This window comes from Flavobacterium sp. GNP010 (genome assembly GCF_056428945.1).
In genome coordinates this window covers 1-57671 of the sequence record NZ_JBWJVK010000022.1, presented here as the reverse complement: position 1 = coordinate 57671, position 57671 = coordinate 1, and the positions used below count along the sequence as shown (strand labels likewise).

General features: G+C 34.8%; 57 protein-coding genes and 1 pseudogene. 29 read left to right on the top strand and 29 right to left on the bottom strand.

What is annotated here, in order from left to right:
• Positions 1–64: 64 nt before the first annotated feature.
• The 6 genes and pseudogenes from sufD to AC061C_RS10705 form a co-directional block, all read right to left on the bottom strand.
• Entirely contained in the window at positions 65–1381 is a 1317-nt protein-coding gene (gene sufD / locus AC061C_RS10730; RefSeq protein ID WP_478291168.1) for a Fe-S cluster assembly protein SufD, read from the bottom strand.
• 44 nt (positions 1382–1425) lie between these two features.
• Positions 1426–1815 (bottom strand): annotated as a pseudogene (locus AC061C_RS10725) (four helix bundle protein).
• A gap of 84 nt (positions 1816–1899) precedes the next feature.
• The gene (sufC, locus tag AC061C_RS10720; RefSeq protein ID WP_417984239.1) at positions 1900–2646 is read right to left on the bottom strand and encodes a Fe-S cluster assembly ATPase SufC; all 747 of its coding nucleotides are present in this window, start codon (positions 2644–2646) and stop codon (positions 1900–1902) included.
• Between the two features lie 40 nt (positions 2647–2686).
• Positions 2687–3076, bottom strand: a complete 390-nt coding sequence (locus tag AC061C_RS10715) for a four helix bundle protein (RefSeq protein ID WP_417945632.1) — start codon at positions 3074–3076, stop codon at positions 2687–2689.
• A 70-nt stretch (positions 3077–3146) separates the two neighbouring features.
• On the bottom strand, positions 3147–4595 hold the full coding sequence (sufB, locus tag AC061C_RS10710) for a Fe-S cluster assembly protein SufB (protein ID WP_417945633.1): 1449 nt from the start codon (positions 4593–4595) through the stop codon (positions 3147–3149).
• 88 nt (positions 4596–4683) lie between these two features.
• Positions 4684–5013: a HesB/IscA family protein gene (locus tag AC061C_RS10705; protein WP_478291167.1), complete on the bottom strand. Its 330-nt coding sequence runs from the start codon at positions 5011–5013 to the stop codon at positions 4684–4686.
• Between the two features lie 260 nt (positions 5014–5273).
• Here AC061C_RS10705 and AC061C_RS10700 point away from each other — a divergent pair, with 260 nt between their 5' ends.
• The 8 genes from AC061C_RS10700 to AC061C_RS10665 all read left to right on the top strand — a co-directional run bounded on the left by AC061C_RS10700 (position 5274) and on the right by AC061C_RS10665 (position 15467).
• The gene (locus tag AC061C_RS10700; protein ID WP_478291166.1) at positions 5274–6233 is read left to right on the top strand and encodes a YjgN family protein; all 960 of its coding nucleotides are present in this window, start codon (positions 5274–5276) and stop codon (positions 6231–6233) included.
• A 3-nt stretch (positions 6234–6236) separates the two neighbouring features.
• The gene (locus AC061C_RS10695; RefSeq protein WP_478291165.1) at positions 6237–7307 is read left to right on the top strand and encodes a M48 family metallopeptidase; all 1071 of its coding nucleotides are present in this window, start codon (positions 6237–6239) and stop codon (positions 7305–7307) included.
• A gap of 133 nt (positions 7308–7440) precedes the next feature.
• Positions 7441–8298: an MBL fold metallo-hydrolase gene (locus AC061C_RS10690; protein WP_478291164.1), complete on the top strand. Its 858-nt coding sequence runs from the start codon at positions 7441–7443 to the stop codon at positions 8296–8298.
• A gap of 216 nt (positions 8299–8514) precedes the next feature.
• The gene (locus tag AC061C_RS10685) at positions 8515–9654 is read left to right on the top strand and encodes a hypothetical protein (protein ID WP_478291163.1); all 1140 of its coding nucleotides are present in this window, start codon (positions 8515–8517) and stop codon (positions 9652–9654) included.
• A gap of 6 nt (positions 9655–9660) precedes the next feature.
• Entirely contained in the window at positions 9661–11322 is a 1662-nt protein-coding gene (locus AC061C_RS10680) for a hypothetical protein (protein WP_478291162.1), read from the top strand.
• 177 nt (positions 11323–11499) lie between these two features.
• Positions 11500–13131: a S8 family peptidase gene (locus AC061C_RS10675; protein WP_478291161.1), complete on the top strand. Its 1632-nt coding sequence runs from the start codon at positions 11500–11502 to the stop codon at positions 13129–13131.
• 61 nt (positions 13132–13192) lie between these two features.
• A complete protein-coding gene (locus tag AC061C_RS10670; protein WP_478291160.1) occupies positions 13193–15061 on the top strand; it encodes a M1 family metallopeptidase in 1869 nt (622 codons plus the stop codon).
• 13 nt (positions 15062–15074) lie between these two features.
• Complete coding sequence (locus tag AC061C_RS10665) at positions 15075–15467, top strand: hypothetical protein (RefSeq protein ID WP_478291159.1); 393 nt, start codon at positions 15075–15077, stop codon at positions 15465–15467.
• 55 nt (positions 15468–15522) lie between these two features.
• Here the strand turns inward: AC061C_RS10665 and AC061C_RS10660 are convergent, their stop codons facing one another.
• The gene (locus AC061C_RS10660) at positions 15523–16461 is read right to left on the bottom strand and encodes an L-threonine 3-dehydrogenase (protein ID WP_478291158.1); all 939 of its coding nucleotides are present in this window, start codon (positions 16459–16461) and stop codon (positions 15523–15525) included.
• 384 nt (positions 16462–16845) lie between these two features.
• On the opposite strand from AC061C_RS10660, the gene AC061C_RS10655 reads away from it, so the two are divergent.
• The 4 genes from AC061C_RS10655 (at position 16846) to AC061C_RS10640 (ending at position 22740) form a co-directional block, all read left to right on the top strand.
• Positions 16846–17451 (top strand): hypothetical protein, encoded by a 606-nt coding sequence (locus tag AC061C_RS10655; protein ID WP_478291157.1) that lies wholly within the window; start codon positions 16846–16848, stop codon positions 17449–17451.
• The gene (gene mfd, locus AC061C_RS10650) at positions 17444–20812 is read left to right on the top strand and encodes a transcription-repair coupling factor (protein ID WP_478291156.1); all 3369 of its coding nucleotides are present in this window, start codon (positions 17444–17446) and stop codon (positions 20810–20812) included. The genes AC061C_RS10655 and mfd overlap by 8 nt, the downstream gene beginning before the upstream one ends.
• 130 nt (positions 20813–20942) lie before the next feature.
• On the top strand, positions 20943–21872 hold the full coding sequence (locus tag AC061C_RS10645; protein WP_478291155.1) for a helix-turn-helix domain-containing protein: 930 nt from the start codon (positions 20943–20945) through the stop codon (positions 21870–21872).
• Between the two features lie 100 nt (positions 21873–21972).
• Positions 21973–22740 carry an SDR family NAD(P)-dependent oxidoreductase gene (locus tag AC061C_RS10640; protein WP_478291154.1) on the top strand — a complete coding sequence of 256 codons (768 nt, stop codon included), beginning with the start codon at positions 21973–21975 and terminating at the stop codon, positions 22738–22740.
• A gap of 99 nt (positions 22741–22839) precedes the next feature.
• Here AC061C_RS10640 and AC061C_RS10635 read toward each other — a convergent pair whose 3' ends face one another.
• The 4 genes from AC061C_RS10635 to AC061C_RS10620 form a co-directional block, all read right to left on the bottom strand.
• Positions 22840–23496, bottom strand: coding sequence for an aspartate kinase (locus tag AC061C_RS10635; protein ID WP_395047192.1), 657 nt, complete (start codon positions 23494–23496; stop codon positions 22840–22842).
• Between the two features lie 108 nt (positions 23497–23604).
• Positions 23605–23964 (bottom strand): YraN family protein, encoded by a 360-nt coding sequence (locus tag AC061C_RS10630; protein WP_417945674.1) that lies wholly within the window; start codon positions 23962–23964, stop codon positions 23605–23607.
• A 169-nt stretch (positions 23965–24133) separates the two neighbouring features.
• Positions 24134–24517, bottom strand: coding sequence for a lipocalin family protein (locus tag AC061C_RS10625; protein WP_478291153.1), 384 nt, complete (start codon positions 24515–24517; stop codon positions 24134–24136).
• A gap of 93 nt (positions 24518–24610) precedes the next feature.
• A complete protein-coding gene (locus tag AC061C_RS10620; RefSeq protein WP_478291172.1) occupies positions 24611–25507 on the bottom strand; it encodes a S66 peptidase family protein in 897 nt (298 codons plus the stop codon).
• 257 nt (positions 25508–25764) lie between these two features.
• Here AC061C_RS10620 and AC061C_RS10615 point away from each other — a divergent pair, with 257 nt between their 5' ends.
• The 3 genes from AC061C_RS10615 to amaB all read left to right on the top strand — a co-directional run bounded on the left by AC061C_RS10615 (position 25765) and on the right by amaB (position 29354).
• Positions 25765–26865 (top strand): endonuclease/exonuclease/phosphatase family protein, encoded by a 1101-nt coding sequence (locus tag AC061C_RS10615; RefSeq protein ID WP_478291152.1) that lies wholly within the window; start codon positions 25765–25767, stop codon positions 26863–26865.
• Between the two features lie 99 nt (positions 26866–26964).
• On the top strand, positions 26965–27504 hold the full coding sequence (locus AC061C_RS10610; protein WP_478291151.1) for a 3-hydroxyanthranilate 3,4-dioxygenase: 540 nt from the start codon (positions 26965–26967) through the stop codon (positions 27502–27504).
• 296 nt (positions 27505–27800) lie between these two features.
• On the top strand, positions 27801–29354 hold the full coding sequence (amaB, locus tag AC061C_RS10605) for an L-piperidine-6-carboxylate dehydrogenase (RefSeq protein WP_478291150.1): 1554 nt from the start codon (positions 27801–27803) through the stop codon (positions 29352–29354).
• 74 nt (positions 29355–29428) lie between these two features.
• On the opposite strand, the gene AC061C_RS10600 is transcribed toward amaB, so the two are convergent.
• The 5 genes from AC061C_RS10600 to AC061C_RS10580 all read right to left on the bottom strand — a co-directional run bounded on the left by AC061C_RS10600 (position 29429) and on the right by AC061C_RS10580 (position 33908).
• The gene (locus AC061C_RS10600) at positions 29429–29926 is read right to left on the bottom strand and encodes a DUF6646 family protein (protein ID WP_478291149.1); all 498 of its coding nucleotides are present in this window, start codon (positions 29924–29926) and stop codon (positions 29429–29431) included.
• A 41-nt stretch (positions 29927–29967) separates the two neighbouring features.
• Positions 29968–30693: a metallophosphoesterase family protein gene (locus AC061C_RS10595; RefSeq protein ID WP_478291148.1), complete on the bottom strand. Its 726-nt coding sequence runs from the start codon at positions 30691–30693 to the stop codon at positions 29968–29970.
• 321 nt (positions 30694–31014) lie between these two features.
• The gene (locus AC061C_RS10590; RefSeq protein WP_478291147.1) at positions 31015–32154 is read right to left on the bottom strand and encodes an ATP-binding protein; all 1140 of its coding nucleotides are present in this window, start codon (positions 32152–32154) and stop codon (positions 31015–31017) included.
• An 84-nt stretch (positions 32155–32238) separates the two neighbouring features.
• Positions 32239–32994 (bottom strand): SDR family NAD(P)-dependent oxidoreductase, encoded by a 756-nt coding sequence (locus tag AC061C_RS10585; RefSeq protein WP_478291146.1) that lies wholly within the window; start codon positions 32992–32994, stop codon positions 32239–32241.
• A 41-nt stretch (positions 32995–33035) separates the two neighbouring features.
• Positions 33036–33908 (bottom strand): aldo/keto reductase, encoded by an 873-nt coding sequence (locus AC061C_RS10580; protein WP_478291145.1) that lies wholly within the window; start codon positions 33906–33908, stop codon positions 33036–33038.
• A 212-nt stretch (positions 33909–34120) separates the two neighbouring features.
• Between AC061C_RS10580 and AC061C_RS10575 the strand changes: the two genes are divergently transcribed.
• The 9 genes from AC061C_RS10575 (at position 34121) to AC061C_RS10535 (ending at position 44087) form a co-directional block, all read left to right on the top strand.
• Positions 34121–35125, top strand: coding sequence for an AAA family ATPase (locus AC061C_RS10575; protein WP_417945744.1), 1005 nt, complete (start codon positions 34121–34123; stop codon positions 35123–35125).
• An 80-nt stretch (positions 35126–35205) separates the two neighbouring features.
• Positions 35206–36069: a DUF58 domain-containing protein gene (locus tag AC061C_RS10570; RefSeq protein ID WP_478291144.1), complete on the top strand. Its 864-nt coding sequence runs from the start codon at positions 35206–35208 to the stop codon at positions 36067–36069.
• A 114-nt stretch (positions 36070–36183) separates the two neighbouring features.
• A complete protein-coding gene (locus tag AC061C_RS10565) occupies positions 36184–37815 on the top strand; it encodes a hypothetical protein (RefSeq protein ID WP_478291143.1) in 1632 nt (543 codons plus the stop codon).
• The gene (locus AC061C_RS10560; RefSeq protein WP_478291142.1) at positions 37815–38816 is read left to right on the top strand and encodes a vWA domain-containing protein; all 1002 of its coding nucleotides are present in this window, start codon (positions 37815–37817) and stop codon (positions 38814–38816) included. Before AC061C_RS10565 ends, AC061C_RS10560 begins: the two co-directional genes overlap by 1 nt.
• A 105-nt stretch (positions 38817–38921) precedes the next feature.
• A complete protein-coding gene (locus AC061C_RS10555) occupies positions 38922–39953 on the top strand; it encodes a VWA domain-containing protein (protein ID WP_478291141.1) in 1032 nt (343 codons plus the stop codon).
• 42 nt (positions 39954–39995) lie between these two features.
• Complete coding sequence (locus tag AC061C_RS10550) at positions 39996–40670, top strand: hypothetical protein (protein ID WP_478291140.1); 675 nt, start codon at positions 39996–39998, stop codon at positions 40668–40670.
• Positions 40671–40754: 84 nt separating this feature from the next.
• A complete protein-coding gene (locus AC061C_RS10545; RefSeq protein ID WP_478291139.1) occupies positions 40755–41498 on the top strand; it encodes a tetratricopeptide repeat protein in 744 nt (247 codons plus the stop codon).
• 20 nt (positions 41499–41518) lie between these two features.
• Positions 41519–43264, top strand: a complete 1746-nt coding sequence (locus tag AC061C_RS10540; RefSeq protein ID WP_478291138.1) for a BatD family protein — start codon at positions 41519–41521, stop codon at positions 43262–43264.
• 79 nt (positions 43265–43343) lie between these two features.
• A complete protein-coding gene (locus tag AC061C_RS10535; RefSeq protein ID WP_478291137.1) occupies positions 43344–44087 on the top strand; it encodes a tetratricopeptide repeat protein in 744 nt (247 codons plus the stop codon).
• Between the two features lie 80 nt (positions 44088–44167).
• On the opposite strand, the gene AC061C_RS10530 is transcribed toward AC061C_RS10535, so the two are convergent.
• Both AC061C_RS10530 and AC061C_RS10525 read right to left on the bottom strand, forming a co-directional pair.
• On the bottom strand, positions 44168–44626 hold the full coding sequence (locus AC061C_RS10530; protein ID WP_478291136.1) for a TlpA family protein disulfide reductase: 459 nt from the start codon (positions 44624–44626) through the stop codon (positions 44168–44170).
• A gap of 475 nt (positions 44627–45101) precedes the next feature.
• On the bottom strand, positions 45102–45605 hold the full coding sequence (locus AC061C_RS10525; protein ID WP_478291135.1) for a CvpA family protein: 504 nt from the start codon (positions 45603–45605) through the stop codon (positions 45102–45104).
• A gap of 142 nt (positions 45606–45747) precedes the next feature.
• Between AC061C_RS10525 and AC061C_RS10520 the strand changes: the two genes are divergently transcribed.
• The 3 genes from AC061C_RS10520 (at position 45748) to AC061C_RS10510 (ending at position 47728) form a co-directional block, all read left to right on the top strand.
• The gene (locus AC061C_RS10520) at positions 45748–46104 is read left to right on the top strand and encodes a hypothetical protein (protein WP_478291134.1); all 357 of its coding nucleotides are present in this window, start codon (positions 45748–45750) and stop codon (positions 46102–46104) included.
• A gap of 101 nt (positions 46105–46205) precedes the next feature.
• Complete coding sequence (pheS, locus tag AC061C_RS10515) at positions 46206–47225, top strand: phenylalanine--tRNA ligase subunit alpha (RefSeq protein ID WP_478291133.1); 1020 nt, start codon at positions 46206–46208, stop codon at positions 47223–47225.
• A gap of 95 nt (positions 47226–47320) precedes the next feature.
• A complete protein-coding gene (locus tag AC061C_RS10510; protein ID WP_417975870.1) occupies positions 47321–47728 on the top strand; it encodes a hypothetical protein in 408 nt (135 codons plus the stop codon).
• A 228-nt stretch (positions 47729–47956) separates the two neighbouring features.
• Here AC061C_RS10510 and AC061C_RS10505 read toward each other — a convergent pair whose 3' ends face one another.
• The 4 genes from AC061C_RS10505 to AC061C_RS10490 form a co-directional block, all read right to left on the bottom strand.
• Positions 47957–48169, bottom strand: a complete 213-nt coding sequence (locus AC061C_RS10505) for a hypothetical protein (RefSeq protein WP_478291132.1) — start codon at positions 48167–48169, stop codon at positions 47957–47959.
• Between the two features lie 38 nt (positions 48170–48207).
• Positions 48208–49203 (bottom strand): NAD(P)H-dependent glycerol-3-phosphate dehydrogenase, encoded by a 996-nt coding sequence (locus tag AC061C_RS10500; protein WP_309757305.1) that lies wholly within the window; start codon positions 49201–49203, stop codon positions 48208–48210.
• 305 nt (positions 49204–49508) lie between these two features.
• Positions 49509–50684 carry an iron-containing alcohol dehydrogenase gene (locus tag AC061C_RS10495; protein WP_478291131.1) on the bottom strand — a complete coding sequence of 392 codons (1176 nt, stop codon included), beginning with the start codon at positions 50682–50684 and terminating at the stop codon, positions 49509–49511.
• Between the two features lie 4 nt (positions 50685–50688).
• On the bottom strand, positions 50689–51453 hold the full coding sequence (locus AC061C_RS10490) for a type 1 glutamine amidotransferase domain-containing protein (RefSeq protein WP_478291130.1): 765 nt from the start codon (positions 51451–51453) through the stop codon (positions 50689–50691).
• Between the two features lie 86 nt (positions 51454–51539).
• On the opposite strand from AC061C_RS10490, the gene AC061C_RS10485 reads away from it, so the two are divergent.
• A complete protein-coding gene (locus AC061C_RS10485; protein ID WP_478291129.1) occupies positions 51540–52436 on the top strand; it encodes a LysR family transcriptional regulator in 897 nt (298 codons plus the stop codon).
• Here the strand turns inward: AC061C_RS10485 and nadD are convergent, their stop codons facing one another.
• The 6 genes from nadD to AC061C_RS10455 all read right to left on the bottom strand — a co-directional run bounded on the left by nadD (position 52437) and on the right by AC061C_RS10455 (position 56392).
• Complete coding sequence (gene nadD, locus AC061C_RS10480; protein WP_478291128.1) at positions 52437–53018, bottom strand: nicotinate (nicotinamide) nucleotide adenylyltransferase; 582 nt, start codon at positions 53016–53018, stop codon at positions 52437–52439.
• Positions 53019–53093: 75 nt separating this feature from the next.
• Complete coding sequence (locus tag AC061C_RS10475; RefSeq protein ID WP_114753529.1) at positions 53094–53456, bottom strand: four helix bundle protein; 363 nt, start codon at positions 53454–53456, stop codon at positions 53094–53096.
• Between the two features lie 87 nt (positions 53457–53543).
• Positions 53544–54116 carry a guanylate kinase gene (gmk, locus tag AC061C_RS10470; RefSeq protein ID WP_309759313.1) on the bottom strand — a complete coding sequence of 191 codons (573 nt, stop codon included), beginning with the start codon at positions 54114–54116 and terminating at the stop codon, positions 53544–53546.
• Positions 54117–54211: 95 nt separating this feature from the next.
• The gene (locus tag AC061C_RS10465) at positions 54212–55072 is read right to left on the bottom strand and encodes a YicC/YloC family endoribonuclease (protein ID WP_478291127.1); all 861 of its coding nucleotides are present in this window, start codon (positions 55070–55072) and stop codon (positions 54212–54214) included.
• A gap of 73 nt (positions 55073–55145) precedes the next feature.
• Entirely contained in the window at positions 55146–56042 is an 897-nt protein-coding gene (locus AC061C_RS10460; RefSeq protein WP_478291126.1) for a DMT family transporter, read from the bottom strand.
• Positions 56042–56392: an arsenate reductase family protein gene (locus AC061C_RS10455; protein WP_091166548.1), complete on the bottom strand. Its 351-nt coding sequence runs from the start codon at positions 56390–56392 to the stop codon at positions 56042–56044. Before AC061C_RS10455 ends, AC061C_RS10460 begins: the two co-directional genes overlap by 1 nt.
• A 79-nt stretch (positions 56393–56471) precedes the next feature.
• Between AC061C_RS10455 and AC061C_RS10450 the strand changes: the two genes are divergently transcribed.
• Positions 56472–56930, top strand: coding sequence for a DinB family protein (locus tag AC061C_RS10450; RefSeq protein ID WP_478291125.1), 459 nt, complete (start codon positions 56472–56474; stop codon positions 56928–56930).
• Between the two features lie 244 nt (positions 56931–57174).
• On the opposite strand, the gene AC061C_RS10445 is transcribed toward AC061C_RS10450, so the two are convergent.
• A partial coding sequence (locus AC061C_RS10445; RefSeq protein WP_478291124.1) for a DUF3298 and DUF4163 domain-containing protein occupies positions 57175–57671 on the bottom strand: 497 nt, incomplete at its 5' end.

The following is a 57671-nucleotide window of genomic DNA, read 5'->3' as shown; positions in this document are numbered from 1 at the left end:
TTAGAATCACATTAATAAAAACTAAAGGAATATAAAAAAGATAAAGGAACTTTGTATTTAAAAACTACAAATCAAATCCCATTTTCACGCCCAGTTTGGTAGCAATAATTTTGGTGATTCGTTGTTTTAATTCTGGTATTTTGATGCTTTCGATAACCACATTTGAGAACGCGTACATTATTAACGCTTTTGCTTCTTTCTTAGAGATTCCGCGTTGTTGCATGTAGAACATTGCTGTTTCATCAAGTTGACCAATGGTGCAACCGTGAGAGCATTTTACATCATCTGCAAAAATTTCTAATTGTGGTTTAGCATTAATAGTCGCCTTATCACTCAATAAAATATTGTTGCTTTTTTGAAAAGCATTTGTTTTTTGAGCTTCTCGTTCTACGAAAATTTTCCCGTTAAAAACGCCCGTTGAACGATCAGAAAATATCCCTTTGTAATCCTGATGGCTTTCGCAGTTTGGCGTAGCATGTTGCACCAGTGTGTAATGATCTACATGTTGCTTGTCGCCAATAATCGTAATTCCGTTCAGGTAGCTCACAATTCTTTCTCCAAAATGGTAAAAATTGAGGTTGTTTCTCGTAAGGTTTCCACCAAAACTGAATGTATTTACAGCTACACTGCTTTCCTCTTGTTGTGAAACGTAAGTGTTATCGATCAAGTTAGCAGTAAGAGTATCGTTTTGAATTTTATAAAAATCAACTATAGCACGTTTTTGAGCAAAAATCTCAGTAACTGAATTGGTTAAAACTGGATTTTCGTTCAAACTCTGATGACGCTCGATGATCTGAACGTGTGCATTTTCTCCTACTACTATTAAGTTGCGAGGTTGTACTAAAAGCGCGGCTTCATTTCCCGTAGAGAAATACATGATTTCAATTGGTCTGTCTGCTACTTTACTTTTCGGAATATTGATATACGCTCCTTCATTGGCGAAAGCCGTATTCAAAGACGTTAAACTTTCTTCCTTATTTGCAATTTGATTGAAATACGTATCAACAATTGTTTTGTATTTTGATTTAGTCAATGCCGATGAAAGCAAGCAAACATCTATACCTTCATGCGTTGTAGCCGAAAGATGGGAACTGAAAACACCATCAATAAAGACTATTTTATAGCTGTCTATTTCATGTAAAAAGTATTTTTTTACATCAGAATACTGCACAGTATTTTCTTGTTTTGGAAAAACGGTAAAGTCATTTTTTAGTACCGCATTGAGTGAGGTATATTTCCAAGCTTCTTCTTTTTTGGTTGGGAAACCTTTGTTCTCAAAGTTTTTTAGTGCTGCTGTGCGTACATCGTGAAGTTCAGCATGAACATCGATGCGCTCCTCAAAAGCCATAAACGACGAGATTAATTTTTCTTTTAATTCCATTTTAATTTGGTTTCAGGTTTAAAGTTTAAAGTTTCAGGTTTTACCTATTGGAACTTATTTCCTTTAAAGTCTTTCTTATTTAAATAGGTGATAAAATTTTTAATTTTACCACTGAGGTTTTCATAATCTTTTTTTAACAGTTCAAATTTTGATTCATTGATATAACCAAAATTTAAAATTCTATAGAGTTGCGATCTTGTTTCACCAGCAGAACCTTTTGCAATTGATAGAAATTATCTAAATTCAAGATTTCCATCTCTTTCAAACCCTTCGGCTATATTATCCATTACTGAACCTGAAGAAGATTTAATTTGCTCTTTGAATCTAAAATCTGATTTCAAATCGGTTTCAACAGCAATTAGATGTATTTCTTTTGCTAAGCGTCTTGCCTCCTGCCAAATTTGTAAATCTTCAAACCGATTTATTGTCGCCATAGATTTTGTTTATTCGCTTCAGGCTTTTATTTGTTTCAGGTATCTTAACTTGAAACTAATAAAACTTTAAACTTGAAACAATTTTTAATTTTCTGCTTTAATCCAGTCGTATCCTTTTTCTTCTAGCTCGTGAGCTAATTCTTTTCCGCCAGATTTTACAATTTTTCCGTTGTACAAAACGTGAACAAAATCAGGAACGATATAATCTAGTAAACGCTGGTAGTGCGTAATGACTACGATCGCATTTTTATCACTTTTTAGTTTATTAACACCATTAGCAACAATACGTAAAGCATCGATATCCAATCCAGAATCGGTTTCGTCAAGGATCGCTAATTTTGGTTCTAGCATAGCCATTTGAAAAATTTCGTTACGCTTTTTCTCTCCACCCGAAAATCCTTCGTTTAAAGAACGTGACAAAAATTTACGGTCTATTTCTAATAATTCTGATTTTTCACGAATCACTTTTAGCATTTCATTAGCTGGCATTTCTTCCTTACCGTTTGCTTTGCGTGTTTCGTTGATAGCCGTTCTCATGAAGTTAGTTACTGAAACACCAGGAATTTCAACAGGATATTGAAACGAAAGGAAAACGCCTTTGTGTGCTCTTTCTTCTGGTGCCAAATCAGCCAGGTCTTCCCCGTCTAATCCAATTTCACCTTGAGTTACCTCGTAATTTTCGTTTCCTGCAATGATGGAAGCTAGCGTACTTTTTCCGGCACCGTTAGGACCCATTATAGCATGAACTTCTCCTGCTTTTACTTCAAGGTTTATCCCTTTTAATATTTCTTTGTCACCTATTGAGGCGTGTAAATTTTTTATTGATAACATGTTTTTTTTGTTTAAAGTTTAAAGTTTAAAGTTCTCGTGTTTACTGAAACTTGGTGCCTTTAAAATCTTTCTTGTTTAAATATGATATAAAATTGTTTATTTTTCCACTTAAATTTTCGAAGTCAGTTTTTAAAATTTCAAACTCTTCTTCATTTATATAATTATAATCCAAAACTCGGTATAATTGCGACCTTGTTTCTCCAGCAGATCCTTTTGCGATAGACAGAAATTGTCTAAATTCTAAATTTCCGTTTCTTTCAAAACCTTCAGCAATATTGTCCATTACTGAGCCAGATGATGCTTTTATTTGATCCTTAAATCTGAAATCATTTTTTAAATTTGATTCTACAGCAATAATATGAATTTCTTTGGCCAGTCGTCGAGCCTCTTTCCAAATTTCTAAATCTTCGAACCTAGTTATTGTCGCCATTTATTTTTGTTTAAGGTTTAAAGTTAGTCATAAGTTGCTCAACTTTAAACCTTAAACTTTAAACAAATTTTTATCCCACTGAACCTTCTAATGAAATTTCTAATAACTTCTGAGCTTCCACAGCAAATTCCATTGGCAACTTATTCAAAACCTCTTTACTGAAACCATTTACGATTAAGGCAATTGCTTTTTCTGTTGGGATTCCACGTTGGTTGCAATAAAAAACTTGGTCTTCGCCAATTTTACTCGTTGTAGCTTCGTGTTCTATTTTTGCAGTTGGATTTTTACTTTCGATGTAAGGAAAAGTATGTGCGCCGCAGTTATTTCCCATTAACAAAGAGTCGCATTGCGAAAAATTTCTTGCGTTATCAGCGTTAGGTGAAATGCGTACCAGACCACGGTAACTATTTTGAGATCTTCCGGCAGAAATTCCCTTTGAAATAATCGTTGATTTAGTGTTTTTTCCTAAATGGATCATTTTGGTACCAGTATCAGCTTGCTGGAAATTGTTCGTCACTGCAATCGAATAAAACTCACCAGTTGAGTTGTCACCTTTTAAGACCACGGATGGGTATTTCCAAGTGATAGCGGAACCTGTTTCTACTTGTGTCCAAGATATTTTTGCGTTTTTCTCGCAGATCCCTCTTTTGGTCACAAAGTTATACACACCACCTTTACCTTCTTTGTTTCCAGGATACCAGTTTTGTACGGTTGAATATTTTATTTCGGCATCATCAAGCGCAATTAATTCGACTACTGCCGCGTGCAATTGATTTTCGTCACGACTTGGAGCCGTACAACCCTCTAAGTACGATACATAACTGCCTTCATCGGCAACAAGTAAGGTTCTTTCAAATTGCCCTGTACCGGCTTGATTGATTCTAAAATAAGTGGAAAGTTCCATTGGGCAACGAACGCCCTTTGGAATATAACAGAAAGATCCATCGGAGAAAACAGCCGAATTCAAAGCTGCATAATAATTGTCTTTTTGTGGAATTACAGTACCTAAATACTTGCGAACTAATTCTGGATGCTCTTTAATAGCTTCGGAAATACTCATAAAAATAATTCCTTTTTCGCCCAATGTTTTTTTGAAAGTAGTTGCAACAGAAACCGAATCGACTACGATATCCATGGCTACATTATTCATCATTTTTTGCTCATCGACAGAGATACCTAACTTTTTGTACATTTCTAAAAGTTCAGGATCTACATCGTCTAATGTTTTATTAGGGTCGACTGCTTTTGGTGCGGAATAATAGGAAATCGCTTGAAAATCAGGTTTGGTGTAGCTTACATTGGCCCATTCCGGTTCAATCATTTGCTCCCAAGCACGAAAAGCCTCTAGGCGCCAATCGGTCATCCATTGTGGCTCTCCCTTTTTGTGCGAAATAGCACGAACGATATCCTCGTTTAAACCAATAGGAAAGGTTTCGGCTTCCAGCTCCGTGTAAAATCCGTATTCGTATTCTTTATTTTCGAGTTCGATTTTTAAGTCGTCTTCTGTATATTTTGACATATTTTTATTTTTTAAAACCATTAAGAAATTAAGATGCATTAAGGCTTAATTACCTTAATTTCTTAATGGTTTAATTTTTTTTATTTGGTTATAGAGAAAAACTTTCCCCACATCCACAAGTTCTAGTGGCGTTTGGATTATTGAAAACAAATCCTTTTCCGTTTAATCCGCCTGAAAATTCGAGAACGGTTCCTGCTAAATATAAAAAAGATTTTTTCTCTACAGCAATTGTTATATCATTGTCAATGAATACTTTATCATCATCTCCCTTGTTCTTGTCGAATTTTAAATCATAGGACAAACCAGAGCAGCCACCGCTTTTCACGCCTACTCTTACGTAGTCTGTGGCGGCATCAAAACCATCGTCTTGCATTAAGTTGATAATTTTCTTTTTGGCAGTATCAGAAACTTTTATCATGTTTATGTTGTTTTGTAATAACATTTTGCTTGTTGAAAATTACGTAGTGTCTTTATTATCAGAGCTTTGAATTTTCAGGCAATTGTGTTATCTTGATTTTGTCTAAATTAACCGCAAAGATACTATATAAAATACTTTTTCCATAATCAATAACATTTTTATAACTAATCTTCAAATAGAAAATACTTATTAGTTTTTTTTTTAAAAATAAATTACTTTTAGTCCCTTATAACTTACAAATAACTAAATAAAACCTATTTATGGAAGAAATTTTACCAGAGAAGATGCAGTACAAATTAGATTTTAAAGGAAAAGGCAAAACTTTTTTTGGAATCGTCATGGTCAATTGGCTTTTAACAATTGTTACATTAGGAATTTATTATCCTTGGGCGAAAGCCAAAACGCTCCAATTTATGTTTGGGCAAACAACTTTAAATGATGATGCTTTTGCTTTTCATGGTACAGGGAAAGAAATGTTTAAGGGTTTTATAAAAGTCATTATATTATTTGCAATCTTGTTTGGAATTTTAGGTCTTTTCATTTATTTAGAAATGCCCTCAGTAGGATTAATATCGTTTTATTTGATAGTGATAGCTATTATGCCATTAGCAATTCACGGTTCTTACAAGTACAGAATGTCAAGAACTTCTTGGCGTGGTGTGCGTTTTGGTTACAGAGGCGATAGAAGTGAATTTGTCAAACTTTTTTTTAAATGGATTTTTTATACTGTAATAACGCTTGGTATTTATGGTTCTTGGTTTAAAATGAACCTGCGTAGTTATGTTTTGAGCAACATTCGCTTTGGTGATGCCGAAATGAATTACGATGGTGATGGTGGGGATTATTTATTAATGAACATTAAAGGTTACTTTTTAAGTATCATAACCTTGGGGATTTACTCATTTTGGTGGCAAAAAGATATTTTTGAGTACTATATTAATAATTTATCCTTACACAAAGACGATAAAAGAATTGAATTTACATCAACAGCTACGGGAGTCGATTTTATGGGTCTTATAATTGTTAATTTCCTATTGCTTATTATTACTCTTGGACTTGGATATGCTTGGGTTGTTACGAGAACTATGAAGTTTATATTTGATCATATTGAACTGGATGGCACGATTGATTTAAACACTTTGCAACAAACCGAAGTGAATTTCAAAGACGCAACAGGTGACGATATTAGTGACTTTTTAGACATTGATTTTATAGTATAGAGTATGAATAATCAGTCCGTGGGAATTTTTTTTGATGGCAAATCAGCTGTTCCGCAGCCTTGTTCATTGGTTTTGGATACGCAAAAAGGCTTGCTTCTTTTTGAAACAGAAACAGGTCATCAGGATCAATGGTTGCTTTCAACTGTTAGTTTTGAAAATTTTGGAAACTCTTTGCAGTTGCAAAAACAAAGTACCGATGGTTTTGCGATCCTCAAAATCAGCAATACTACATTTGCAGCTGCCATTCAGAAATTCAGAAAAGAGAACAACCATATCAATTGGTATGAAAAGTTGCTCGCTTCTGGTTTCAAAATGCATCTTGTTCTGGCTATGGTTGTTTTTGCCTTAATCGGACTGACTTATTTTTATGTCATACCTTGGGTTGGTGAAAAATCAGTAGCCCTTATTCCCGAAAGTTATGATGATACTTTAAGTGGTACCTTTATCAGTGATAATTTACTGTTTTCGGAGGTGGAGTCAAAGAAGACCAAAGATTTGAATGCTTTTGCAAAAGATTTGGAATTGAATAATAAAAAAAACTTGAAATTCATTTTTGTAGAAGAGGATATTGTGAACGCTTTTGCCTTGCCAGATGGAACTATTGTGGTTTATTCAGGAATTGTAAATAAGATGAAAAACTATGATGAGTTAGTGGCGCTCTTGGGTCACGAGGCAGCGCACGTTAATCATAGGCATTCTATGAAAATGTTATGCCGCAACTTGTCTGGATACCTATTTATCTCGGCAATTTTAGGTGATGCAAACGGAATTATGGCTACCATTGGCGATAACGTAAACAGCTTTCAGTCGCTCTCTTTTTCGCGTGAGTTCGAACAAGAAGCTGACCGAGAAGGTTTTGCTATTGTGATCAAAAATAAGGTCAATCCAAACGGAATGTTGAATTTATTTAAAAGACTACAAAACGAAGACGATACTATTATTCCTGAGTTTTTGAGTTCGCACCCAGTAACGCAACAACGTATTGCAACCACTATACAATTGGTTAAATCGACTCCGTACCAAGTTGAGGCAAATAGTAAGCTGCAACAGTTATTCCAAAAATTAAAAAATTAATCTAAAATCAAATCGCACTTAAACCAGTACACCTCAGTTGTGTATTGGTTTGGGTGCAATTTGTTTGTACTCAATTTAAGTATGGTATCAATAAATATGCTTAATTTTATTGCAAAACAAGACCTTATACAATATGAAATTATATCCAATAGAAACGGGTAACTTTAAGTTAGATGGTGGCGCAATGTTTGGCGTGGTACCAAAAACTATTTGGAACAAAACCAATCCAGCCGATGCCAATAACCTCATTGACATAGCAGCACGTTGTTTATTAATTGAAGATGGTAACCAATTGATCTTGATAGACACCGGAATGGGAAACAAACAGTCTGAAAAATTTTATGGGTACTATTCGCTTTGGGGAACCCACTCCTTAGATAATTCACTAGCTAAATACGGTTTTCACAGAGATGATATTACGGATGTGTTTATGACGCATTTGCATTTTGACCATTGCGGAGGAAGTATACAATGGAACAAAGACAAAACGGGTTATGAACCAGCCTTTAAAAATGCTAAATTTTGGACCAACGAAAACCACTGGGAATGGGCAACAAAACCAAACGTTAGAGAGAAAGCTTCGTTCTTGTCTGAAAATATCTTACCCATGCAGGAAAGTGGCCAATTGCATTTTATAAAAAGACCTGAAAGCGATTTTCTTGAAAAATCAGAACTGGGTTTTGGAATTTTCTTTGCTGATGGACATACCGAAAAACAAATGATTCCGCGTTTGAAATATCAGGATAAAACAATTGTTTTTTGCGCCGATTTATTGGCCACAGCAGGACATATTCCGGTTCCGTATGTTATGGGCTATGACACCAGACCTTTATTGACAATGCCTGAAAAAGCAAAGTTTCTGCAAGATGCTGCAGATAATAATTACTATTTATTTTTAGAACATGATGCCCACAATGAGATCATTACAGTGCAAAACACAGAAAAAGGCGTTCGGTTCAAGGAGGTTTATACAACAGACGAAATTTTTTAAGGCACCATTTTCAAAAAAGCAAGTCCCTTATTACAGTAGTAATAGGGGATTTTTTTTGGAGTTGATTTTTTTGTTTAGTATTTTAAAAAATGGGTTGATAATTCTAAAAGATTAAGCAATCTTTAATTATTTAATTCTTAAAACTTTAGTAAGAGAATAAGTTGTTTTTCTTGAATATAATAAATAGGTTTGTCTCGAATTTATAAAAATACACTTATGAAAAAAACTTTAATTTTTTTGTTGTTTTTGGTTTCTGTTACTATTTCAGCACAAAAAGTAGACTTAGATCGTTTTTACTTTGATGTAAGTTATCAGCAACTTCCAAAAGAGCCAGTGCCTTTTGAAAAAAGATCTTTTGCATCAGAGGTAAAACTTGGGGGTAAAATACAAACGTATACAAACAGAGTCACTTTAAACGACAATATTAAAATTTATGGATGGAAAAAAACAGATGAAAATCCAACTGTAAAAATGGAGCTCAACATTGAAGACTTTGTAGAAAGACGAATAACACCAGAAATACGCGTGGAAGAAACTAGAGACCGACAAGGTAAAGTGACGAGCCGCAGAGAATACCACTATATTTTAGCAACATATTCAGGCAGAGGATATGCAAAAATAGTTGGACCAAGGAGAGTAGATCAGATAACAGCAAAACAAGTTGAAGAGGCAAAAGCCAAACAGGCAGCAGTAGCAAGTACAAACAGATTTTTAAAAAATGCAGTTGTAAAAAAGGATAGTTCAGCTACTAATGGAGGATTTAAATGGAGTTATGATGAAGAAATTTCAGTAAAATCCAAAGAATTTGATGAACCAAAAGCAGCAATGAAAGACTTTTATTTGAATAAAGGAGCATTTCACGACAAAACTTTAAGGGACTATGTTACCGCTGTGAACAACAATTTTATTACTGGAATTAATGATTTATATGGTTATAAAGCCATCAGCACGAATCAAAATTTATGGATTTTAGATGCTAAAAATGACGAGGGTGCCACCCAAATCGAGGCTATACAGGCGGTAAGAGCTTTGTTTAAAACTATGAGAGCGGATCAGCCAATTGAGGATTTAAAAGGCAATATGAAGCCGTTAATAGAGTATTTTGACTCCTTAAAGACAAAATATACTGATGATAGTAAGCCAGCTCGTAAAATGAGATACTCAGCTTATTATAACTTAGCAGTGATTTACTTGTTAATAGACGAACCAGAAAAGACAATAGTAGAGGCAGAAAAGTTAATTTTGAACGACTATGACAAGGCAGATGGTAGAGAATTAATTAATCGTGCTAATAGGTTGTTAGAAGATTTCAAAATTGCAAATACAAAATCAACACATAACCCAACCTTAAATTAATCACTAATGAAAAAAATTACACAATTTGCCTTAACAAGTGTCTTTACAATACTAAGTTGTAATGCGTACAGTCAGTTTTCACTGGGTAAAATGATCAGTAAAGTAGAGGGATCTGGCACTACAGTAGGTCAAGATGAAGAAAGAAAAAACACCCTGAATTTAAGAGGTCCTGAGTCTCCTGTTGACAAACAATATGGCAACTATAAAACCTATGAAATCAAACTAGATTTATCAACAGGTATTGAAGATAGTTTCGGATTTAGAAAAATTCCATATTCAAGTGAAAAAATAAATAACATCTTCTTTATTTCAGGTTTGAAAAAAACGAATGATGGAGACTTTAAAATTAAATATACTGTTTCCCGATTTGAGTCTATTAATGACGAAGATTACGTACAAACCTATTATCAAAAATCTCCAGCATATTATTTAGGCATGGAGTCTAACCTTGAGATTATGGATAAAACGGGCAAGGTTATTTATAAAAGGTATACAAGTCCAAAAGTTAATATGTATGTAACAGATCCAATGTATAGTTATGAAGCTTTAGTAATAAAAATATTGACTAATAATTTCTACTCGATGTTAGAAGAGTTCGAAGGTTTCTATTTGTATGGTCCAGAAGTTTCTGGTTTGCGTTATTTTGATATTGAGAAGAAAAAGAAATCAAAATCAACTTTTAATCCAGATGAGTTCAATCAATCGGTTCAAGTACTACCAACTTTAGTCGATGTAGATAGAGCGGATTGGCCAAGTTTATTTGGAGAAGCTCAAGACTATTGGAAAGAATATTTAGCTTTTGAAGATAAAAATGACGAAGACCTTCAGAAAAAAGTTCGTTTTAGCGCTTATTATAATTTGGCCACAACCAATTTACTCTTAGGTCAAGTTGAAGAAGCTTCAAAATATTTTGATGGAGTAAAGGAAAATGAAAAAAGCTTTTTAGGAATGCGTACACACCATCCTTTTTTAACAAACCTCGCTGCTAATATTGATACATACAAAAAAACCACAGAAAAAGCGACTACGTTAGAGGCGATGCAAACAGAGCCTAATTTACCATCATACAAAAAGGCTGCAACGGCTTTTAGATATGCTGAATTTGATGGTGAAGTTGTAGATGTAGACGGTAAGGCTTTTAAAGGTAAAGTAAGAATTATTAGTGATTATCCGGAGATGGTAGACTTAAGAACAGAGTCGCAAGTTTCAGCTCTTCGTGCTCTAGCAAATGGGATTGGTTCGGATAAAAGTACAGTTAGAATTACCATTGAAGGACAGAAAAAACCAGAACGTACTAACTTGAAAAAAGTGGTTACTATCAAAGATAATGAAGGTCATTTCTACATAGCTGGTCAAACAGGTAAAGGCGTAGGTCTTACATCTGATGTAAATACAAAAAGATATTCTTTGTTTGAAGAAATTAAAAAAGGAGAAAAAATATCAGTATTTCATGAGTTTTTCCCTCAAGATGCTTATGTTTTGAAGAAGCAAATTCAAGATGAATTTTTCAGTCCAGCTGTTTTAATTGGTAGAAAAAAAGAATTAAGGGAGTATTTCTCAGATTGTCCTAAAATGATTGAAAACATCAATAATGGACTTTACAATTTTGAAAATAAAGAAACTTACATCAAGATGTTTGATGATTATACAGCAATGTGCGGTAATTAATAATGCAATTAAACACAAGATCGAAGCTACCTGTAAAGGGTAGCTTTTTTTATTTTTTTGAATCTTATCAAATAAAAACTTCGTTTATATTTTCTTAATGTACTGTTAATCCTTTTATTTGTTTGACAAAATCAATTATTTTAGTCAAATATTTCAAAAATTAATAAAAACAAACGAATGAATACCATTAAACCCATTTACATTTCTGCTTTTGCTTTTTTAGCATTGGTTGGATGTGGAACAGCAAAACAAGTAACTAGTGCTAGTACGTCAAGTTTTACTGCAATAACAGCTCCCTTAAATATTAAGAAAAAAGCACCACTTGCTGAAAACGATTTGAAACGCTGGAGTCACCTAGATATTGTAACCGATACCATTCCTGGAATGAGTGTTGACAGAGCATACGCTGAATTGCTAAAAGGAAAAAAAGGGGTGCCCGTTATTGTAGGTATCGTAGATTCTGGTGTTGATATAGAACACGAGGATTTAAAATCAGTACTTTGGACCAATGCCAAAGAAATTGCGGGTAACGGAATTGATGATGACAAAAACGGTTATATTGATGACATGCACGGTTGGAATTTCTTGGGAGACAGTACTAAGGAAAATTTGGAATACGAAAGAATCATCAAGGATAAATCATTGGTAGATGAAAAAACATACCAAGAAGCCAAGGCTTTAAATGACAAAAAAGTTGCTGAGGCAGCTACAGTGAAAGAACGATCTACAAAAATGATTGAAACACTAGCATCAAGTGATGCCGCTGTTGCAAAACATTTGGGCAAAGCGGTATATACTGTTGATGAGGTGAAGACAATTGACACTCAAGATCAGGACTTGCTTAAAAGTAAAGCTACAATGCTACAAATGTTAGGGTATGGATTACCAGTTGCTGAACTTAAGGTAGCGGTTCAAAAACAAAAAGAGGCGCAAGAGGCCCTTATTAATGGTGACAATCTTAAAACAGATTACCGTAAAGTTGTAGGCGATAATCCTAACGATATTACCGATACTAAATATGGTAATAATAATGTAATGGGTCCAGACAAAAACGAAATCCTTCACGGAACGCACGTAGCAGGAATTGTGGCTCAGTCTAGATACAACAATTTAGGTGGAGACGGAGTTGCCAATAATGTTCAAATTTTAACTGTTCGTGCCGTACCAGACGGAGATGAGTATGATAAAGACATTGCATTGGGGATACGTTATGCTGTTGATAATGGTGCCAAAGTAATTAACGGAAGTTTTGGAAAAAGCTTTTCACCGCACAGACAATGGGTGTATGATGCTTTAAAATATGCAGAGAAAAAAGATGTATTGTTTGTACATGCTGCAGGAAATGACGCAAAAGATATTGATTTTGCTGAGAATTTCCCAAATGACTCTGAGGATAAAGTAAAAGAGTTTGCGGATAATGTAATTACGATTGGAGCATTAAATTTTGAATACGGAGACAAAGTTGTGGCTCGTTTTTCAAACATCGGGAAACTGAATGTAGATGTTTTTGCGCCGGGAGTAAAAATTTATGCAACCACTCCAAACAACGAATACCAATATTTACAAGGTACATCAATGGCTGCGCCTAATACCGCTGGAGTTGCTGCTTTGATTCGTTCCTATTATCCGAAATTGACAGCTAAGCAAGTAAAATATATCTTGATGGAATCTGGTGTTGCTATCACAACCGATGTAATTGTTGGAGGTAAAGTTGGAGATGTTCGTTCTTTTGCAACATTATCCAAATCTGGTAAAATTGTAAATGCCTACAATGCTTTATTGATGGCTGAAAAAATGTCCAAAAAGTAACATTTTAAAAATTTAATTCATGGAAGGACAAATAGTCCTTCCATTTTTATTTCAACTAATTATGAAAAAAATAGTTTTATTTTCGTTTTTAACAGTAAGTTTTACGAGTTTGTTTGCGCAAAGCAATACCTATTGGCAACAGCATGTAGATTACAAAATGGAGGTTTCCATGGATGTAAAAACCTACCAATACAAAGGAAAACAAGAATTGGTTTATACCAATAATTCGCCAGATACATTAAGAAAAGTATATTACCATCTTTTTAATAATGCTTTCCAACAAGGAAGCGAAATGGATGCGAGAATTCAAAGCATCAAAGATCCAGACGGAAGAATGGTCACTAAAATAAAAGTGGGTGATAAGGAAGTTAAAGAAAGTCGTATCAAAAACTTGAAACCAAATGAAATTGGATATTTGCGAATTGCTAATTTCAAACAAGATGGTGCAGTTGCTGTTGCAAAAGAGGTAGGAACTATTCTAGAGGTTACTTTGGCTCAACCTATTTTACCAAATTCAAAAACAACATTCACATTAGATTTTGATGGACAAGTTCCTATTCAAATACGTCGCTCCGGTCGAAATAATGCCGAAGGTGTAGAATTATCAATGTCACAATGGTATCCAAAACTAGCTGAATTTGATTTTGAAGGTTGGCATGCAGATCCTTACATCGCCAGAGAATTTCACGGTGTTTGGGGAAATTTTGATGTAAAAATCACGATCGATAAAAACTACGTTCTAGGCGGTACGGGCTACTTACAAAACAAAAATGAAATTGGTTTTGGTTACCAAGATCAAGGGGTTGTGGTCAATGTGCCAAAGAAAGCAAAAACGTTGACTTGGCATTTTAATGCACCCATGGTTCATGATTTTACTTGGGCAGCAGATAAGGATTATATTCACGATGTGGCGAAAGGACCTAATGGTGTCGACATCCATTTCTTGTATAAAAACAACCCACAATTTATTCAGAACTGGAAAAATTTACAACCAAAAACAGTACAGTTAATGGAGATTTACAACAAAACTGTTGGCGATTATCCATACAAGCAGTACTCCGTAATTCAAGGAGGCGATGGCGGAATGGAATATGCCATGTGTACGCTGATTTTAGGACAAGGCACATTTGAAGGTTTGCTTGGTGTAACGGCACACGAAATGGCGCATTCATGGTTCCAGCATGTGTTAGCTTCAAACGAATCGAAGCACGGTTGGATGGACGAAGGATTTACTTCATTTTTAGAAGATTTTGGACTGAACGAAATAGCCGATAAAAAAGTAGAAAACCCATTTTCGGGTGCGTATACAGGTTATTTTTCTATGGTAAATTCAGGAAAGGAATTGCCTCAAGGAACACACGCGGATCGTTTTGACGAAAATAGAGTGTACAGCATAACATCATATAGTAAAGGCGAATTGTTCCTAACCCAATTGATGTATTTAATAGGAAAAGAGAATGTAATGAAGACGTTGAAAAAATATTACAGCGATTTTAAATTCAAACATCCTACACCAAATGATATCAAAAGATCGGCCGAAAGAATCTCTGGAGCAAACTTAGATTGGTACTTGACTGATTGGACACAAACTACGAACACCATAGATTACGGCATTAAAGAAGTAACCGAAAATGCCGGGCAAACAAAGGTAGTTTTGGAGCGAATTGGTAGAATGCCAATGCCAATTGATTTATTGGTGGAATATAATGATGGAACCATGGAAAGTTTTTACGTTCCATTGCGAATGATGAGTTTCGAAAAACCAAACCCGAATCAAGGAGTGAAAAGAACGGTTTTGAATGATTGGGCTTGGGCGTATCCAACGTATGAGCTTAGCATTCCTAAAGCAAAGTCGACAATAAAAAGCATCACTATCGATCCGAGTTCTTTAATGGCTGATGTTAAAAAAGAGAATAACGTTTTTAAATAGAAGTTGATTTTACATGAAATTCAAATACAATCAAGCAACTGCTTCACTCGAAATTACAGACGGTCAAAAGAGCCATTTTCTTATTGTACGATTGCTACTCATCATAACTTTTATCAATGTAATTTTAAATTTATCCAATCCTCAAATTGCTTTTGGACTTATGAAAATAATTTGGTTAGTTTTAGGTGTGGTGGCCGCCATTGGGTTGTATCTTTATTTTTTTAAAAAAACAGCTGCTGACAAAATTCCTTTAGTTCAAATAGAGGGAATCAAGGAGCGTGTTTCGTTTGGTAGAAAAAAATATTTTCTAGAATTGAAAAACGGGAAAATAAGAGATTTAAGCGAAATACAATCGGAGAGAGAATACAAGGAGCTGCAAGCGCTACTCGTTAAAAATAAAAAATAAATATAAAAAATGCCGCAAAACCTAAATTTTGCGGCATTTTTTTATTCTAGATATTTTACTTCAAATGCTCGAGCATATCTGTAGTCATTGATTCTAAATCAAATTCATGCTTCCATCCCCAGTCTTCACGTGCGCTTGCATCATCAATACTCGCAGGCCAGCTATCTGCAATTTTTTGACGGAAGTCCGGCTCATAAGTGATGGTAAATTCAGGAATGTGTTTCTGGATTTCGGCAGCAATCTCAGTAGGTGTAAAACTCATAGCTGCCAAGTTGTATGAAGATCTAATTTTTATTTCTTCTACAGAAGCTTGCATGATTTTTATGGTTGCCGCAATCGCATCATCCATATACATCATCGGCATTTTAGTTTCTGATGATAAAAAACACTCGTATTTTTTTTCGGCTAGTGCTTTATGAAAAATATCCACAGCATAATCTGTAGTTCCGCCACCAGGAGGAGACGACCAACTGATTAAACCAGGATAACGGATGCTTCTTACATCTACTCCGAAGATATTATGGTAGTATTCGCACCATCTTTCGCCCGCTTGTTTACTGATTCCGTAGACCGTTGAAGGTTCCATTACCGTATATTGAGGCGTATTTTCTTTAGGAGTTGTTGGTCCAAAAACGGCAATACTCGAAGGCCAAAATATTTTTTTTATTTTTCCGGCTTTCGCCAAATTCAAAACATGAAACAAGGAGTTCATATTCAAATCCCAAGCAAATGCTGGGTTTTTTTCGGCTGTTGCCGATAAAAGTGCCGCCATTAAATACACATCGGTGATTTGGTGTACTTCAACTAAATGCTCAATTTGATTAAAATCCAGTGCATTCACCACTTCAAATGGACCCGAATTAACTACATCGGTATTTAATTTTCTAATGTCTGATGCAATTACATTTTCGGTTCCGTAAATCGAGCGTAACTTTTGCGTAAGCTCTGTTCCTATTTGGCCACAAGCGCCTATGATTAATATTTTAGTACTCATCGTTATCTGTTTTGAAAAACAAATATAACGTTTTCGTCAGTAAATTAGTTTTGATAGAAAAGTTTAAAAAATTCTTAAAATAGTTTTAAAATAGAAATGGTTTAGTCGGTTTTCGCTTTTTATAAAGGGTATAAATGCAAATGAGTTATCGAAATGATAATTTTAAAGAATAATCAGGAAACCGTTTTTTAAATAATTACCAAAAAGTTTTCATAATCTTAGATTATATACAGTACTGAAATGGCATTTTTAGTTTCTTTATTTTTCATTTTACGAACTAATTTAAGTTCCTTTTAGTGAGTTTCAGCAATGAAAGTATTCCCCATTTCTGGAATTCATTATTGTAAATTTAGTTTGTAACTTTGTGCTTTAATGAAATTAAAAATGAAATATAAATTAGCCGTTTGCTGTTCTCTTATTTTGGTTTTGTTCTCTTGTAAAAACGAGGATCAAAAACGCTTTGCTGAAAACAGGAAAGAGGTACAGAAAAAAGAAGTAATTTTAAAAAATATACAAAAAGGCTGGATTTTTTATGACACGCCAGTGACCGAAGCTTCTGAAAATAGTTTGTCGAGTTGGAACGAGTGGCGAATTTTTTTAGCAGAATTGGCACAAAAACCTAAAAAAACGATTGCCGCTTTTCAGCAAAAATCAAAAGCATTGACTAAAAAAGTTATGGCGCTTACAGCCCAAATTCCTATTCAATACGATAAACCGCAAATACGAAGCAGAATAGGAACTTTGATCACTAAAGTACAAATGTTGGATTTATACATTCATTTAGATAACATTCCAGATAAAAAAGTGACGCAACTCGTAGCTGAAATTAACTTAGAATTGGTGTCCTTACAACGTCAAATGGATAAAATTGTCGAGAAAAGTAAAATTCCAATTGAAGAAGGAGAATCTGATTTATTAAGAATGATGGACACTTCAAGAGCCATTCCCAATACACCTAAAATAGACCCAAACATTCCACGCGTTGAGTAAAACAGCTTTATACACTACCTACGATAATTCGCCTAAAACCCTGCAAATAGTTGCTCGTTTAGTAGAAAACAAACAAGTCAAAATGCATCTTACAGGACTTCTAGGTTCTTCATTTTCATTTGTGATTCGGTCGATTTTCAAGAAAGCAGAGCTTCCTTTTTTAATTGTTTTGAACAATAAAGAAGAAGCTGCGTATTACTTGAACGATTTGGAACAGATGATTGGCGAGCAAGATGTACTATTTTACCCTGGATCTTTTCGTCGTCCTTACGAAATCGAAGATACAGATAATGCGAATGTTTTGCTTCGCGCCGAAGTGTTAAACCGAATCAATTCCCGCAAGAAACCAGCCGTTATTGTCACTTATCCCGAAGCCTTATTTGAGAAAGTGGTGACTCGAAAGGAATTAGATAAAAACACGTTGAAAGTTGCTGTGGCAGATAAAATTTCAATTGATTTTATCAACGAAGTATTGTTTGAATACGAGTTTAAAAGAGTTGATTTTATTACCGAACCTGGAGAATTTTCTGTACGCGGAGGAATTGTAGATGTTTTTTCGTTTTCGAATGATAATCCGTACCGAATCGAATTTTTTGGAGATGAAGTAGAAAGCATCCGAACCTTCGATGTAGCCACGCAATTGTCTATTGAAACGCAAAAGAAGATTACGATCATCCCCAATGTTGAAAACAAAGTTTTTCAGGAAAACAGAGAAAGTTTCTTAGATTATATCTCGGAGAAAACAGTAATCTTCATTCAGAACACAGAAGATTTTTTAGCACAATTAGACAAACAATTTGGCAAGGCCGAAGAAGCTTTCGCAAAATTGTCTCAGGAAATTAAGCGTTCAACTCCTGAACAATTGTTTTTAAATCAAGCCCAGTTCATAAAAAGAGCGTTGGATTTTTCTATAGTCGAATGGAGTACAAAAGCGATTTTCAGAACTACCCAAAAATTCGAATTTCACATTCAGCCACAACCGTCGTTCAACAAACAATTTGATTTATTGTTGAATAATCTAAGTGAAAATCATTTCAACGGCTATAAAAATTATTTGTTTTGTTCTAATGATGCTCAGGCCAAACGCTTTCATGATATTTTTGAAACTTTAGACGAAGCCAATTCTGAGAATATACGAAAGCAATACCACACGGTTGTATTGCCTTTGTACCAAGGATTTGTTGACGATGAAAACCAAATTACTTGTTACACGGATCACCAAATATTTGAACGCTACCATAAATTCAGCATCAAAAACGGCTATTCGAAAAAACAGAATATCACTTTAAAAGAATTGACGACACTTTCTGTAGGCGATTATGTAACGCACATTGATCACGGAATTGGACGTTTTGGCGGGTTGCAAAAAATTCAAGTCGAAGGTAAAACACAAGAAGCCATCAAGCTCGTTTATGCCGATAATGACATTGTGTATGTGAGTATTCATTCGCTACACAAAATTTCAAAATACAACGGAAAAGACGGAACGCCTCCCAAAATTTACAAATTGGGGTCGAATGCCTGGAAGATTTTAAAACAAAAAACCAAGGCTAGAGTCAAACATATTGCATTCAACTTGATTCAGTTGTATGCTAAAAGAAGACTCGAAAAAGGATTCCAGTTTGCGCCCGACAGTTATTTACAAAACGAACTGGAAAGCTCGTTTATATATGAAGATACCCCAGACCAAACCAAATCTACGGCAGAAGTTAAAGCCGATATGGAAAGTGATCGCCCGATGGATCGCTTGGTTTGTGGAGATGTAGGTTTCGGAAAAACAGAAGTTGCTATTAGAGCTGCATTCAAGGCAGTTGATAATAGCAAGCAAGTTGCGATATTGGTTCCTACAACAATTTTAGCGTACCAACATTACAGAACTTTTACCGAAAGATTGAAAGATATGCCGGTTTCTGTTGGTTATTTAAACCGTTTTAGAACCGCCAAACAAAAAGCCGAAACACTAAAATTATTAGCCGAAGGTAAACTCGATATTGTGATTGGAACGCACCAATTAGTCAATAAGAATGTGGTTTTCAAAGACCTTGGATTATTGATTGTTGATGAGGAACAAAAATTCGGGGTCAATGTAAAAGACAAACTGAAAACGATTGCTGCAAATGTCGATACGTTAACTTTAACGGCAACGCCAATTCCAAGAACATTGCAGTTTTCACTAATGGCTGCGCGTGATTTATCTGTAATTACTACGCCACCACCCAATCGATATCCTATTGAGACGAATGTAGTTGGTTTTAGCGAAGAAGTGATTCGCGACGCGATTTCATATGAAATACAGCGAAACGGACAAGTTTTTTTCATCAATAACCGCATTGAAAACATTAAGGAAGTAGCTGGGATGATTCAACGTTTGGTGCCCAATGCTAGAGTAGGTATTGGTCACGGACAAATGGACGGAAAAAAACTAGAGGAGCTGATGTTGGCTTTTATGAACGGCGAATTTGATGTTTTGGTGGCAACTACCATTATCGAAAGTGGATTAGATGTACCAAATGCCAATACGATTTTCATCAATAATGCCAATAATTTTGGTTTGTCTGATTTACATCAAATGCGAGGTCGAGTAGGACGTAGCAACAAGAAAGCGTTTTGCTATTTTATTTGTCCGCCCTATTCTGCGATGACGGATGATGCCAGAAAACGAATTCAGGCTTTGGAGCAATTCAGCGAGTTGGGAAGCGGATTCAATATTGCGATGAAAGATTTGGAGATTCGTGGTGCCGGAGATTTATTAGGAGGAGAGCAAAGTGGTTTCATCAACGAAATCGGTTTTGATACCTATCAAAAAATCATGAATGAAGCGATTGATGAATTGAAAGAAAATGAATTCAAGGATTTATATCCCGAGGAAAGCAACATAGAAACCAAAGAATACGTCAAAGATTTACAAATTGATACCGATTTTGAATTGCTGTTTTCGGATGAGTACATCAATAATGTATCGGAACGGTTGAGTTTGTATAATGAATTAGGTACTGTAAAAAACGAAGAGGAATTGGTGGCCTTCCAAAACAAGTTGATAGACCGTTTTGGTCCAATGCCGCCTCGTGCCAAAGCGTTAATGAATAGCATTCGCATCAAATGGATTGCCACTCGCATTGGAATCGAAAAATTAGTGATGAAACAAGGCAAGATGATTGGGTATTTTATTTCGGATCAACAATCAGATTACTATCAATCCAAACGTTTTCATCAAGTCTTGCAGTTTGTGCAAAAAAACAGTTCTATTTGCAAAATGAAAGAAAAACAAACTCCGGCTGGTTTGCGATTGCTATTAACTTTTGACAATGTAAAAAACACTAGAACAGCGCTAGAATTTATGGAGATGTTGGGAGGAGAATAAAAAAGGATTTTACTGTTAAGTATTTCTTGACGGATTCTTAATTTGTAAATGATCCTAATTGTAAAAAAACCAATCTTACTATGATTGGTTTTTTTATTTCTTATATTTGATTTTTACAAATTCATTCTCAATGAAATTAAAATCAATAGATGAGTTTTACCAGGAAATCTCTGGAGACTCTGTTACAGATCCGAGTAAATTATTGCCAAAAGGTATTCAAAAAGAAATTGGTCATTTCAATGTTTTTAGTATCAAAGAACTTTATGAAAGGCTAAAGCATAAGTCATTTATGCCTTATGACCGGAGAGCGTATTATAAAATAAGCTTGATACGAGGAAAAAACAGAGCTGAATATGCAGATAAAACAATTGACATTGAAAAGAATGCTCTTTTATTTGCTACGCCAAAAATTCCTTATCATTATGTCCCTCAAGACACGCAACAGTCGGGAAATTTTTGTGTTTTTACGAGCGAGTTTTTAACAAAAGATAAAAGCGGAATTGTACTTGACGAGCTTCCTATTTTTAAATCAGATGGCTATCCTATTTTTGAACTCTCTGATGAGGATGCAATAAAAATTGACCTGATATTCAAAAAGATACATAAAGAAATCAATTCTGATTATGTGTATAAATACGATTTGATTCGGAATTATGTGGCGGAGTTAATACACTTTGGACAGAAATTGCAACCTATAACCGCCTTGTATTCAAAACACAATTCGGCAGCCAGAGTATCCTCCTTGTTTGTGGAACTATTGGAAAGACAATTCCCAATTGATTCACCTCGTCAACGATTAGAATTGAAATCAGCCAAAGATTTTGCAGCTCGTTTGTCCGTGCATGTGAACCATTTGAATAAAGTTTTAAAAGAGAACACAGGTAAAACTACAACTGAATTAATCAGTGAGCGATTGATTCATGAAGCTAAGATACTTTTAAAAGAAACCGATTGGAACATTTCGGAAATCGCCTATTCACTTGGTTTTGAAGAGTTAGCACATTTTTCTAATTTTTTCAAAAAGCAAACAACTTTGACACCTATATCTTTTAGGGTTTAAGTAATTTGATTTGAATTTTGCAAACTCTGGATTGATATTTACAATTGACAAGCCTTACATCGGAATTAATTTTGAAGTATTAATTTAAAACTATTTAAACATGGAAATCAAGAACAGTAAAATAGCATTAGTTACCGGAGGAAGCCGCGGATTAGGAAAAGACATGGCTTTAAGTCTTGCCAAAAAAGGGCTTGATGTAATCCTAACGTATAACAGCAAAAAAGCAGAAGCGGATGATGTTATATCCGAAATCGAAAAAATGGGACAAAAAGCAGCAGCCATTCAATTGGATGTTGCCGATGTGAGTAGTTTTGATTTGTTTTTTCAAAATGTAGCGAGCGCTTTAAAAAACACTTTTGGTGCTGAAAAAATGGATTTTTTAATCAACAATGCTGGTGTTGGTCTTCACGAAAGTTTTGCGACAACAAGTACAACTCAATTTGATGATTTGGTTAATATTCAATTCAAAGGACCCTTTTTTCTGACTCAAAAAGCTTTGGATCTACTAAACCATGGTGGTGGAATTGTAAATATTTCGTCAGGATTGACCCGTTTTTCATTTCCAGGATATTCAACTTATGCGAGTATGAAAGGCGCGATGGAAACCCTGACTAAATACCAAGCGAAAGAATTGGGAGAAAGAAAAATCAGAGTCAATATAGTGGCTCCGGGCGCAATAGAAACTGATTTTGGCGGAGGTGCAGTTAGGGATAATGAGCAATTAAATCAAATGATTGCTTCGTTGACGGCATTAGGACGAGTAGGTTTGCCAGATGATATTGGAAGCGTAGTTGCCTTTTTGTGTACCGATGATGCTAAATGGGTAAATGGACAACGTTTAGAAGTTTCGGGAGGAACGAATTTGTAATTTTAAGCTGCTGTTTAGAAATACAGTAACGGAATATAATTATGTAAAAAGCTTCCAGCCTTCAAAAGGCTGGAAGCTTTATACATAATTATATTTTTCTTAATTCTTCAAATCCTTAATTACTTTAAAAGCCACATCAACCTGTTCTTCGCTTACTAAAATTGTGAACTCATTAGAAGTCGAAATTACTTCGTTGATAATAATTCCTTCCCAAGCCAAACGCTGAAAAATGAAGTAGTAAATCCCTGGAACAACTATGTTTTCTTTGGGTAATTTTACGGTTATTGAAGCCAGATTATCTAATTTCTGAATCAGTTTTTCAGTAGCAAAATGTTTGTCTACCAAGTGATTGACGCTATTACTAACAACTATATTCGTTTCATTTACCCCTCTGGATGAGGTGTAAAATATATCAGGAAGCGAATTAATATCTGTAATTAAGTCGGCTTGTTTGTTTAGTACAGTATCTGATGCAGCAAAGGTATAATCCGTCAAGGCAGAACGAACTGTGATTTCACCAATGTTTTTGATAACCTTATTAATTTTATGATTCAGTCTAAAATCTAATTCCTCCGTTAGTCGTTTTAACGCCATCACCACGGCACCTTGTTTCACCTCTTTGCCAAAATCACTTTCTAATTCCGTCATTATATTTCTTGATAATGAGGTCAAGTTGATAATGCCTAATGATAATGCATTTAGTAAAAAGGGCTTTGTTTTGATGTAGTTTTCAACGATAGAAGAAACGGTTTTCATGATGTAAATTTTAGTTGGTTGTTGTTTTACACATAAATTGTGTGCAAATTAGACACAAATGTAAATAAAAAAACAATTTGTTACAAATATAACAACAACAAAATAACACTAAAAATGATAAAACGCATCAATAAGATGCTCAATTACAAAGGAGTTGCCTTCTTTATTGATGGCTATGATATCAAAACGCACTTCAATATCGAGATCTCTTTCGTTTACAAAGGCATCAACGGCTTTAACAAGAAGCTGGATTTTTTTTGGTTTAACAAAATCTTGAGGCAATCCAAATTCCAAAGAAGAACGCGTTTTAACTTCTACAACAGCAAGTGTGTTTTCTTTTTGGGCAAGAATATCAATTTCTGCTTTCTGAAAAGTGTAGTTGGTTTGTAAGATAGTATAGCCGTCTTTTCGTAGAAATTCGACAGCCATTTCTTCTCCTAATTTGCCAAGTTCGTTGTGTTCAGCCATGAAAAAGTATTCAGTTGTTAGTTTATAACATGATCCGTCCCCTCGCTAGACACAGTTTGGGCATTAATTAAGCCCATTATTCGGTTTAGCTAAATCTTCCAAATATAAACCATTTTCAAATTAAGTCTTATACTCAAATTGCTAGTAGCATGTTTTATCGTTAGTATTTTTATTTTATTTTATTAAAATAGATTTTAGTTACAACTTTTTCCCGAGTTTGAACTACTATAAATTCTTTGTCATTTAACTTTAAAATTTCTCCATATACTTCCGGCTTTTCTCCTTCATCATATTGAAAGATTATATTTTTTACTAATTCCCACTTTCCTGTTTCTTCTTTTAAGAATGGATTTTCTGGATTAAAATGAACGATTGTATAATTCTTTTTATAAGTAAATGTTTGATTTCTAAAAGCTGACGACCCAATCTCAGACCCAAGACTATTTTCCACTCTAACTATTTTCCACTTTCCAATTAGATCCTTTTCAGAAAAGTGTTGAGTAGTGAATGATAGTAAAAATATTGCTGCTAGATATAAAATGATTTTTTTCATTTATTGCATTAAGTTATTGAATTTACACTTCTGAAGCAACATTACTGTTAAAAAACTACTATCAGTAATCATAGTTTTACCATTTAAAACTCATTATTCAAAGGTAAGCGTTCCACCTTTTTCCTGAACATTTAGCGTTACTGTATGCCCCAAAATCAAGGCTCTATTGTCTTGTATGTGACCCGCAGGGAAATTATATAAAATGGGAATGTTGTATTTTTTGGTTACATCTTCAATAATTTCAATGGCGTTTTTGCCCCAAGGAATGTCATTATCTTTCATTTTGGTCATGGAACCTACCACAATTCCTTTAATACTTTCCAGACATCCATTGCGTTTCAAGTTCATCATCATTCGATCTATATGGTACAAATATTCGTCTAAATCTTCAATAAATAAGATTTTATCAGAACAGTCAATTGCTGATGGCGAACCAAATAAACTGTACAAAATAGATAGATTCCCGCCAACTAATTCTCCGGAAGCTTTTCCTGTTTTATTTTTCTCAAAAGGAGGAACAGTGTAGGATAGTTTTTCTCCAAACAATGCCTTTCGCAGTGTTTCAATGGCTTGCGTTGTGGCTCTTGGAGCAGTTATCGGCATAATTCCGTGAATGGATTTAAACCCCAACGTATTTAAATGATTGTGTAAAACGGTCACATCACTAAAACCAACAATCCATTTGGGCTGTTTTTTAAAAGCAGTAAAATCTAACAAATCAACTATTCGAACCGTTCCATAACCGCCTTTTACACACCATATCGCCTTGATATTTGGATTGTCTAATTGCTGCTGAAAATCGGCTGCTCGTTGCTCATCTGTTCCAGCGAGCTGGTTGTTGTCTAGTCCAATTGTGCTTCCTATTACTACTTCAAGTCCCCAATTGTGTAGCAAATCGATAGCAGGTTTTAAATTATCTTCTACATTTTTTCGGGCTGTAGCCAATATTGCAATGGTATCTCCTTTTTGTAAATTGGGTGGTGTAATCATGTGTTTTTGTGCTTGACTGTTTAACGATTGAAAAATAAAAATAAGCAAAAGCAGGCGATAATAAATAAGATTATGGTTGGTAAAAGGAAATCGATTTTGATTCATGCTGTATAACTTTTCTAAAATATTGCTTACTTTGGTGTATTGTTTTGATAAAATCAAAGATAGGCAATTAGAATATAACGTGAAGTTCAATGCAAATGACTATTTTTATAGAGAACAGTTAGTAGGGTCAATTTTTATTAAAAGTGTTGTTTATGAGAAAAATAGTTTGGGTTCTTTTTTACCTTTTTACGATCACCCAAGCGCTTGCACAATCAAAAAAATACAACATTCATACGGTTGCGTTTTATAATTTTGAAAATCTTTTTGACACCATAAACGATCCTGATACTTTTGATGAAGAATGGACTCCCAAAGGATTGCAGCGTTGGACCTATGATAAATACCAAAAAAAACTTACTAACCTTGCTCGTGTCTTAGCCGAAATTGGTTCTGCAGAAAATCCTGATGCACCTACTTTTATTGGGGGTTGCGAAATAGAGAATAGGGGCGTATTGGAAGATTTAGTCAAGCAACCCAAACTTATTGAGAAAGAATTCGGAATCATTCACTTTGATTCGCCTGATAAAAGAGGCATTGATGTGGCGCTTTTGTATCAAAAAAAGAAATTCCAACCCACCAGTTACAGCACTATTCCTTTGTATATCTTTAAAAATGCAAGTGCCAAAAATGAAATTGAAAAGGCCAATACCGAAGAAAAAACAGATGATGAATTGCAAGTAAGCACAAAAAATTATCGGGTATATACGCGAGATCAATTGCTTGTAACTGGATTTCTGGAGGGTGAGGAAATTAATATCATCGTCAATCATTGGCCATCACGGTCTGGTGGCGAAAAAAAATCAAGCCCGTTTCGGGAAGCAGCCGGAACCTTAAACAAAAAAATAATCGATTCTCTACAACGTACAAATCCACAGGCAAAAATTATAACACTAGGCGATTTGAACGATGGGGCATACAATAAAAGTGTCAAAGTTGCTCTTGGCGCCAAAGCCAAAAAAGCAGATGTACCTAAGCTTGGAATCTACAATCCATTCGAGGATATGGCCAAAAAAGGTTTTGGAACCATTGCCTTTCGTGATGCTTGGGATATTTTTGACCAGATCATGGTTTCTGAAACCTTGATACAACCTGATTATTCCAGTTATCGGTTCTGGAAAGCCGGAATTTACAACAAGTCTTTTTTGATACAAACAACCGGACAATATAAAGGCTATCCGCTTCGACATTCAAACACCGAAATAGGATTCAGCGATCATTTCCCAGTTTATATTTATTTAATTAAAGAAAAATGATACACAGCCACTCAGGTTTCATGCTATTGAGAAAATTAGTATGGCTTATAATTTAAAATCTTAGTACCTTAGTACCTTAGTAACTTTGAACTCATAAAAATGGCAATAGCACAACCGTTTAACCTCAATAAATGGATCGACGAAAACCGTCATTTACTCCAACCACCTGTTGGGAACAAAAATTTGTACCAAGAATCTGGAGACTACATTGTAATGCTTGTTGCAGGGCCAAATGCCCGTAAAGACTACCATTACAACGAAACAGAAGAATTGTTTTATCAGTTAGAAGGCTCCATAAAAATTGTTATTCAAGAAGAGGGTGTCCGCAAGGAAATGGAACTCCACGCGGGCGATATGTATTTGCATCCTGCCAATGTCCCTCACTCTCCAGTGCGTTCAGCGGGTTCAATAGGTTTAGTAATCGAACGCAAACGAGTTGGGAAAGGATTTTCGGACGGACTTTTATGGCACTGCGACAACTGCAACCACAAACTGTACGAAGTAAAATTTGAGCTAAAAGATATCGAAAAAGATTTCTTGCCGCATTTTAAACATTTCTATAACTCAATTGCCTTGAGAACTTGTGATTCTTGTGGCACAATCATGGAAGCCGATCCAAAATTTGTATCCAAAGACTAACTTTCATTGGGAGCTATTCCCGTCATTCGCTGTATCTTTTATTCCTGCAAAAGCAGTCATAAAAGGATGCCGCTACTACCGGGGCTAAAAATTAAAATTCGTAAACGAGTTTATTTTGTTTTCAGTTTAGATCGCCAATGCAACTTTTCTAGACAAAAGAAAGAGGAATACAAGTAGATTTTGAAATAATTTTTTTGGACTATAAAAAAGCAAATTTGAAGCGACACTAGGTTGTATTTCAAGTCAAATCAATATATTTGTGAAAAAATATAACAATTTTTAATAGAAAAGTTACAATGATAACAATAGCAGATCAATTCGGAATGAAAGAAGCATTGGCGCAGTTAGGCGTTCAATCCATAAACGAGGGAACATCAACAGGGATAAATAATTTTTCTAACGGAGCAATTTTAGAAAGTTATTCGCCAGTTGACGGTCAACGTATTGCTTCAGTAAAAACAACTACTGCTGCAGATTACGAGAAAGTAATGCAAACAGCAACCGAAGCTTTTAAAACATTCAAGACAATGCCAGCGCCACAACGTGGGGAAATTGTGCGTCAGTTTGGAGAAAAATTGCGTAAAAATAAAGAAGCACTCGGTAAATTAGTTTCCTATGAAATGGGAAAATCATTGCAAGAAGGCTATGGCGAAGTGCAAGAAATGATCGATATCTGTGATTTTGCAGTGGGTCTTTCTCGTCAATTACATGGATTGACTATGCACTCTGAGCGTCCAGGTCACCGTATGTATGAGCAATACCATCCAATGGGGGTTGTTGGAATCATCTCAGCGTTTAATTTTCCAGTAGCCGTTTGGGCTTGGAACACGGCTTTAGCATGGATTTGTGGTGATGTTTGTGTTTGGAAACCATCAGAAAAAACACCACTTTGTGGTATCGCTTGTCAAAATATTATTGCCGAAGTAATCAAAGAAAATAATTTGCCAGAAGGAATTTCATGTTTAATAAACGGAGATTATAAAGTAGGGGAAATGATGACTAATGATAGACGTGTACCGTTAATCTCGGCTACTGGTTCTACTCGTATGGGGAAAATCGTAGCGCAAGCAGTTGCGGGTCGCCTTGGAAAATCGTTATTAGAATTGGGTGGGAATAATGCCATTATTGTAACACCAGATGCTGATATCAAAATGACAGTTATAGGTGCTGTTTTTGGAGCAGTAGGAACCGCTGGACAACGTTGTACTTCGACACGTCGATTAATTATTCATGAAAGTATTTACGATACAGTGAAAGATGCTGTGGTTTCAGCCTATGGTCAGCTGCGTATCGGAAATCCTTTAGATGAAAACAACCATGTGGGACCACTTATTGATACTCATGCAGTTGAAATGTACAACAATGCCTTAACAAAAGTTGTTGCCGAAGGCGGAAAAATATTAGTAGCAGGAGGCGTGCTTTCCGGCGAAGGTTACGAGAGTGGTTGTTACGTAAAACCAGCAATTGCCGAAGCCGAGAATACTTTTGAAATTGTACAACACGAAACATTTGCACCCGTTTTATATTTATTGAAATACTCAGGAACTGTAGAGAATGCCATTGCTATTCAAAACGGAGTAGCTCAAGGTTTATCATCTGCAATCATGACCAATAATTTGCGTGAGGCGGAATTGTTCTTGTCGGTTGTAGGATCTGATTGTGGAATCGCAAACGTAAATATTGGAACTTCAGGTGCCGAAATTGGAGGTGCTTTTGGAGGAGAAAAAGAAACAGGTGGCGGACGTGAGTCGGGATCTGATGCTTGGAAGGTATACATGCGTCGTCAAACCAATACCATCAATTACACCACAAGCTTGCCCTTAGCACAAGGAATTAAATTTGATTTGTAGATTAAATAGAACAAACTAAAAAAGGCAATTTGAATATTTCAAATTGCCTTTTTTGATTTATATAAATGAGTTACCTACAGGTTGAAAGAAGCACCAATATTAAATGTAAATTGGTTATTTAGTTTGTCAAAACCTATGGCATCTGTTTTATAACTAGCGATAGGAATACCAGCTTCGGTAAAAATTCCAAATCCTTCCGTAAAGAAATAGCGCAATCCTAAGTGTGCACCAAAATTTCTGAGACCCAAATTCAATCCAGGATAAAGATCCATTTTTTCGTCGAGTTGAAATACATTTCCTAAGTTCGCATTGAATCTAACCTTCGCGTCAATACGATCATCAAATTCTGGTTTATTTCCTAAATCATCATTAGAAACCGATAACAAATAAGAAGTAGCAAACCCATATGACATGTTTTCTCCGAGTCCAAAATCAGCAGAAACACGAATTCCAGATCCTCCTTCTTGAAAGTTAGCGCCTACATCAAATTTAACATCTCCTTTTCCTTTAAAGGCTTGTGCATGCATCAAACCAACGGCCAATAATACTAGTACTGTAATACTCTTTTTCATATTTAAGTCTTTAAATGGTTGCAAAAATAGTTCAATAAAAACTAATTCCTTCCTTTTTCATCAAAATACAACTGAGTCAACGGTTCGCTTTGCCAGAATTCCTTAGTGTCAACATCCATAATGGTTAGTGGCCCTTTGAATGCGGCACCAGTATCTACATTCCAAACATTCGCTTTTTGAACGGGGGTATTCTCTCCTATTCGGGTAACAGGAGTGTGACCAATGTAAATTTCTTTATATAAAGTAAAACGTTTGGGGTAGAAAATATTATCTGTTGCCATGGTTTTGTCTAATGCCAATGCCGTTTCCCACAAGGTTCTGTCCCAATAAAATAGTCCAGGGAAATATTCATAATCAACACCATTCACATTGGTAAAACCAGCATGAACATACAAACGACGTTGCTCGTCCAGATGATAATTTTCTAAGGATTTCAAAAATTCAATATGTTTTTGTTTCGTTTCTACACTAACGGATTCGTAGGCCAAAACCGTCGCTTCGCCGCCGTGTTTGTACCACAACAGATTGTCTTTACTTTCATCAAGCCATTCCAATAATAGATCGTCGTGATTGCCACGAATGCAAATGCAGTTTTGTTTGGTTTTTAAATCAATTATAAAATCGAGTACTTGAGGCGATTGACTCCAGCCATCAACGTAATCTCCCAGAAAAATAAGCGTATCTTTAGTAGTAACTTTAGCTCTTTCTAATATTTGGTGCAAGGCTCTTAAACCGCCGTGTATGTCGCCTATGACGAGTGTTCTCATTTATAATTTTTATTTTGTCAGTTTAAAACAACCCAATAAAAGAGGTTGTTTTTATATGCTAAAAATAAGTAAAAGAGTGGGACGTACAATTTTTTAGGTTATTTTTTTTAGATTAGAATTTATGGAACATTTTTTTTTTAGTGACAAAGAGAAATATCACTGTTTTTAGTGATGGATTTATCGTTTTTTAAGATTAACTTTACAGAACATTAAAAACCTCTAAAATGCGAACACTTCTAGCGTTATCGATTCTTTTAGTTCAAATGATTTGTCAGTTTTTACAAGAATTAATTGCAATGATTTAATATCATAATAAATTCTTCACTGCACATCATACTTCATTTTTCTCAATATTCGTAAAGCTTCTTTAAAAGATAAGTATACGGGTGTGAAAGGTTTTAAAAGCACTTTGGCATCAATCAACTTTTGTTTGGCCTCTTCAAAACCGTTGAGGTAACATATCATAAAAGTGGAAGGTAAATTCTCTAAATCTTTGTGCTCCCGCTCGGACAATGAAATTCCTTTTTGCAGTTTGTTCAGCAAAGCAATATTGGAATTATAAATGTGAAAAAGCATTTTTTTGTTGAATTCTGGCGGTTTAAACAATATTTCACGTTCAATTTTATAATACCCATTATCGTGAAAGTGGATGGTTTGTTTTTCTAACGGATAATAGCTTGTTTTATCATTCAAACCTAATGGGACGTATTCAATAATGGTAAAAGTATCCTCATCAAAAATGATTTCAACTACATCCTGAGCAGAATAAAAAAGCTTAATTTGTTCGTTGATCAATTCAATATCAACACGAGATAAATAGGTTTTGTCACGCGACTTTTTGGCGATTCCTGCCCAGCAAATCACAAATAATTCTTTGAAAACTTTGTATTTTGGCCCCATATCTTTGTGGCGGAAATTCATGAAATCAATCACTCCATCGAGGGTATATTCAATGCTATTTCGGGAGTTATTTTCAATGCCAATTACGGTTTCTGTATTTTGGTAATTTTTATCTATTTCACCTTCCAGTGGCATCGTGTTGCTGCCTCGTCTTGTAAAAATACTGTTAGCAGGAATGGTGTGAATTCCTTTTTTAAAATAGGACGTATTGCTCTTTGGCTTGATGGTAACCAGCCCTACAACTTTATCTTTAGATAAATTTGGGAAAGGGACATTTTCATACTGAATTTCGGGAGGATTTTCTAGATAAGCATTCACTAAATTCTGAATCCTACTATCATCAAAAAAATCATCGCCTACGATAGTATTGTCTTGATCTTCAACACCTACGACGATGTAAGAATTGTTAGTAGGATTGGAATTAGAAAGTGCGCAAATGTGTTTTAAAAACTTAGCTTTTCCCTCACGAGAGTGTAAGTTCAACTGTCGCTTTTTATCATAAAAACTACTTTCATCGTTATGAGCGAGCAAGTTTTTAATAAGAAGACGTTTGTTGATCATACAATTAGATTTTTATATTTATTAGACAGTTGGATTTTTAGATTATCTATCTTGTCTAAAAATCTAACGATCTAAAAATCAATTTTAAATATCCCTTTTCAAGATCGTTGCAGCCGCTTGTGCAGTTGGCAATACTATCAAATCAGCAATATTTACGTGATACGGTCTAGAAACTACAAAATGAATTATATCAGCGATATCTTTAGCGTGCAAAGGCTCAAATCCTTTGTAAACGTTAGCTGCTCTTTCAGTATCGCCCTTAAAACGCACCTCGCTAAATTCAGTTTCTACAGCTCCAGGATGTATGGCTCCCACACGAATCCCATACGGATTCAGGTCCATTCGCATCGCCTGATTCAGGGCATCAACAGCATGTTTTGAGGCGCAATAAACGTTTCCATTTGGATATACTTCTTTACCTGCGATAGAGCCAATGTTAATGATATGACCTGATTTTCGTTCAATCATCTGCGGAATTATAGCTTTAGAAACATACAAAAGTCCTTTGACATTGATGTCAATCATGGCATCCCAATCGTCTAAATCACCATTTTGTATCGGGTCTAAACCATGTGCATTTCCTGCATTATTGATCAAAACATCAATCGTAGAAAAGGCTTGTGGTAACGAATTAATACTTTCGAAAACCGCTTTTTTGTCCCGAACATCAAAGGTTAAGGTGTGCACTTCTGTGAAAGCCGAAAGTTCTTTTTTGACCTCTTCCAAGCGGTCTTCACGGCGTCCGCAAAGAATAATTTTGTAGTTGTTTTGAGCTAATATTTGAGCTGTTGCTTTACCAATTCCGCTGGTAGCTCCAGTTACTAAGGCTGTTTTAATCATGTTTTTTTGTTTTAGATTCTAAAGGTAATCTGAACGCTTTACTAGGCTACGTCATTGCCAATACTTTCGGTCCAAATAGCAAACCAATCTTCTTGGTCTAATTCTAATTCGACCGCTTTCATCAAGGATTGAATACGGGCTACATTTACCGTTCCTGCAATAGGAATCACCTGTGCAGGATGTTTTAAAATCCATGAAAGTAAAATAGAATCAGATCCTAGGTGGTATTTTGATACTAAAGTTGCAAGTAATTTTTTCATACGTCGGGTTTGTGAATTGTCTTCTCTAAAAACGGAACCTAGCGGATTCCAGGACATCGGACGAATGCCATTGGTTTGCATATAATCAAAACTTCCATCAACCATCGGTTCAAAATGAGTGGCAGAAAATTGCACTTGATTGAATAATACGGTTGTTGTTTGACGAATTAATTCAGTTTGTGAGGTAGTAAAATTAGACAGCCCAAAATCAATAATTTTCCCGTCTGATTGCAGTTTTAAAACTGCTTCTGCAATTTCATCTGCACGCATTAATGGACTAGGTCTGTGGAGTAAAAAAACGTCTAAATAATCTGTATGTAAATTTTTTAAGGAATTCTCAACAGACCAAATGATGTACTCTTTAGAATATTCGTAATGTTTAATACTGTTTTTACGGTTCTCGGTAACCATTTGGATCCCACATTTGGATATGAATTGTAATTTTTCTCTAGCGATTTTGCTGGAAGAAAATGCTTTTCCAAAGTCAGCCTCGGTGGTGTAATCTCCGTAAATATCGGCATGATCAAAGGTGGTAATTTTATTCTCTAGACACACATTAATCATGTTTTCCATTTCTTTGGTATTGAGATTTTTATCCCAAACTCCCCAATTCATGACACCCGCTACAATGGGAGATAAATTTGTTTTGCTCATGGTTTTTATTTGTTATTCAAATTCGTATTTATGTTGTTTCAGTGTATATTATTCAAAGTTCTTAAAAATATAAAAATTGTATCACAATTAGTCCTTAAAATTACCTATTTTATTGAAGTTTTAACCATTTTTTAACATCTTACTTCTAAAAAAAAATTCAATTTGCACCATCAAAAAGTAGGCATTCAATACAAGGTTTTAAAAACGACACAATGGAAGAAAATACAACGACTTTAGACATTAGAGCAATCAACGAAAAAATTGAAAGAGAGAGTGCATTTATAGATCTTCTCACCATGGAAATGAACAAAGTTATTGTGGGTCAAAAGCACATGGTAGAGCGTTTATTAATTGGACTTTTAGGTCAAGGACACATTTTGCTTGAGGGAGTTCCAGGATTAGCTAAAACCTTAGCCATTAATACGCTGTCGCAAGCCGTTCATGGATCGTTCAGTAGAATACAATTTACACCGGATTTATTGCCAGCTGATGTTGTAGGGACAATGATTTATAACATCAAGTCTAATGAATTTTCGATTAAAAAAGGACCTATTTTTGCTAATTTCGTCCTTGCAGATGAGATTAACCGTGCGCCTGCTAAGGTGCAATCAGCCTTACTGGAGGCCATGCAGGAAAAGCAAGTTACCATTGGCGACACTACTTTTAAATTAGACCGACCATTTTTAGTTTTAGCTACGCAAAACCCAATAGAACAAGAAGGAACCTACCAATTACCAGAAGCGCAAGTCGATCGTTTCATGTTGAAAACGGTTATTGATTACCCAAAAATGGAAGACGAACGTATGGTTATTCGTCAAAATTTAAAAGGAAGCTATGAAAAAGTAAATCCAGTCGTTTCGGTTGAACAAATTTTGCGCGCGCAAGAAGCAGTTCGTGAGGTGTACATGGATGAAAAAATAGAGAAATACATTCTAGATATTATTTTTGCAACGCGTTATCCAGAGAAATATAAATTAGCTGATTTGAAACCGTTAATCAGTTTTGGTGCCTCGCCACGTGGAAGTATTAATTTGGCGAATGCTGCAAAATGCTACGCTTTTATCAAACGACGTGGGTATGTAATTCCAGAAGATGTTCGTGCGGTGGTTCATGATGTCTTGCGTCACAGAATAGGGGTTACTTATGAAGCCGAAGCCGAAAATATTACTTCTGTAGATATCATCAACAAAATTGTAAACGAAGTAGAAGTACCCTAAAAGTGAATAGTAATAAGTGAATAGTAATTAGCCTTGGTTGGTTACTATTCACTTTTCACTTTTCACTAATTACTAAAGAAATGGATACAAAAGAACTCTTAAAAAAAGTACGAAAAATAGAAATTAAAACCCGAAGATTGAGCGATCACATCTTTTCGGGAGAGTATCATACGTCTTTCAAAGGACGCGGAATGACGTTCAGCGAAGTGCGTCAATACCAGTACGGAGATGATATTCGTGCGATTGATTGGAATGTAACTGCACGTTATAACGAAGCGCACGTAAAGGTTTTTGAGGAAGAACGCGAATTGACCATGATGCTTATGGTTGATATTTCAGGTTCAGAAAGTTTTGGTTCAAAAAATCAGTTCAAGAAGGATATTGTTACGGAAATTGCTGCAACGATGGCTTTTTCGGCAACTCAAAACAATGATAAAATAGGTTTGATTTTGTTTTCGGATGAAATCGAATTGTATATTCCACCAAAAAAAGGAAGATCTCATGTATTGCGCATCATTCGGGAGTTGATTGAATTTCAACCTAAAAGCCGTAAAACTGATATTGCGCAAGCCTTGAAATTTTTATCGGGAACTCAAAAAAAGAAAGCAATTGTATTTGTGATTTCTGATTTCATGGCTGAAGATTACGAGCAAACGTTGAAAATTGCATCAAAAAAACACGACATCACTGGCATACGCGTTTATGATATTCGCGAAGAAAAAATGCCAGATTTAGGTATGGTTTCTATGCTTGATGCAGAAACGGGAGCTGTCGAATTGATCAATACCAGTGCGAAAGCAGTGCGAATGAATTATGAAAAACAGTACCACGATAAAGTAAATTATTTTAAAGAGACATTCAGCAAGTCAGGTTCAGGTGTTGTAAACACAAGAGTCGATGAAAGTTATGTGACAAAATTTCTGAGTTACTTTAAATCGAGATAGATCCCCTCCCAGCCTCCCCAAAGGGGAGGAGTTGAAAGAGGATTATAATTTTCACGATTCGGCTCCCTCTCCTTTGGAGAGGGTTGGGGAGAGGAAAAAATATTTAATATAAAAATGAAAATTAGACTTTACCTACTATTATTACTGCTTTCTACGGCTGTTTTTGCACAACAAAAACAAGTGGTTACTAGTATTGATACCACTAAAAATAAAATTGGCGCAGAATTTAAATTGTCTATAAAAACTACTGTTGATACTTCGGCTAGAGTGATTTTTCCGAAATTGAAAAACGTTGGCGCTCTAGAGGTAATTCAGTCGTATCCTATTGATACCGTTAAAATGGATGGTCGTTATGAATTGATCAAAAAATATGGGTTGACCCAATTTGATTCTGGTCGCTATGTGGTTCCTAGTATTAAGATTTTCATCAACAGCAAGCCTTTTTTGACAGATTCGCTTTTGGTAGAAGTAGCAAATGTTCAAGTAGACACGCTGAAACAAAAAATGTTCGATATTAAGGACATTGCACCAGCAGATAATTCTATTGGTGATTGGTGGAAATACGTGCTAATTGTTGCACTGATTTTAGGTATTGGAGTCTTCATTTATTGGTTTATTAAAAAACGTCAAGAGAAAAAATTACATCAAGAAATTTATAAAACCCCAATAGAGAAAGCCACGAGTTTGCTCGATACTTTAGAGAAAAAAGAATTATGGCAAAAAGGTGAAGTCAAAGCGTATTACAGTGAATTGACTGACATCGCTAGAAACTATATTGAAGAAGCGATAGAAATTCCAGCAATGGAAAGCACTACTTCAGAACTGATTCAAGGATTGAGAACCGCATCGGTAAAGAAAAAAATGACGCTTTCTCAAGAAATTATTGAAAATTTGGAGCGTGTTTTGAAACAGGCCGATTTAGTGAAATTTGCCAAGTCAAAACCATTGGATTTTGAAATCACAGACGATCGCAATAAAATTCAAAAAGTAATCTTAACATTAGATAATTCGATTCCAGTCGAAGTGCCAGACGAAGAAGATATGTTGCTAAACGAAGCACAACGACAAAAGCAAATTCAGATACAACTGCGCAAACAAAGGAACAAGCGCGTTGTTACAGCAGTGGCTTCGGTGGTTTTTTTATTGGTAGCCACCACGCTCTTTTTTGTAGTAACTAAAGGATTTGATTTTGTAAAAGATAATGTTTTAGGTCATCCTACCAAAGAATTATTAGAAGGCGAATGGATCAAAAGTGATTACGGAAATCCCGGAATTGTAATTGAAACTCCAAAAGTATTGAAGCGAGTAGATCTCACAAAAACACTCCCAAAAGAAGGAATGGCTTTGATTAAAGAAATGCAGTCTTTTGCTTATGGAAGTGTCTTAGATCCTTTTTATCTAATGGTATCTACTTTAAAGTTTAAGCAGCAAACGCAGATTGATTTGAAAAAATCAATGGATGGTGTGTTGCAATCTATGGAAGTGCAAGGCGCTCAAAATATGATTGTAAAACAAGAAGAGTTTGAAACCAAAGAGGGTGTAAAAGGCGTTAAAGCGTATGGGACTTTTTCACAAATAAATGCAATTACTAAATCAAGTACCAAGTTGTATTATGAAGCATTGTTGTTCAGTCAAGAAGGCGGATTACAACAAATTTTATTGTTACACGAAGAAGGAGATACGTACGCAAATCAAATATCAGAGCGCGTTTTGAATAGTGTCGAATTAAAACAAGCAACTAAATAATGGAAAAAATAACTTTTTTAAACCCAGAGTTTTTTTGGCTGTTTCTTCTGATTCCAGTTGCAATTGTATGGTTGATGCAAAAAAAGAACCATCAATCAGCAACTTTAAAAATAAGTTCGTTACAAGGATTTAAAGGAACTAATTCCTATTTGACAAAGCTAAAACCGATGTTGAATGGACTAAGAATTCTAGCCTTATGCTCACTTATTGTGGCTATGGCACGGCCAAGAACCGTAGATGTGAGCAATAAAACGAAAACGACTAAAGGAATTGATATTGTTATGGCGATTGACGTTTCTGGAAGTATGCTGGCCAAGGATTTGAAACCCAACCGAATGGAAGCACTGAAAAGAGTGGCTGCTGATTTTGTGGGTGAAAGACCTAATGACAGGATCGGTTTGGTAGTGTATGCCTCCGAAGCGTATACTAAAACTCCAGTAACCAGCGATAAAGCTGTAATTCTAGATGCAATCCGAAGTATAAAATACGACAATGTGCTACAAGATGGTACAGGAATCGGGATGGGATTGGCAACTGCGGTAAATAGATTAAAAGACAGTCAAGCAAAAAGTAAGATAATTATTCTGTTGACGGATGGGGTAAATAATGCTGGATTTATAGAGCCAGAAACGGCCTCGGATATTGCGAAGCAGTACGGAATAAAAGTATACACGGTAGGAATTGGAACAAACGGCATGGCTATGTTTCCGTATGCGATTGCTCCAAATGGGCAGTTTTTATTCCAAATGATGAAGGTTGAAATCGATGAGCAGTTGATGAAAAACATCGCTAGAAAGACCGATGGAAAATATTTTAGAGCAACAAGCAACAGCAAATTGGCCGAGATTTATGCTTCGATCAATAAACTAGAAACTACTGAAATTGAAGAATTAAAATTCTATGATTACGATGAAAAATTTAGACCATTTATTTGGTTTGCCGGCTTTTTATTGTTGTTAGAATTAGCATTGCGAAATACAGTTTTTAAAAGTTTTATATAATATTTAAACACAAAAGATAGGAAGTCTTTAAGTAATAGGTTTAGTGCGTTAGTAAACCTAGTGAACTTTGCGCCTTCTTTGTGAACTTAGCGGTTAAGAAAAATTATGGAATTAGACGAAAAAAAATATTTATACCTTCTTTTTATACTGCCACTTTTGGTGCTTCTTTTTCTGTATAATTTATATTGGAAAAGAAAAAAGCAACGCGAGTTTGGCGACTTAGAAATGGTAAAAAAACTCAGTCCAGAAAGCTCTGTTTTTAAACCCGTTTTAAAATTAGGAGTATTGCTTTTGGCGTTGACGGGGTTAATTCTGGCATTGGTAAATCCAAAAATTGGTACCAAAATGGAGACGGTGAAACGTGAAGGAATCGACATTGTTTTTGCAGTAGATGTTTCTAAAAGCATGTTGGCCGAAGATGTGGCACCGAATCGTTTGGACAAAAGCAAGCAAATTGTTTCGCAAATCATCAATCAATTAGGAAGCGATCGAATAGGAATTGTAGCTTATGCCGGCAACGCGTTCCCAGTATTGCCAATTACTACTGATTATAGTGTAGCCAAAATGTTTTTGCAAAGCATGAATACAGATATGGTGTCCTCTGTGGGAACTTCCCTGAATGAGGCAATCAAATTGTCATCGACGTATTATGATGATAAAAAAACTAGTAAGTTGCTCATTATGATTTCTGATGGGGAAGACCATAGCGAGGGCGCACAGGAAGCTGCAGAAGAAGCGAATAAATTGGGAATTAAAATAATTACCATTGGCGTAGGAACAGAAAAAGGAGGCACAATCCCTTTAAAAAAGAATGGTGTTGTAGAAGGTTTTAAAAAAGACAACAATAATGAAGTGGTGATTACCAAGTTGAATCAAGAAAGTTTACAAACCATTGCAAAAGCCACAAAAGGCGGTTATGTAAACGGAAATAATACCAAAGAAGTAGTAGAGTATATCAAGAATGCACTGAATAACATTCAAAAAACTGAATTTGAAGCAACAGAAATGGCCGATTTTCAATCGCAATTTCAGTGGTTTTTGGGTTTTGCTTTTGTTTTCTTATTTCTAGATATTTTCCTTCTGGAAAGAAAAACAAGCTGGGTTAATAAATTGAATTTATTTAACGAGAATAAATAAATTATAAAGCACAAAGTTGTTTATAAGTTGAATGAAGGATAAATGAAAAAAAATATACTATTATTGATTTGGTTGGCAACAGTGCTTTTTTCCTGTGGAAAAGACAGTAAATCAACAGCTAATGATCTTGATGTAAAAACGTTGGATTACAGAAATAACGTCAAAAGTCAAAATCTATTAAATAAAAGTAATGAAAAATTTATTGACACTGAATTTGAATATACTGAATCTAACGGTGCACGTATAATTATACAAAACAGCTTTCCAAAAAGTGGATTGAACTATACGGATCCTGAAGGTAAGAAATATGTATATGCTGTATTTTGGTCTCGAGTAATTAATGAAACAGATAATTCTCTTGAATTAACAATTGATGTTCCTTTGGATTCATTTGAGATTCCAACTTCATCGGGCAACTATATTAACTTACTTTTTCCTGCTGATTCAATGACAATTGATAAAGAACCCTTGTATGATTATGGGTTGAAAGTAAAATATTTTTTAGATAAAAACCGTCATAAATCCTCTTCGTTGAAAAGGACAATTAATGCAAAAGGAACTAGTGTTTTTTATGTTGTGACGCTTTCTAGTTCCGCAGTTAACGGAACAATGCGGACAGGATTTAGCTTAAAAGAGAAAAATCTTTTTTATAGGATTAACAATAAAGAAATTAATTGCGGAAAGATCGAATTAAAAAAAACAATGTTAAACAAATAAATAAGGAAAAACATAAACTAGTGTTGCTCCATTTTGAAAATAAAAAACATTTCGATTTATCAAACGCTTACATTTAAAAACACAATGAAAAACATAATTTTATATCTGTTATCGCTTTTTTCTTTTGTTGCAAACGCACAACAGAAAGATAGAATATTGCCCAAAGCGAACGCGGAATATGCTGAAAATAAATTTGTAGAGGCCGAGGCTAATTATAGAATTTCGGATTCAAAATTTCCAAATAAAGCAACCGCACCTTTCAATTTAGGAAATACTATTTACAAGCAAAAGCAGTCTTCCGAAGCGAAATTTGCTTACGCTAAATCTTTGAAAAATTCAAAAACACGACCGCAAAAACACAGAGCATTTCATAACCTGGGCAATGTTTTTATGAATGAAAAGGATTATACGCAAGCAGTTGAAGCCTATAAAAACGCGTTACGTAACGATCCTAGCGATGAAGAAACGCGATATAATTATGCTTTGGCCAAAAAAATGCTAAAAGAAAATCCGCCAAAAGAAGATAAGAAAAAAGACGACAAAAAGAGTGACAAGGATAAGAAAGAAGATAAAAAGGACGACAAGAAAGACGGCGAAAAAGACAATAAGGATAAAGAGAATAAAGACGATAAGGGCGATAAAGACAAGCCAAACAAAGATCCAAAACCCAATGAAAACGGGGAGCCAAAACCAGCTCCTGGTGGAATTTCTAAAGAGCGTTTAGAAAACTTATTGGATGCTGTAAACAAAGAGGAAAAGAAGGTACAGGATAAGGTAAATGCCAAGAAAGTAAAGGGAAAACCAGTTAAAACCGAGAAAGATTGGTAATTCAATTAGACAATTTTAAAATGAAAAGATGTATTGCAGTATGCTTTGTTTTGATTTGCAATTTACTCAACGCTCAAGTTCAGTTTGAAGCTAGAGTGAGCAAAACTACTTTAGGTCTAAACGAGAGACTTCGTATAGATTTTATGATGAATGTAGATGGTGATAACTTTGTTCCGCCCTCATTTGCAGGTTTTCGTGTTATAGCTGGACCCAGCCAACAGGTAAGTCAGTCGTGGATCAATGGAAAAAGCTCTTTTGAAAAGGCCTATTCGTACTATCTTGTGCCCAATCAAAAAGGGACATTTGTACTAAAGGGTGCTGCTATTGAGTTTAATGGAGCTACCTATAAAACTGCGCCAGTAAAAATAACAGTTACTGAAGCCACTGAGGAACCAAGAGATCCAAACAATTCTGAAATAAATACTGATGAAAACCTGTATCTGGTAGCTGATGTTTCAAATGGTAATCCCTACATCAACGAACCAATTACAGTTGTTTATAAATTGTATTTTGGTAACATTGGAATTTCAAACCTTGGAGAATCAAGTAAGCCTAAGTACAATGATTTTTGGAGCCAAAATATCGAGATCAAACAACCTGTGGCCGAAGAAGGAATGTTTAAGGGCCAGAATTTCAGGTTTATTGTATTGAAAAAAGTAGTGCTGTATCCGCAAAAATCAGGAAAGCTCAAAATTGAGCCATTGACATTATCGGTAGATGTGCAGTTGCCCACAAACCGTCGGGATATGTTTGGTCGAATGGTGCTTACTGAAACAACAAAGACGGTTTCGGCTGGAGCCAAAACCATCAACGTTAAACCATTGCCAGAGGCTGGTAAACCAGAAGATTTTTCGGGTGCGGTAGGAAGTTTTGATTTTAAAGTTACTCCATCTAAAACGACTTTAAAGCATGATGAAAGTTTAGATTTAGTGGTCAGTGTAAGCGGAAAAGGAAACTTAAAGCTCTTCAGTTTACCCAAACCCGTAGTGCCAAATGCTTTAGAAATGTATGATGCAGTTCATAGCGAACAAGTTAATACGCCGCTTTCTGGAATGGCAGGAAAAATAGCAGATAGTTACACGATTGTACCACAATATAAAGGCAGTTATCCCATAAAACCAATCAAATTCACGTATTTTGATTTGGATACAAAAAGTTATAAAACATTAAGTTCACCAGAGATATTGATTAATGTTATCGATGGTCCTTCGCCTACAGATGCTACGGTAGCTTCTTCTAATAAAAATAAAGTAGATAAAGTAGAACAATTTAAGTTCATAAATGTAAAGAGCAAGCTTCTGTCCATGGATACGAAAGATTTCTTTGAGTCTAATTTATTCTTCGGATTGTTCTTTTTTCCGTTTTTGATGTTGCCTTTGATTGTGTTGTTCAAAAAGAAAAAAGAAGCTATTGATGGCGATGTGACTGGAAATAGAATCCGAATGAATAACAAGTTGGCCAAGAAATATTTATCAGAAGCCAAAAAGCAAATTAATAACAAAGAACTATTTTACATTGCGCTGGAGAAAGCAATGCATAATTTCTTGAAAGCGAAGTTGCATATTGAAACTTCAGAAATGAGTAAGGATAATATTCAAGAAGTACTGTTGTCAAGAAATGCAAATCCGGATGCGGTAAATGATTTCATTGCGCTTACAGAGAACTGTGAAATAGCTCGATATGCACCAGCATCAAGTGTTACAATTCTACACGATTTTGATAAAGCAGTTGCGATTATTTCAAATTTAGAAAAACAGATTGCTTAACACTTTTGTTATTTTGAGGAACGAGGAAATCTCATTAAGATTTGCAAGAATAGTTAACCGACAACTTATAACTAATTAAATGAAATATATTTTTTTTATACTTTTACTTTCAACCCAAATTTTCTTTGCCCAAAACGGCTTTGAAAAGGGAAATGCGTATTACCAAAAAGGAAATTATAAGGAAGCAGTTGAAGCTTATGAAACTGTTCTGACACAAAATAAACATTCTTCAGAATTGTATTTTAATTTAGGGAATGCGTATTATAAATTGAATAAGGTAGCGCCTTCTATTTATAATTATGAAAAAGCATTGGTTTTAAATCCAAATAATAAGGATGCCATAAACAATTTGAAATTTGCTCAAAAGCGAACGATCGATGAAATTAAAGTAATCCCAAAAGTTGGTTTTGCAAAGTTGGTTCGCGATTTTACGGGAGTATATCATTACAACACATGGGCCTGGATATCGGTTGGATTGGCTGTTGGCTTCTTGCTTTTTTTTATTGGATACTATTTTTCACAAGTTACAGCATCAAAAAGAATTTTCTTTTTTGGGATGTTTGTGTTTTTTATTTTTATTTTCATCAGTATGCTCGCTGCATTTTTTGAAAAGAGCTATTTTGATAATGAAAGACCCGCTATTATTTTTGCTGAAAAGTCCGATGTTAAAAGCGAACCAAGAAATGGTGATAAGCCTATTTTTGTCGTCCATGAAGGAACAAAAGTATTCGTGTTTGAAACAATAGGGCGATGGAAAAAAATACAACTTACAGATGGAACCGAAGGCTGGATTGACAGCAGCGCGATTAGGGAAGTGAAGTAGTTGTAACTCTCCAAATAAATTTTGTGAATTTATAATTGCAGAACTTTACTTTTTACTTTTTTGTAGTTCTTTGTTCCAATCTATTTTTCAATCAAAAGTTTATTAATGACACTTTCAATATTGTAGAAGGCGACTTTTCTATCGCTTTCGAAAATACCATTATATCGTATGCGACCATCTTTTAAAATGATCAAGTGAGGAAAGCTATTAATTTTTAAACTATTTTCAATCTGTTTGGCAGATGTTGCATAGATTTTCGGGAAAGTGTATCCAAGATTATTTAATATTTTGGTTGTTTTAGTGAAATCATCTTGCTTTAAAGGGACATTAACAGCATATATAACCACATTAGGATTGTTTTTATATTTTAGATAAGTGTACTCTAAATCAGGGAATTTAGTAAAACAAATGGCACACGAGGTCGTCCAAAAATCAAGTACAATTATTTTGTCTTTCTTAAAATTTACAGTTGTATTATTTTCATCAGTAAAATGTACTAACGGATATCGGCTATTCACTTCGGCATTTTGATTTTCCACTAAAATCAATAAATTTTGGAATAACACATATCCTACAATTCCGAAAACTCCTATCGCTAAAAATATAATCGTCTTATGTTTAAACTTAAAATATGTATAAGCTAAAGCACTACTAATTGGTAAAAATATCAAGTATAATATTGTTCGAGAATATTGATTGTAAATAAAGAAAAACATGAGAAAAATAAGCATTATTGGCGATATCAGAATAAGAATTGACTTCAAAGCTTTACTTAAAGTATTAGTCTGAAATATTTTGATCGATATAAAAAAATTGGTCGTCAAAAACAACAGCAACATCAAAGAATGGTCACCGTACGTAATTGTGCCGTAAAAGATGTAACACACAATTAAAAGAAGAGCTATAATGATATTTTTTTTAAATAAATTTTTGAAATAATTGTTTTTGTTCATTTATCGATTTTTGTTTGTAAATGCAAGATATAAGTGGAATTGAGCACCGCAACACGATTATTTACTTTTTCTTCAAATCGTCATACCAGCTTTCAATAGATGGGTATAAATATACCGTTGTTTTCTGGATCGGATTATAAAATAGAGAGTTGTCCAGCGTTTCTTTCTTGGCTAAAAAATTATGGTAGTTTATTTTTTCAAAAACCTTAAAAACAATTCCGATAATTAAGATCGTTTTGAGTACTCTAAAGAAACCACCTCCAAGGGAATTTAACCAACCTAAAAAGGCTAAATCAGCTATTCCAGTCAAGAATTTTCCTAATAGAGATACAGCGATTACAACGAGAATAAAAGTCAGTATAAAAGCGATGACTTGTATAGTATTGGGATTCCAATTCACGAAACCAGCTAAAAACATTTTCATAAAATTAGAAAATTTCACGGCCGCATAAATTCCAAGTAATAAAGAAACCATTGACGCTAATTCTACAAAAAGACCATTTTTGATGCCTTTAAACAGCGCAATAGCGAGAAGCACACCCAAAATAATATCCAAAAATCCCATGATAATTCATTAAAAAATAGAAACGCAAATATAAATGAATTGTTCTGTACCATTGCCAATTTTCAAGTTCTTATCTTTGCCAAATATAATTTTAAACGTTATGAATTAATATTTCATAACTCATAATTCATAATTCAAAAAAATGTCAAGAGACACACAACTTAAAGAACGCTGGGAACAGCTTGTTAATATACTTTCCGATCAATTTTCGCAAGGTGAAGATTTAGATTTAGACGCCATTATTTACTTAATTGGGGTTCAAGAACTTGGAAAAGTACACCAAGAATTTAAGAAAGACGAAAAACTCAATTTGATGCATATTGCCATTTGCCGTTTATTAGAGCCTTATGGATTTTATGAATTCGAGTTTTTTGATGAGGAAGGATGGCCACATTATAAAGTTAAGGAGGAACTGCCACCATTAAAAGCAGGGGAACAATCAGTTTTAATGAAGGAAGCTATTGTAAATTATTTTGTTGAAAGAGAACTTATACAGTAGAAATCACTAAAAAGCAGCTTATAAATGGCTTTTTTGGGACTATTCATTATTAAATAATCACTAAAAAAAGCTAAATTTGCATTCTCAATTACGGAAGGAAAATGATAGATAAGATAAAAGAATATATTGGCGAAGCACAAGCTTTTTCTACGCAGAACGCAGCAGAATTAGAAACATTCCGAATTAAATTTTTAGGAAGTAAAGGACTTTTAAAGGAGCTTTTTGCCGAATTTAAAAACGTTCCAAACGACCAGAAAAAGGAATTTGGACAAGTAATCAATTTACTTAAAACTTCTGCCGAAGACAAAGTAAAAACCATTCAGGATGCTTTAGAAAGTAAAGAAGAAATAAAAGGTTTTTATGGTGATCTAACTCGTTCCGCTGAGCCTATGACTATTGGTTCTCGTCACCCTATTTCATTGGTAAAAAACCAAATTATAGATATTTTTTCAAACATTGGTTTCAACGTTTCTGAAGGACCAGAAATCGAAGATGACTGGCATAATTTTACTGCATTAAACTTACCTGAATACCATCCGGCGCGTGATATGCAAGATACTTTTTTCATTCAAACAAATCCTGATATTTTGTTGCGTACGCATACATCATCTGTACAAGTGCGTTACATGGAAAATAACAAACCGCCAATTCGAACTATTTCTCCAGGAAGAGTATTTCGTAACGAGGCTGTTTCGTCCCGTTCACACTGTATTTTTCACCAAGTGGAAGGGCTGTATATTGACAAGGACGTTTCTTTTGCCGACTTAAAACAAACGCTATTATATTTTACCAAAGAGATGTTCGGAAAATCAAAAATCCGTTTGCGTCCATCCTATTTTCCTTTTACGGAACCAAGTGCTGAGGTTGATATTTATTGGGGTCTAAAAACAGAAACCGATTATAGAATCACCAAAGGAACTGGTTGGTTAGAAATCATGGGTTGCGGAATGGTAGATCCTAACGTTTTGAAAAACTGTGGTATCAATCCTGATGAATACAACGGTTTTGCGTTTGGAATGGGAATCGAAAGAATTGCCATGTTGCTATACCAAATTGGCGATATCCGTATGTTTTATGAAAATGATGTTCGTTTCTTAGAGCAATTTAAATCTTCAATTTAGTTAAAAGTTATAAAGTCTTAAAGTCGAACGAAATACCTGTTATAGTTTTTCACTCGACTTTAAGACTTTAGGAACTTAGACATTACTACTAATTTATGAAAAAAGACATTATCATCCCCGAAGTAGAAAACGTATTTTTTGCGGCAGTCCAGGAATGGAGTGACGATTTCATGGAAAAAGTTTGGTATGCTTACTTGGTAAACGACAGTGATTTTCTAATAGAAAGTGTAATGGTAGTTTCTAAAGCTTTTGGAACTATTGATGGCGAAATGAAAAAAACATCATTGTTGCGTCATGCTTTTGTCGAAGTCCCAGCGGTTTCAGTAGTGAAAATTGAAATGATCGAAAAAAGTGTTTTGGCACTCAACAATGAGTTCATGCTCACGTTTTTCATGGATGGGAAATTGTACGATAAAAAATTCATTTTCAAAGCCAATTCCATCAATGAAACAGAGGTAGAAGAAGTGCCTATTTTATTTGTTGACGGAGTTATTGTTAGATAGATTATTAGTGCTTTCTTTTTTTATTTTCTGTTTCCAAGAAAAATAGCTTACTACATAAATCCCGGTTACAATAAAAAACAGCATTCGAAGCAAACTTCTTTTGGATAAAAAGGCTTGTGAAAATGACATGTCCAACAAGTCAAAAACTTGCAGGATAATAGAGAAAGATATCCCCCAAATCAATCCTGTTTTAAGTTGGTATTTCCATCTTTCGCTCATAGCTAAAAATTATAGGTTTTGTTTTTGTTTGGATTTCCAGGTAAAATAACCTAGAACAAATATTCCTACTAAGATATAAGCGATGGCTTTAAAATAAAAAGTAGGAGTGGCAACTTGCGCTGAAAATGGTGTTTCCTTGATGTCAAACAATACATTGAAAACCGTCATAAATAATCCCCAAATTCCACCCATTTTAATCTGGTATTTCCATCTTTCGCTCATGAAGTTTCTTCTGTTTGATTATAAAATCTGTCGTTGGATTAATCGAGTTTATCTGTCAATTTTTTAAACACGGCTTTCGCATCTTGGCCTTCGTATAAAATGCTGTGCACCGCATCAATAATTGGTGTTTTGGCACCGTACGCCTGATTAAGTTTGTAAGCACTTTTTGCCGCATAATATCCTTCGGCAACCATACTCATTTCCATCATTGCTGATTTCACGGTGTAGCCTTTACCAATCATATTCCCAAACATTCTATTGCGGGAAAATACCGAATAACCAGTAACCAATAAATCGCCTAAGTAAGCAGAGTCATTAATGTTACGTTTCATTTTGTGGACTTTCTTGATGAATTTTTTCATCTCGCGAATACCATTACTCATCAATACCGATTGGAAATTATCACCATACCCTAGACCATGCGCTATACCTGCAGCAATTGCATAAATATTTTTTAGCATGGCAGCATACTCAGTTCCTATAATATCATCAGTTATTTTAGTTTTAATGTAATTTCCAGATAAATTTTTAGCTACAGTTTTAGCTTTGTCGGGATCACCACACGCAATAGTAAGATAAGAAAGACGCTCCATGGCAACTTCTTCAGCGTGGCAAGGACCCGTAATTACACCAATATTGTAATACGGAATATCGTATTTCACATGAAAATGCTCCCCTACAATTAAGCTTGTTTCAGGAACAATTCCTTTAATGGCTGAAAAAATAATTTTGTTTTCTAAGGAAACAGTCAGTTTTTCTAATTCGGCACCCACAAAAGCAGAAGGAATAGCGAAAATAATATAATCAGCGTAGGCTACGGCTTCGTTGATATCGCTCGTTAATTTGAGTTTTTTAACGTCAAATTCAACGGAACTCAAATAATTTGGATTGTGTTTTTCTGTTTTAATATGTTCTATTGCAGCCTCATTGCGCATGTACCAGGAAATTTCGCTAAGATTTACACACAACATTTTTGCTATAGCAGTCGCCCAACTTCCACCACCTATTACTGCGAATTTTATATTGTCAGCCATTTTTTATTGAATTTAATCAAAAGTACTTAAAAAAGTACCGTTTATGCAAATAAAAGTAACATCCTAAAATTCATTTTGTAACAGAGTTTTTTTGTTTTAAAATTAAAAAAATAATAATTTAATATTTTTTAATTTTCAACGCAATAAAAACACATGCGACTCGTTATTCTTAATGATTTTGTATCAATTTAACAAATTAATGCGAATTGAGTTAGTTAGTTATATTTTAGAATTTAAAAGGCGCTCCCACAAAATGAGAACGCCTTTTTATTTGACTTGAATTAACCCAGAAATAATTATGCTGATTAATAGCTCATTTCCACAATTGCTTTTACTTTTTCTAAAGTGACATTTTGTTTTTCTCCCAATCCTAACCAACCTCTTTCTTCGAAACGATTTACAATAAAATTAGCTGTTTTATCAAAATCTTTGGTGTAATCAGATAATTTAGTGTCCATTCCCATGGTATGGAAAAACGCAACGGTTTTATTGATGGCTTTGTTAGCAATTTCGTCCTCAGTTCCAGTTAAATTGAAAATACGTTTTCCGTATTGTGCCAATTTTCCTTTTTTAGTTTCAAACATCACTCGGTATAAATTGGGACCCACAACTGCCAATGTTCTGGCATGATCTATTCCGTACAAGGCTGTCAATTCATGACCAATCATATGTGTAGCCCAATCTGATGGAACTCCTTTTTGGATTAATCCATTCAGCGCCATCGTACAACTCCACATAAAATTAGAAGCTAGTGCATAATCTTTAGGATTTTCGACTACTTCAGGACCTACTTGAATTAGAGTTTGTAGAATTCCTTCGGCAATGCGATCTTGTAAAAAACCTTCATGCGGATAGGTTAAATATTGCTCTAAAACATGAGTATAAGCATCTACGACACCATTTTGCAATTGTCTTTTTGGTAAAGATTCAATTACTGTTGGATCACAAATTGAAAATTTTGGAAACAATGCGCTACCACCAAAAGCCAATTTTTCCTGCGTAGCTTCAATAGTTACTACAGCTCCAGAATTCATCTCGCTACCAGTTGCAGGTAAAGTTAATATTGTTCCAAAAGGAATTACTTTAGACAAATCTTTAATCAATAATCTCTTTTGAAGAATTTCCATTGGATTCCCTTCAAAATGTACGGCTGCTGAAATGAATTTCACCCCATCAATTACAGAACCTCCACCAACGGCAAGGATAAAATCTATTTTTTGTTCCTTGATAACGGCAACGGCTTTCATCAATGTCTCAAAATGCGGATTTGGTTCAATTCCCCCAAATTCTACGATTTCAATCCCGAAGTCTCGGGACTTTAATGCTTTAATAACTTGCTCGTGAATCCCATTTTTAAAAATGCTTCCACCGCCATACGCCAAAAGGATTTTTGCTCCTTTTGGTACTAACGTCGATAATTTTTCAATTTGTCCTTTTCCAAAAACTAAATTGGTAGGATTGTATAATTCGAAATTTAGCATCTTGTTATTTTTTTGAATTCAATTGGTTCAATAATTTTTCGGCTACTAATTTAGACGAAGCCGGGTTTTGACCTGTAATCAATAAACCATCTTCTACAGCGTAAGGCTGCCAATCTCCTATTTTAGAATATGAAGCACCGTTAGCTTTCAAGGCATCTTCTAATAAAAACGGAACAACATTTGTTAATCCCACCGCTTCTTCTTCGGTATTTGAAAATCCGGTTACTTTTTTACCTTTAACTAAAAATTCCCCATTTACTTTTACGTTTTTCAACACTGCTGGCGAATGACATACAAAAGCAACAGGTTTGTTATTCGCATAAAAAGCTTCAATTAAAGCACTTGAAGATGCATCAGTAGCTAAATCCCATAATGGACCATGACCTCCAGGATAAAAAACAGCATCATAATCAGTTTGTTTAACATCAGCTAGTTTGTGTGTTTTACTTAGTTTAGCTTGTAGTTCAGTATCTTTATCAAATCTTTTGGTGTCTTCAGTAGCCGAAGATGGATCTGAACTTTTAGGGTCAATTGGTGGCTGTCCTCCTAGTGGCGATGCAATATCAATGATCACTCCTTTATCTGCTAACTCATAATAAGGAGCAGCAAATTCTTCAATCCAAAATCCTGTTTTTTCTCCTGTGTTCCCTAATTCACTATGACTAGTTAGAACAAATAATACTTTTTTCATACCTTTTTTATTTTGTGCAGTTGCTGTTATACAACTTGCGGTTAATGCTATAATGGCAAACAATGCGATTTTTTTCATTTCTAATTTTGTTTGTACAAATTTACGGTGAATATGCTATTAGTAAAAATAATTTAAATTATGTTTGTGATAAATATATTTATATCATGGTTAATCTCGAATGGTATCGAACGTTTAAATCCGTTTATAAAAACGGTAATTTTTCTTTGGCTGCCAAAGAATTATTTATAAGTCAACCCGCTGTTAGTCAGCAAATATCAATGTTGGAAGCCCATGTAGGATATAAACTTTTCAATCGAAAGTCTAAAGGCGTTGAACCAACAGAATATGCTAAGTTACTCAATAATTTAATCATCGAGGCGCTTGACCGACTAGAAAATGTAGAGAATGGTTTTCGGGCCAAAGCCTTTAATGCCAACAGGTTAATTTCAATTGGAATCTCTAAACATTTGATGCAAAGTTTAGGGAATGTATTGGTTTCAAAATTTGATTTTATCGATTTTAGCTTTCATGAAAACGACATGCTTTTTGAATTAGTTGATTCTAAAAAACTTGATTTTGCGGTTGTCACCAAACAATATGATACGTTTGACACGATTCAGAAAAAGGTTGGGGAAATTAAACAAGTAATTGTAGGTTCAAATACCATTGATGCTTCCGAGTTGAAGTCTAGTATTAAAATAAAAGATTTCTCTGCAATCGAACACTGGTTCAACGACCAAAAATGGTTCAGTCACAATGCACAAATTCCGCACATCAAATTATTTTGGTTGCATGTTTTTAATAAAAAAAGACCTTCGATGATTCCCAATTATATTATTCCGTCTGAATATGAAATGATCGAAATTCTGAGTAAAAACACTGGAATAGCGGTTGTTTGGGATTGCAATGCGAAAAATTTAATCGAAGAAAATAAAATTCAATTGTTGTGGAACAGCAAACAGATGCCTAGCACCGAAGTTTTTTTATTATCCGGTAAAAACGATAATTTGAGTACGGTTTTTGAAAATATTCAAATAGAATTGAAAAGAGTTTTGGGATAATTACTTCTTATAAAAATTATTATGATCAATGTATTCCCAAACCTTTGCAGGCAATAAAGGCTGCACATTTTTCTCTTTTTTAATATTTTCCCTAATAAATGTCGAGGATATTTCTACAACCGGAGCATCAATGACGTGGATTTTTGGATGGTTTTTAAACTCTAAGTTTTCCTCTTCGGATGAGATTCGTGGATACACATAAATGTCATGATGTTTTAAAATGGCTACGTAGTTTTTCCATTTGTGTAGCGATTTTAAATTGTCTTCTCCCATGATTAAGGAGAAATCGTAATTCGGATATTTTTCCTGTAAGTGAACTAAAGTATTGACCGTGTAATTAGGCTGGGATAATTTAAACTCAATATCCGAAGGCTTGATTTTTGGAAAATCCTCAGTGGCAAGATGCACCATTTGCAAGCGGTGGTAATCATCGAGTAACGTATTTTTTTTCTTTAGAGGATTATGTGGCGTGACAACCATCCAAATTTGGTCTAAATCAGAATGCTCCGCCATGTGATTGGCAATGATAAGATGTCCCACGTGAATTGGGTTGAACGTTCCGAAATAAAGTCCTATTTTCATTTTTTAGTCCTTAGTTTTTAGTCCTTAGTTTTTAGCCTTTAGTTGTTTGTGTTAATGACTAAAAAGCTCTAATTACTATTTTAGATTTTTAGAAAATGCATTTATCATTTTACTTTCTTCCTCAATTAAAAACAAAAGTTCGTTAAATATATTTTCATTTTGAATAAATTCTAATTCTTTAGCGATGATTAGTTGGGTTTCTATCTCGTTTAATGAACCTCTAGAAATATTTAAAAAATGATTAAATGATTTATCTGTTTGACGTCCAAATCCTTCTGCAATATTTGAAGGAATTGATACACTTGCTCTTTTCAACTGACTTGTTAGAGCATATATTTCTTCCTTTGGAAAATCCTTGGTAAGCTTATAAACTAAAACCACAATTTTAATTCCTTTTTGCCAAATAAGCAATTCTTTATATGATTTAACTCCACTCATAAATAATTGATATTATATTTTTTTTTTAGCTGAGTACAATTTACTAATTACTAAGGACTAAGTACTATTCACTAAGGACTAGTGAAACTATTTAGAAACATAATTCTTAACCAACTGATAGGCTTCTTCAAGAGCTACCGGTAAGTCATAATTTTTTATAATCACATCAAATTGTGGTGCTGTAGCTAACTCAACAGATGCTTTAGCGATGCGCATATTGATTTTATCGTCACTCTCGGTAGAGCGTTCCTTTAATCTTCTTTTGAGTTCATCTACGCTTGGTGGTTTCACAAAAACGGCTAAAGTTTCTTCCGGAAATTTATGTTTGATACGCAATCCGCCCGCTACATCAATATCAAAAATCACGTTTTTTCCAAGTGCCCAAATGCGCTCTACTTCGCTTTTTAAAGTTCCGTAAAAGTTATCTCTGTAAACCTCTTCCCATTCTACGAAATCCTCGTTTTTAATGTGCGTTTTAAAATCTTTGAGCGACATAAAATAGTAATCCTTGCCACTTACTTCTTCACCACGAGCTTCGCGAGTTGCTGCTGATATAGAAAACTCTAAATTCAAGTCTTCTTGTTTTAATAAATGCCTAACTATAGTAGTTTTTCCTGAACCTGACGGTGCAGAGAATACGATTAATTTTCCTTTTTTCATTGTTTTATGCCTTTCCTGCAAGGTTTTTGAAACCTTGTAGGTATAATTAATTTATAGTAGAAACCGGTAAGGTTTTTAAAATCTCACAGATTGACTTACAATACATTCAACACCTGCTCTTTAATTTTTTCCAATTCGTCTTTCATCTGAACGACTAATTTTTGCATTTGTGCGTGATTGGATTTAGAACCCATCGTATTGATTTCACGTCCCATTTCCTGGGTGATGAAACCAAGTTTTCTACCATTAGCTTCCGTTCCGTTGATGGTTTCCAGGAAATAATCGAGGTGATTCGTCAAACGTACTTTTTCTTCGGTGATGTCTAATTTCTCTAAATAATAAATCAATTCTTGCTCAAAACGATTTTCATCTACATTCACTTTCAATTCTGAGATTGCCGTTTGCAAACGGTCTTTTATTGCTTGAACGCGTTCTGGATCAAGAGCCAAAGCTTCGGTCATGTATTGACGAATATTGCCAATTCGCAATTGAAATTCTTTTTCAAGTGAAGCGCCTTCATCTCTTCTAAAGTTCAAGATGTTTTGCAACGCGTCTTCGATAACGGTTTGGATTTGTACCCAGTCGTTTTCATCGATTTCGTCGCGTTCTATTTTCATCGCATCTGGCATTCTAATAGCCATTTTCATCAACTCTGTTTCGTATCCTTCGTTACAAATTTCTTTAAGTTGATCCATGTAGGCTTTTACAATCGGCACATTCACTTTGGTAGAAGTTTGTTCCGCGGTACTTTCGATAAAAATAGAAAAATCTACTTTTCCTCTTTCCAGTTTCAGTGCAATTTGGTTGCGTAAACCCAATTCCATTTCGCGGTACAGCGAAGGCATTCTCACATTCAAATCTAAACCTTTACTGTTTAAAGATTTCACTTCTACTGTGATTTTTTTGGTTGATAATTGCAAAGTTGCTTTACCAAATCCCGTCATTGATTGTATCATATATTTTTTTAAGAGAGTGCAAATATAAGGAAAAAAATTCCCCTAGCTCCCGAAGGAGGAATTGGAATGTTTTCTATTCCCCTCCTTTGGAGGGGCTAGGGGAGGATACCAAATACACCCCACCAAATATCAAAATTGCCGAACCAATTTTCACTAAACTCAATTCGTCTTTTCCTAAACTAATTGCGAATATAGTAGCAAATAGCGGTTGTAAATAAATAAAAACGGCAACTGTGGTGGGTTTTAATTCTTTCATCGAAAGCAAATTCAGCAAATAGGTTAGGAAAGTCGAAAAAACCACCACAAATCCTATTTTCCAGCAAATATCCATTGGAACCAAAGTCCAGTTCACAGATTGAAATTGGCTCCAGCCAAAAGGCAAAACCATAATAAAACCGAACAAATAAATCCATTTTACAAACGTAAAAGCATTGTACTTATCCATTAATTTCTTGACGATAATCAGGTAAAATCCATAGGAAATAGCGTTAACCAAAACCAGAAAATTCCCGAGTCCTGCATGGGTTGCATTCCCAATAGATTTTCCGTACAGAATAAGAAAAGCAGTTCCAACGAGTCCTAGAACGATTCCAAAAACTTTTCGTTTTTGCATGCGCTCTTTCATGATAATTGCCGAAAGTGTCAAAACAATCATTGGTGTCGAAACCATGATTACCGCAGCACTAATGGGAGAGGTCAGGCTTAATCCTTTAAAAAAAGTCAGCATGTTAAACGCCACGCCAAAGAAAGCCGCGGCAATAATTCTAGGAAAATCAGTTAATGCAATTTTCTCTTTTGGCATAAAAAGCCAAACCAGCCAAAACAAAAGCACCGAACCGCCTACCCGCAGCAGGATAAAACCGTAGGCATCAATGTACCTAGGCATTACATCTTTGGCGATGGTAAAAGTGACGCCGTAAATAAGGGAAACTAGTGTAGCGCCAATAAGGGCGAGATTTCTTTTAGACATTAAACCAGCGCTTTCATTACCTGCAACATATTTTGTTGGGTGTTGCCAATGTAAATTTTGTCCTTAATAATAAAAACGGGCCGACTCAAAAACGTGTAATGTTCCAAAATGTATTTTTTGTAATCATCTTCGGTTAACGATTTATTCTTCAAATCCATCGATTTGTACAACTGTGCTTTTTTGCTAAAAAGTGCTTCGTAACTTCCTGAAAGCTCTCGCATTTTTTCTAATTCGGCAACAGTAATTGGATCTTGTTTGATGTCGTGAAATTTAAAATCATGTTCTTTAGGTAATGATTTTATAATTTTTCTGCAGGTATCGCAGGAAGCGAGGTAGTATATTATGTCCATATAAATTGCGATTTCTTTCTGCAAAGAAAATTCATTTAACACGGAAAATGATTATTTTTATCAAAAAAATATATAAAAAATGAATCAATTATTCGACGTCAGCACTACTAGCAGAAATATGGTTTCAAAATTTTTATCAGGATACAATCTTGATCAACTCAACACGATTCCAGAGGGTTTCAGCAATAATCTAATTTGGAATATCGGTCATATTATCGTGTCGCAACAACTATTGGTTTATAAACTTTCGGGTTTGCCGATGATGGCTTCTGATGAATTGGTCGATAAATACAAAAAAGGAACCAAGCCGGAACACCCAGCAACGGAAGATGAAGTTGAGGAACTCAAAGCTTTGTTGTTTTCCACCATTCAGCAAACCAAATTAGATTACGATGCAAAATTGTTTCAAAACTACCACGAGTACACCACCTCAACAGGGAATCATGTCTTGAAAAATGCTGAGGATGCTATGGCTTTCAGTAATTTCCACGAAGGGCTTCACATTGGTATTATGACAATTATTCGTAAGTTTCTATAGGAACTGGTCGTGAGTATTGGGAGCTTTTTCCCGTCCTACGTTACAATCTCATCATCAAAACACTTTTTTTCTAAGTCATAAAAGGAGCTTCCTGCGGTCGCTCTTTTCTGCCAAGAAAAAATAGTGTTTTGATCACGAGGATTTTCACTGCGGCCGCGGCTAGGGAAGAGTAGTAACGAGAAGTATTAGGTGTAAAACTTAAAATCCTTAGTAGTTAGAGTTCAAAATTTTAAAATGAGGATCATTATTTCAAACTTAAAAATTCCTCCACTTCAACATACGGCAGCAACAATTCCTTTGGACCATCAGCATACGAAGCTGCTTCGTATGAATTGTAATAAAGCAGCAATCCTTTATCGGTATAAAAAATATTTTGAGGAAGATTGAATTTTTCGTCTTCAAACATCAATCCGGTTGCATTGATTGATTTGTTTGCAGGGATTTTATATTTGGCTCTGAATTTTTTTTCGGCGAAAGCCATAAAAGCATTTTTGTCACGGAACAATGCTACATTTGGAATCGATTTTCCTGTACTTGGGTCAAAAAGTAAAGAACGCAATCCTTGATATCCGTGAGCGCCACCCGTGTACGTGTAATAGTTGATTTCTATATTTAAAACACTTTTAGATTGGTATTTTACACTTCCTTCAATTTTAGCTTCCCAACCAAAGGTGTCATTCGGAAATTCTTTTTGGAGTTTCTCATAGGAATCAATAAAAGAGGCTAGTAATCCTGTGTAAT

Excerpts from the sequence above, each read along its gene's own strand:
- AC061C_RS10590 (WP_478291147.1), bottom strand. The coding sequence starts at position 32,154 with ATGATCAACAAACGTCTTCTTATTAAAAACTTGCTCGCTCATAACGAT.
- AC061C_RS10705 (WP_478291167.1), bottom strand. The coding sequence starts at position 5,013 with ATGATAAAAGTTTCTGATACTGCCAAAAAGAAAATTATCAACTTAATG.
- AC061C_RS10600 (WP_478291149.1), bottom strand. The coding sequence starts at position 29,926 with ATGAAAAAGAGTATTACAGTACTAGTATTATTGGCCGTTGGTTTGATG.
- AC061C_RS10680 (WP_478291162.1), top strand. The coding sequence starts at position 9,661 with ATGAAAAAAATTACACAATTTGCCTTAACAAGTGTCTTTACAATACTA.
- AC061C_RS10575 (WP_417945744.1), top strand. The coding sequence starts at position 34,121 with ATGGAAGAAAATACAACGACTTTAGACATTAGAGCAATCAACGAAAAA.
- AC061C_RS10500 (WP_309757305.1), bottom strand. The coding sequence starts at position 49,203 with ATGGCTGACAATATAAAATTCGCAGTAATAGGTGGTGGAAGTTGGGCG.
- AC061C_RS10690 (WP_478291164.1), top strand. The coding sequence starts at position 7,441 with ATGAAATTATATCCAATAGAAACGGGTAACTTTAAGTTAGATGGTGGC.
- AC061C_RS10645 (WP_478291155.1), top strand. The coding sequence starts at position 20,943 with ATGAAATTAAAATCAATAGATGAGTTTTACCAGGAAATCTCTGGAGAC.
- AC061C_RS10580 (WP_478291145.1), bottom strand. The coding sequence starts at position 33,908 with ATGAGCAAAACAAATTTATCTCCCATTGTAGCGGGTGTCATGAATTGG.
- AC061C_RS10560 (WP_478291142.1), top strand. The coding sequence starts at position 37,815 with ATGGAAAAAATAACTTTTTTAAACCCAGAGTTTTTTTGGCTGTTTCTT.
- AC061C_RS10535 (WP_478291137.1), top strand. The coding sequence starts at position 43,344 with ATGAAATATATTTTTTTTATACTTTTACTTTCAACCCAAATTTTCTTT.
- AC061C_RS10540 (WP_478291138.1), top strand. The coding sequence starts at position 41,519 with ATGAAAAGATGTATTGCAGTATGCTTTGTTTTGATTTGCAATTTACTC.
- AC061C_RS10610 (WP_478291151.1), top strand. The coding sequence starts at position 26,965 with ATGGCAATAGCACAACCGTTTAACCTCAATAAATGGATCGACGAAAAC.
- sufD (WP_478291168.1), bottom strand. The coding sequence starts at position 1,381 with ATGGAATTAAAAGAAAAATTAATCTCGTCGTTTATGGCTTTTGAGGAG.
- AC061C_RS10460 (WP_478291126.1), bottom strand. The coding sequence starts at position 56,042 with ATGTCTAAAAGAAATCTCGCCCTTATTGGCGCTACACTAGTTTCCCTT.
- nadD (WP_478291128.1), bottom strand. The coding sequence starts at position 53,018 with ATGAAAATAGGACTTTATTTCGGAACGTTCAACCCAATTCACGTGGGA.
- sufC (WP_417984239.1), bottom strand. The coding sequence starts at position 2,646 with ATGTTATCAATAAAAAATTTACACGCCTCAATAGGTGACAAAGAAATA.
- sufB (WP_417945633.1), bottom strand. The coding sequence starts at position 4,595 with ATGTCAAAATATACAGAAGACGACTTAAAAATCGAACTCGAAAATAAA.
- AC061C_RS10625 (WP_478291153.1), bottom strand. The coding sequence starts at position 24,517 with ATGAAAAAAATCATTTTATATCTAGCAGCAATATTTTTACTATCATTC.
- AC061C_RS10475 (WP_114753529.1), bottom strand. The coding sequence starts at position 53,456 with ATGAGTGGAGTTAAATCATATAAAGAATTGCTTATTTGGCAAAAAGGA.
- AC061C_RS10570 (WP_478291144.1), top strand. The coding sequence starts at position 35,206 with ATGGATACAAAAGAACTCTTAAAAAAAGTACGAAAAATAGAAATTAAA.
- AC061C_RS10640 (WP_478291154.1), top strand. The coding sequence starts at position 21,973 with ATGGAAATCAAGAACAGTAAAATAGCATTAGTTACCGGAGGAAGCCGC.
- AC061C_RS10585 (WP_478291146.1), bottom strand. The coding sequence starts at position 32,994 with ATGATTAAAACAGCCTTAGTAACTGGAGCTACCAGCGGAATTGGTAAA.
- AC061C_RS10565 (WP_478291143.1), top strand. The coding sequence starts at position 36,184 with ATGAAAATTAGACTTTACCTACTATTATTACTGCTTTCTACGGCTGTT.
- AC061C_RS10615 (WP_478291152.1), top strand. The coding sequence starts at position 25,765 with ATGAGAAAAATAGTTTGGGTTCTTTTTTACCTTTTTACGATCACCCAA.
- gmk (WP_309759313.1), bottom strand. The coding sequence starts at position 54,116 with ATGAAAAAAGGAAAATTAATCGTATTCTCTGCACCGTCAGGTTCAGGA.
- AC061C_RS10465 (WP_478291127.1), bottom strand. The coding sequence starts at position 55,072 with ATGATACAATCAATGACGGGATTTGGTAAAGCAACTTTGCAATTATCA.
- AC061C_RS10700 (WP_478291166.1), top strand. The coding sequence starts at position 5,274 with ATGGAAGAAATTTTACCAGAGAAGATGCAGTACAAATTAGATTTTAAA.
- AC061C_RS10545 (WP_478291139.1), top strand. The coding sequence starts at position 40,755 with ATGAAAAACATAATTTTATATCTGTTATCGCTTTTTTCTTTTGTTGCA.
- AC061C_RS10490 (WP_478291130.1), bottom strand. The coding sequence starts at position 51,453 with ATGAAAAAAATCGCATTGTTTGCCATTATAGCATTAACCGCAAGTTGT.
- AC061C_RS10505 (WP_478291132.1), bottom strand. The coding sequence starts at position 48,169 with ATGAGCGAAAGATGGAAATACCAGATTAAAATGGGTGGAATTTGGGGA.
- AC061C_RS10510 (WP_417975870.1), top strand. The coding sequence starts at position 47,321 with ATGAAAAAAGACATTATCATCCCCGAAGTAGAAAACGTATTTTTTGCG.
- pheS (WP_478291133.1), top strand. The coding sequence starts at position 46,206 with ATGATAGATAAGATAAAAGAATATATTGGCGAAGCACAAGCTTTTTCT.
- AC061C_RS10670 (WP_478291160.1), top strand. The coding sequence starts at position 13,193 with ATGAAAAAAATAGTTTTATTTTCGTTTTTAACAGTAAGTTTTACGAGT.
- AC061C_RS10525 (WP_478291135.1), bottom strand. The coding sequence starts at position 45,605 with ATGGGATTTTTGGATATTATTTTGGGTGTGCTTCTCGCTATTGCGCTG.
- AC061C_RS10450 (WP_478291125.1), top strand. The coding sequence starts at position 56,472 with ATGAATCAATTATTCGACGTCAGCACTACTAGCAGAAATATGGTTTCA.
- AC061C_RS10455 (WP_091166548.1), bottom strand. The coding sequence starts at position 56,392 with ATGGACATAATATACTACCTCGCTTCCTGCGATACCTGCAGAAAAATT.
- AC061C_RS10520 (WP_478291134.1), top strand. The coding sequence starts at position 45,748 with ATGTCAAGAGACACACAACTTAAAGAACGCTGGGAACAGCTTGTTAAT.
- AC061C_RS10635 (WP_395047192.1), bottom strand. The coding sequence starts at position 23,496 with ATGAAAACCGTTTCTTCTATCGTTGAAAACTACATCAAAACAAAGCCC.
- AC061C_RS10555 (WP_478291141.1), top strand. The coding sequence starts at position 38,922 with ATGGAATTAGACGAAAAAAAATATTTATACCTTCTTTTTATACTGCCA.
- AC061C_RS10715 (WP_417945632.1), bottom strand. The coding sequence starts at position 3,076 with ATGGCGACAATAACTAGGTTCGAAGATTTAGAAATTTGGAAAGAGGCT.
- AC061C_RS10695 (WP_478291165.1), top strand. The coding sequence starts at position 6,237 with ATGAATAATCAGTCCGTGGGAATTTTTTTTGATGGCAAATCAGCTGTT.
- AC061C_RS10685 (WP_478291163.1), top strand. The coding sequence starts at position 8,515 with ATGAAAAAAACTTTAATTTTTTTGTTGTTTTTGGTTTCTGTTACTATT.
- AC061C_RS10655 (WP_478291157.1), top strand. The coding sequence starts at position 16,846 with ATGAAATATAAATTAGCCGTTTGCTGTTCTCTTATTTTGGTTTTGTTC.
- AC061C_RS10485 (WP_478291129.1), top strand. The coding sequence starts at position 51,540 with ATGGTTAATCTCGAATGGTATCGAACGTTTAAATCCGTTTATAAAAAC.
- AC061C_RS10665 (WP_478291159.1), top strand. The coding sequence starts at position 15,075 with ATGAAATTCAAATACAATCAAGCAACTGCTTCACTCGAAATTACAGAC.
- AC061C_RS10495 (WP_478291131.1), bottom strand. The coding sequence starts at position 50,684 with ATGCTAAATTTCGAATTATACAATCCTACCAATTTAGTTTTTGGAAAA.
- AC061C_RS10675 (WP_478291161.1), top strand. The coding sequence starts at position 11,500 with ATGAATACCATTAAACCCATTTACATTTCTGCTTTTGCTTTTTTAGCA.
- amaB (WP_478291150.1), top strand. The coding sequence starts at position 27,801 with ATGATAACAATAGCAGATCAATTCGGAATGAAAGAAGCATTGGCGCAG.
- AC061C_RS10660 (WP_478291158.1), bottom strand. The coding sequence starts at position 16,461 with ATGAGTACTAAAATATTAATCATAGGCGCTTGTGGCCAAATAGGAACA.
- AC061C_RS10595 (WP_478291148.1), bottom strand. The coding sequence starts at position 30,693 with ATGAGAACACTCGTCATAGGCGACATACACGGCGGTTTAAGAGCCTTG.
- AC061C_RS10620 (WP_478291172.1), bottom strand. The coding sequence starts at position 25,507 with ATGATTACACCACCCAATTTACAAAAAGGAGATACCATTGCAATATTG.
- AC061C_RS10550 (WP_478291140.1), top strand. The coding sequence starts at position 39,996 with ATGAAAAAAAATATACTATTATTGATTTGGTTGGCAACAGTGCTTTTT.
- AC061C_RS10630 (WP_417945674.1), bottom strand. The coding sequence starts at position 23,964 with ATGGCTGAACACAACGAACTTGGCAAATTAGGAGAAGAAATGGCTGTC.